This is a genomic window from Acinetobacter sp. YH12108 (assembly GCF_013419055.1).
GTDB lineage: Bacteria > Pseudomonadota > Gammaproteobacteria > Pseudomonadales > Moraxellaceae > Acinetobacter.
Window position 1 is genome coordinate 1 of sequence record NZ_VPAW01000003.1, and the last position, 57,671, is coordinate 57,671.

The window sequence follows — 57,671 nt, forward strand, 5'->3', positions numbered from 1 at the left end:
CTTCAGAGACATTTGAAGTGTTGGATGCAGCGATCAAGGTAGCTGATGAGGCACTAGACCCAGCAGCAACTACGCCATTAACAGATGCTTCTGTGAAGGAACTGATTGATCAGTTGAATGCTGCGCTGGATCAGCTGGAGACCACTCCTGTAGAGTCGAATGAAGCGGTAATAGAATTATTAAAGTCTATTGCAATTGCAGAATCATTATTACCTGCTCTGGACGGTCAGGAAAAAAATGATCTTGAAACTGCGATTGATGCAGCGAAGACAGCAACTGTAGAAAATGCGGTTGAAGCGAAAACGACATTGGATAATGCTGTTGCTGTAATAAAAGCAGCTGAAGCAGAAGAAAATGCAGCTGAAGCGAAGTTGGATCAGTCGATTGCGGTGGCGGAATCTGTAATGGCAGGCTTACCGGAAGGTGAAGCTAAAACAGCACTTCAAACTGCGATTGAAATAGCGAAAGAAGTTAAAGATCCTGCGTCAAGCGAAGGTGATTTCAATACTGCGAAAACTGACCTGGATGCTGCGGTTAGTGCGGCTCAGACAGGCACAGGTGTTACACCAGAGCAAGAAGCAACTATTTCGACTTTTGCTGCAATTGCGATTAATGCCGAAGCTAAATCAAATAGTTACAACCAATCAGGAACAGCAGTTACAGAACTCACAGATGTTGGTGGTAATGTGGTGGGGCTTGGAGCAGGTAACGTTATTACTGCTGATGTTATCCAAGGAAATGCCGGTATTAGTTTCTATGTTGAAGCCAATCAGGAATTATCATTTGATTATGTTGCAAAATTAAATGGTGTGGCTTCAGGCACTAAAATTAATGTCATGCTTCTACGTGAAGAGTCAGTGAATGGCCAAACTATCTGGACTTCTGAAATTATAGGCTCAGGGACTGCGGGATCATTCTTGTTCATTCCAATCAATAATTTGAATCTTCATGTAAGTGATTTGCCTGCGGGTAAATATAAAATTATTGCAACAACTAGTGAGGGATTAAATTTACTTTCAGGTTTAACAGCCACTATGAGTAACTTTAAACTTAAAGATTATAATGATTCATCATCTTTAACTCTGGATTCTTATAGTCAGCAGGGTAATATTTTTGATCAGGCTGGTGTAGATGTCACAACATCACTTACACAGATTAGAGTCAAGACAGAGTCTGGTGTTAATATGGTTGATTTTTCAGGACAACCAACTTTAACAATTGATACAGATTATGGTGTATTAACAGTCGATACTTCTGGTAATTATGTTTATAAGCCTAATGCTAGTCTTGCTAATATTGGTAAATCTGAATCTTTTGATTTGGTTTATAAAATCGATGGTATTGATAAATTAATCAGTTTAAATATAGGAATTCAAAGTCCAAATATGGAAACTGATTTTACTGAAGGTACAATTATCAGTGGTTTTAATGCTCAAAATGATGTTAATTCAATTAAAATGGCCTTAAAACAAGCCAACGATAATATAAGTCTTTTTAATGCTCAGTTAAAACTCAATAATGATTTGGTTAAGAGTCAAGATTTGAAAAATGATGAGAAGGTTTATGAGTTTTATAAAGTTGCTTCCTCAGCAACACTTGAGTTTACCTTGAGTGGGAAAGATAGATTATTTACTTTTTATGCTGAAGAAAACTCAACTGTTAGTCAAAAATGGGATCTTTATAAAGATGGCATTAAAATCCAATCTGGAACTATAGATTCGACAAATACTTCCCTAACGAATGGAACTCTTGTTTTAGAAAACTTAAATGAGGGGGAATATCGTTTGGTATTATCTAATGGAGGTACGTCAGCTGGTCTTAAAAATATTACTATTATTAGTACAGATTTATATACCTATGAGTTAGACTCTACTAGAAATGAAACGATAGAAGGTAATATTTTAAGCAATGATTCATATAACCAAAGTTTTTACAAGCTATATGTTTCAACCGACTCAGGAGTGACTACTTATCAACAAGTCACCTCTATTATGGGGGTGAATGATGGTTTTGTTGTTAATGGTGAATATGGTCGCTTAACGATTTGGAGTAATGGACATTATAAATATGAGCTTTACTCTACCAATTCAGCCGATGTGTTAGGTAATTTGGATACATTTATCTATCGAATTGAATCTTTAAATGGTGATATTCGAGAAGCCACCTTAGATATTAAAATATCTTCATATCAAAGTATTTCTGATCAAGATAGTTATTCAGATATATTAATAACTGGTTCAATTGGTTCTGATATTATTATTGGTAATGAATTCAATAATATTATTGAAGGGAAGGGTGGTAATGATTTGCTAGTCTATTCAGTATTGGATAATGCTTCTAATACTGGTGGAAATGGTCATGATATCTGGACTGATTTTGATTATAATGTTTCTGCTTCTGATGGTGGGGATGCAATTAATATCTCAGAATTGCTTGTTGGATTTAACAAAGATGTTAGTGATATTAAAGAGTTTGTATCCGTGAGTTATGATGAAGTTAAGAAAGAAGCAGTAATTTCAATCGATCGTGATGGTACATCTGGTGAAACTTATCAGAGTGCGAAGTTATTAACTCTAACAAACCAAACTCAAGCAGTAACATTGGATGAATTGTTAAATAATCACCAAATTATTTTCTAATCAAAATTTAGAAAATTGTTTTAAAAAATCCTCAGCTTTGGCTGGGGATTTTTTTTATAAGTAAAGTTATAAAAACTTTTCTTAAAACTTTATGAAAAATAATGCTTAGGTTAAGATGAGCCATCATTTGTAAAAGCATTCTAGAAGACCTATGCAACCATTTGTTCTATATAACTCAGAGCAACGTAAAAAAGTAGAATTTGTACCTCGTAAAGAAGGTCAGATTGATCTGTATGTCTGTGGGATGACGGTCTATGACTACTGTCATATTGGACATGCACGTACCGTGGTTGCATTTGACTATATTATCCGTTTCCTGCGCAGTCAGGGCTGGAAAGTAAAATATGTCCGTAATATCACTGACATTGACGATAAGATTATTAAACGTGCCAATGAAAATGGGGAAAGCATTTCATCACTCACCAGTCGTTTTATTGATGCGATGAATGAAGACTTTGCCAAACTGGGCTGTCTTGCACCGGATGAAGCACCAAAAGCCACCGATTACATCAATCAAATGCAAAACATGATTGGTACGCTAGTGGAAAAAGGGACTGCATATCCGGCAAATAATGGCGATGTTTATTTCGAAGTTGAAAAATTTGCCAAATACGGCCGCCTTTCAGGCCGTAAACTGGAAGATATGCAGGCAGGGGCTTCTGAACGTGTAGACGTCGAAGTTGAGAAAAAACACCCATTCGATTTTGTGTTGTGGAAACATGCCAAAGAAAATGAACCTTCCTGGGCTTCACCATGGGGCAATGGTCGTCCAGGATGGCATATTGAATGTTCTGCGATGTCAACTTGCTGCCTCGGCAACCATTTTGATATTCATGGTGGTGGTGCTGACTTAAGCTTCCCGCATCATGAAAACGAGATTGCACAATCTGAAGCAGCGACAGGTGAGCAGTATGTGAACTACTGGATGCATGCCGGCTTCATCAATGTTGATGGTGAAAAGATGTCGAAGTCTTTGGGTAACTTCTTTACCATCCGTGATGTGATTGAAAAATTCCATCCGGAAGTGGTGCGTTACTTTATTGTGTCTTCACACTACCGCAGCCCAGTGAACTATTCTGATGTGGCCTTAAAAGAAGCGAAAAATACGCTGATGCGTTTCTATCATTCTTTCAAAGCTTATCAGGCAGTATATGGCGAACAACTGGTTGAAACTCTGGATCAAAGCTTTGTTGAGCGTTTCAATACAGCCATGTGTGATGACTTTAATACACCAGAAGCCATTGCTGTATTGTTTGAACTGAATAAAGAGCTGAATCGTGCAGTAAAAGATCAGAATCAGGAACAGGCTGCTGTTTATTATTCTACTCTGCGCCATCTCACCAATATTCTGGGTCTGGTACAGCACAATGTCGACGAATTCTTAAAGTCTGATATTGGTCAGGAAGCTTTAGGCTTGTCTGAAGAGCAGATTGAAGATCTGATCCAGCAACGTAAAGATGCCAAAAAAGAGAAAAACTTTGCTCGTGCCGATGAAATCCGCCAGTCTTTATTAGACCAAGGAGTGGTGCTGGAAGATACCCGTCAAGGAACTGTATGGCGTCGTGCTGATTAATTCGACAGTTGAATCAATAGAGAGTTGACAGTTAGCAGAAACTCTCTATAATTCACTCCCATATTGCGGGAATAGCTCAGTTGGTAGAGCACAACCTTGCCAAGGTTGGGGTCGCGAGTTCGAGTCTCGTTTCCCGCTCCAAAATTCAAAAAACCCTGATCGAAAGATTGGGGTTTTTTATTGCCTACGCAAAATAAAAAGGAAAATCAGAACTGATTAACATAATGAAATTCTGAATAATGAAGAGCTTTTGGTCAGGGAAATTTCTAAACATTCTGTTTAAGTTTTATGAAAAGCTCTACATTTTGAAACCTGACATTTGCATAGATATGATAAAATTGCGAAAATTATTTTTTGCTAGACTGAGTCAACTCTATATAGAGTTAAGGTAAACCTACTTTGAACCCACCAAATATGCCAAATCAAATAGACTTCCAGAAAGTTGCACTTGAAACCTTGCGTATCGAAGAACAAGCATTACAGATTTTAGCCACGCAGATTGATGAGCGTTTTAGTCAGGCATGTGAAATTATCCTACAGTGCAAAGGTCGTCTGGTGATTACCGGGATGGGGAAATCCGGGCATATTGGCCGTAAGATGGCGGCAACTTTTGCATCTACGGGTACGCCTTCATTCTTCATGCACCCGGGCGAGGCAGGGCATGGTGATCTTGGGATGCTGGTACCGGGTGATGTACTGATTGCCATTTCAAACTCAGGCAAAAGCGATGAAATCATGATGCTGATGCCTCTGATCAAGCGTCTGGAAATTCCCTTAATTACCATTAGTGGGGATGCCAAAGGCCCAATGCCACAAAATGCTGATGTGGCTTTAACTCTAGGTCATCTTCAGGAAGCCTGTCCACTTGGCCTGGCACCGACTTCGAGTACAACAGCAACTTTAGCGCTGGGTGATGCACTGGCTGTCGCTCTTTTAGATGCACGAGGTTTTACTGCTGACGATTTTGCCTTGTCACATCCAGCGGGTGCCTTGGGTAAACGCTTATTGCTGCATGTAAAACATCTCATGCATACAGGTTCAGAATTGCCAAAAGTGTCACCAGATACACCGATGAATCAAGTTTTATACGAGATTTCAAATAAACGCCTAGGTTTAACCACAATTGTGGATCAAAATGACCTTCTGCTGGGTATTTTCACTGATGGTGACTTGCGCCGACTGATCGACAAACAGCAAGGTTTTGATGTTAATTTACCGATTCAGGAAGTGATGACCAAAAATCCGCTGACGATTTCTCAGGAAGCACGTGCTGTCGTTGCACTGGAAAAAATGAACGAACGTAAAATTAATCAATTTGTAGTGGTTGATGATGCCAATAAAGTTATTGGTGTAATTAGTATGCATGACCTGATTCAGGCTGGGGTAAATTAATAAATGGCATCTTATGTATTATTAGAGCAGGCACGTCATATTGAGGCACTGGTACTTGATGTAGATGGTATTTTAAGCGACGGTTTTGTCACCTTGACCAATACGGGCGATGAGATCAAGTCTTTTGATATCCGTGATGGTCTGGGTATGAAACTGGTACAGCAAGCCGGAATCAAAGTGATCATTATCACTGGGCGTCAAAGCAATATCGTACAGAAACGTATGTCGGATTTAGGTGTAGATCTGGTTTATCAGGGCCGCGAAGATAAAGGGACTGCTTTGCGTGAAGCGTGTACTCAGCTCAATATCGATCCTGAAGACTGTTTATACATGGGTGATGACTGGCCTGATCTGTCTGCCTTCGCGATTGCTGGCATGAAAGTGACTGTTCCAAACGGCCATGTTGAAGTACGTCGTCGTGCTGATCTGGTAACGCAGGCCTATGGTGGTCGTGGTGCGGTACGCGAGATTTGTGACATGTTACTGATGTCCAAAGGTAAGTACCAAGAGTTACTTGAAAAATATACTCGTGCGCCTTATTAATAAGTCATACATCCTGGATTAAGTACACCGCTTATGGACACTAGAGTTTTATATCTTACGGCTATTATCATTGCCGCAATAAGTGGTGGTTATTACTATTACAGCGGTAAAGGCAACAAGTTGCAGACTGATTCTGCACGTAGCATGACCTATTCTGCGAATAATATTAACTTAACCCAAACTGATGAAAAGGGCATGTTATCTGTTCGTGCCCAGGTCGACCAGCTTGAACAAAACCTGCAGCTAGAGACTTCGAGTCTTAAAAATCTGCAGGCAACGACCTATAAAGACGGTCAGGTTGATGCGACATTCTTTGCCAAACAGGGCAACGGTTATGATGACAATACAAAAGTTGTACTTTCTCAAGAAGTGCTGGCGACCAAGATCATGCAAAATGGAAAAATGCAGTTCCGCACCGAGGAGCTGACGGCTTTTCCGAAAACACGTGAAATTGAAACCGATAAAACTGTCATTGTTGAATCTCCACAGGCTGAATTTATCAGTCAGGGCCTGAAAGCCAATCTTAATGATGGTCAATACGAATTCTTTAATATTCGAGGAAAGTATGAACCAAATTCCTAGAGCTAAAATGATGAAAACTTTCCTTAAGCGCGCTGCGTTGTTAAGTCTGGTTGCATTGGGTTCAGCCACTGCGTTTGCATTGCCATCTGACCGTAATCAGCCGATTACCTTATTAGCTGACCGTGCGACTTTTAATGAGCGTACTGGAGTCACGACTTATTCAGGTAATGTCATCATTGAACAGGGCACCATGAAATTGCAAGCCAATTCAATTGTGGCGAATCTGAATAATAAAAAACAGATCAGTCTGATTACGGCAACAGGTAGCCCGGCTCAATTTCAGCAGAAAGTTGATCCTGCCAAAGGTTTGGCCAAAGGTCAGGCACAGAAAATAGTCTATAATGCGGAAACCGGGATTATTACCCTATCTGGAAATGCCTACTTGCAGCAAGATGGCGCTAGTATCCGTGGTAATACACTGAAATACAGCATGAATAAAGGCGATATTGAAGCAACAGGTACACCAAATAAAACCGGTTCAGCAGCAGGTCGTGTACAAATCGTGATTCCGCCTTCATCTTCGAAATCCTTTCCGGGAGCACGTGATTAATGGCACAGACGCATCAGGTTCAAACTTTAACCATTAAGCATCTGGCGAAAAATTATAGTAAACGCTGGGTAGTCAAGGACGTTTCCTTCAGTATGGAAAGTGGGCAGATTGTTGGGCTTTTAGGGCCTAATGGTGCAGGTAAAACTACCAGTTTCTATATGGTGGTGGGTCTGGTGCGTATGGACAAGGGTGAGATCCATCTGGATGATCTCGATTTATCTGACTTGGCAATGCATGAACGTGCGCGTAAAGGTATTGGCTATTTACCGCAGGAAGCTTCTATTTTTAGAAAACTAACCATTTCTGAAAATATTATGGCGATTCTGGAAACCCGTAAGGATTTAAGCAAAGCTCAGCGTCAACAACGTTTAGCCGAATTACTAGCAGACTTTAAAATTACCCATATTAAAGATTCATTGGGTATGAGCGTGTCGGGTGGTGAACGTCGTCGTGCTGAAATTGCCCGTGCATTGGCAGCTGACCCTAAATTCATGCTATTGGATGAACCTTTTGCCGGGGTTGACCCGATTTCAGTGGGTGATATTAAAGATATTATTACGACGCTGAAAGATCGTGGAATTGGTGTATTGATTACCGATCACAACGTTCGTGAAACTTTGGCTATCTGTGAACATGCCTATATTGTCAGCGAAGGTTCAGTCATTGCTGAAGGCACGGCACAAGAAATTCTGGCCAATGAAACGGTACGTAAAGTTTATCTGGGTGATGACTTTACTGTATAGAAAATTTTCATTATCAGAAAAACCCGCATTAAGACTTTAGTCGTCAAATGCGGGTTTTTTTTACTTAACTTAAGACGAAAAAGCTATCTTTTTGTATGATTTGATATATTGTTAGGCTAAAACACGAAACATTCATTATTATGCAATTTAGGGTGCAGCACTTAAAAAATGTTCAGGAGATAATAGATAAAAATAAGGGGATATGGATCATTCTTCTTTTACCTTTATCTGTGCCATTCGTACATGCAGAAAATTCACAGAATTATTTTAATAATATTAAAAGTGGGTTAGGAAAACTGATTGCTCCAGAGCCAACGCGATCAGCGCAGACGATTGATATTAGCTCACTGAGTCAGTACTCACTGGATACCTCAAAGGTGGCTGAACTGCCGCAGATTAGTCGGCCGCAGCAGGCACAATCTTCAATTCGACCTATAAATGCTGGTATTCCTGCAAAAATGAGTCTGATTGAGGCGGTTCATACTGCAGTTCAGCGTCGTCCGGAAATTGCCCAGAGTATTTCGTCTTTATCTGCACAGGCCGCCAATATTGATGTGGCCAAAGCAGCGTATTATCCGCAGTTATCTGGCGGTGTAGGTACCGGAGATTTGACCTCAGGTGAACGTGGACGTCAGGTGGTTTCTCTGAATGCAACCCAGATGCTATATGACTTTGGCAAGATTAAAACCAATGTCAGTGTTGAAGAGGCGAGATTGGCAGAAGAACAGGCAAGAGTATTGGTGAGTCTGGATCAGGTGGCACTGGAAGTAGCGGATGCCATCGTCAATATTAAGCGCTATCAGGAAATTACCAAGATTGCCGAGCAACAGATTCAGGGCATCGCACGGATTGCAGAAATTGCCAATTTACGTGCCCGTGCCGGGATTAGCACACAGGCCGATCCGGTTCAGGCGCAATCCAATCTGGAAGCTGCACAATCTAACCTGATCGTGCAACAAACCCAGTTAAGACAATATCAGCAACGTCTGCGAACTTTATTGGGATTTGATGCCTCTGCAATCCAATGGGAAATTCCAGATCGTATCGTGACCCAGGCTGATCTTTATCAGGATCCTGAATTTACCCAGATTCCAAGCATGATCTTGGCACATTCAGGGGTAGATGTAGCTCGATTGCAAAAAGATCAGGCACGTTTAAGCCGTTATCCGACCATTAATCTGAAAGGTAGCTTAAGTCAGGCGGTTAATGGTCGAAATCCGAATAATAATGAAGATGATGGCTTTTATAATTCAATCATGATTGAAGCCAGCAGTAATTTTTATCAGGGTGGCGCTGTTCGGTCTCAGGCACGTGCTGCCAGTTATGCCGAAGAAGCTGCACGCGCACAGGTCAATACTGTCTATCTGGATGTGCTGGATCAGGTTCGTTTAATCCGGGAACAGATCGAAAATAAACAAAGACAAATGGATGTCCTGGCTCAGCGCCGTGAAACCACGGTACGAACCAAAGAGCTATATCAAGAACAATATAAATTGGGCACTCGGACTGTAGTGGATTTGTTGAATGCAGAACAGGCGATTCACAGCGCAGCACAGGAAATTGAATCAGCGCGCTATGACATCTATTCGGCGATTGTGCAATACATTCAGGTGACAGGTCGTACACGGGATATTTACGCGCTTAACCGTATTTCTATTCAGGGGTTTGAAGTTCAGCCATGAGTACTATAATAAATTATCAGCCGTGGCTTCAGGCAGTTTTGAATATTGCCAAGCATTATCGGATTGAACCATCTGAGGAACGGATTCGTCTGCAACTGGACTGGAACCAGCATCATGACATTGATGAAATGCTCAGGATTGTTAGCCGTCAGATGGGATTGAATGTCCGTAAAAATAAATTTGATAGCAGTCTGCTGAATCCCTGGCGTTTGCCCTTATTGGTTGAATTTGATAGCGGAGATGTCGGTGTTATTGAACGTATTGACACACAAGGCAATGTCAGTGTACAACTGAGTGGAGATGCCGGTTTATCGCAAAGTTTTACCATCGAGCAGTTAGAGGCTGGTGCGAAGCATGTTTATATCCTGCGACCAGAGTCTTCTGTACCGGATGCGCGTGTCGACGAATATATCAAGCCCTTTGAGAAAAACTGGTTCTGGTCAATTGTATTGAAAGACTGGAAACGCTATATCGATGTGATGTTTGCCTCTTTAATCGCCAATATTCTGGCTTTGGCAACGATTGTCTTCTCGATGAACGTTTATGACCGTGTCATTCCTTCACAATCGATTCCTACTTTATGGGTGTTGGCCGGTGGTGTACTGATTGCAGCTATTTTCGAATTTATATTACGGGTATCCCGTATTTATCTTTCAGACATTATTGGTAAACGGGCTGACTTGAAAATATCTGACCGGGTATTTGGGCATTCCTTAAGAATTAAAAACAGTGAGCGTTCCAAATCGACCGGAACGTTTATTTCACAGATTCGTGAACTCGAAGGTGTGCGTGAACTGGTCACTTCCACTACCGTGACGGCAATTGCAGATTTACCATTCTTCTTCCTGTTCCTGGGAATCTTCTGGATTATTGGCGGCAACCTGTTCTGGGTCATGCTACTGGTAGTACCACTCATGATTCTTCCGGGAATTCTGGCGCAGAAAAAACTGGCCAAGTTGGCACAGTTAGGAATGCGTGAATCTGCAATCCGTAATGCTTTATTAGTGGAAGCCGTACAAGGGATTGAAGATATCAAGCTGTTAAGAGCTGAAACCCGCTTCCAGAACCAATGGAATCATATGAATGAAGTCTCTGCTGATGTCAGTATGCAACAACGTAAAATTGTTGGCTTAATGACAGCATGGACCCAAAAAATTCAGGGACTCACCTTTGCTATTGTGGTCTTGGTGGGTGCATTTGCAGTAATGGATGGTGAGATGACGACAGGTGCTTTAGTTGCCTGTTCGATTTTATCATCACGGATGCTGGCACCCATTTCACAAATCACTGGTGTCTTGGGGCGTTTACAACAAGCCAAAGTTGCTAAAGGCGGTCTGGATGAATTGATGAAAAAACCGGTGGATCAACCGGACTATTCACATCTGATTCACCGTCCTGTATTGGATGGTCATTATGAGCTGAGTGGCGTGGTATTCAAATACGGCGATGATGATCCCAAACCGAGTCTGGTCATTCCAAAACTGGAAATTAAGCCAGGTGAAAAAATTGCAATTCTGGGCCGTAACGGTGCAGGTAAATCGACGCTGTTACAACTGTTGTCGGGCATGCAAACCCCAGCACAGGGTAAGGTCAAACTGGATGGTATTGATCTGACTCTGATCGATCCTTCAGATGTACGCCGTGATATGGGCCTGCTCAATCAGAATTCACAACTCTTTTACGGTAGTATTCGTGAAAACCTGACTTTGGGTGCACCGCTCGCTACGGATCAACAGATTCTGGAAGCCTTACAAATCACTGGTGCACTTAACTTTGTTCAAGAGAAAAAAGAAGGTCTGGATCATATCATTCTGGAAGGTGGAGTGGGCTTCTCGGGTGGACAGCGTCAAGCCTTATTACTCGCACGACTCCTGATCCGCCAGCCTAAAATTTTGTTGTTAGATGAGCCAACTGCAGCGATTGATGATGTTTCAGAAAAGCAGTTAATTGATCATCTGAAAGGGTATCTGTCCCATCGTACACTGGTAGTGGCAACGCATCGTCGCGCCGTACTGGAGTTAGTTGACCGTATTCTCGTGGTCAATGATGGCAAAATTGTCATGGATGGTCCACGAGACCAAATATTAAATCAGTCACAGGTAGGAACTAAACGGGTCGTGGGAGCAAGCGCATGAGTGAACCACAAACATTAACGCGTTCAAACAAAGTGAGCTTTCAGGAACCGCCATTACCTAAATCTAGTCTGATTATCTGGATTGTGGGCATTGGCTTGTTAATTCTATTGACATGGGCCTGGCTATTTAAACTGGAAGAGGTCTCGACCGGTACGGGTAAAGTCATTCCATCTTCCAAAGAACAGGTGATTCAGTCTCTGGAGGGCGGCATTCTAACCAAGTTAAATGTTAAAGAAGGCGAGATTGTAGAACGTGGCCAAGTCTTGGCTCAGCTTGATCCAACCCGCTTTGAATCAAATGTCGGTGAATCAGAATCCTTACTAATCGCTTCACGTGCGACTTCCGCCCGTTTACGTGCAGAAGTGAGTGGTACGCCATTGTCTTTCCCTGAAGAAGTGCTGAAATATCCGAAACTGGTTAAAGAAGAAACCGCACTGTATCAGTCACGTCGTGCCAATCTGGAAGAATCTCTTGCCGGCTTGCAACAGGCATTGGTACTGGTACAACAGGAACTGGAAATGACCGCGCCATTGGTGGCTAAAGGGGCAGCCAGTGAAGTTGAAGTTTTACGGTTGAAGCGAGAAGCCAATGACCTGCGTAACCAGATGAATGATATTCGTAACCAGTACTATGTTAAAGCACGGGAAGAACTTTCCAAAGCCAATACTGATGTGGAAACCCAGCAACAGGTGGTACGCGGCAAGTCAGATACCTTGAACCGGACCATTTTTAAATCCCCAGTTCGTGGCGTGGTCAAAGAAATTGATGTCATGACTTTGGGTGGCGTGGTTCCGCAAAATGGCAAGCTGATGACCATCGTGCCTCTGGACGAGAAATTACTTGTTGAAGCCCGAATTTCACCACGTGATATTGCTTTTATCCGTCCTGATCAGGAAGCACTGGTGAAGATTACTGCCTATGATTACTCGATTTATGGCGGTCTAAAAGGTAAAGTGACCGTGATTTCGCCAGATACCTTGCGGGATGAAGTCAAACAGGATCAGTTCTACTATCGTGTGTATATCCGTACCGATAGTGACAAATTGAGAAATGCCGCCGGGCAGGAGTTTAATATCACACCAGGTATGGTGGCCTCTGTTGACATTCGTACCGGCGCAAAAACGGTAATGGACTATCTGATCAAGCCATTCAACAAGGCTAAAGAAGCATTGCGTGAACGTTAAATTTAAAAGTAATTAATAAAATTAAATTGAATCAAGCCTCTCGTATAGAGAGGCTTTTTCTTTGCCACCTCAAAACAGGTATACTGCACAGGTGAAATTTGAATGCCTGAAGTTATGCCATTTACCATTGCCAGCCTTGTCAGTTTTGAGGAAGACATCAAAAAAAGCCGATTTCAGGCCTTTGCCACACCTGTAGAAAATGAGCAGGATGTGAAGGATTTTCTGGAGGCCTATCGTGATCCGACCACCACTCATCAATGCTGGGCCTGGAAAATCGGTCATCATGTACGCTTTAATGATGATGGTGAGCCATCGGGTACCGCCGGCCGGCCGATCCTCGCGACTATTGAAGGCAATGAGCTAACCAATGTACTGGTACTGGTGAATCGATGGTATGGCGGTATTAAACTAGGCACCGGCGGTCTGGTCCGTGCCTATGGGGGCTGTGCTGGACAATGTTTGTTATTAGCTGAAAAAATTAAGCTGATTGAAAAGAAAAAGGTCGAATTTGCCTGCCAGTTTAATGAGTGGGCGATTTTTCAGTATGAGCTGAATCAGCAGCAGATTGATTATCAGGAAGAATATATGGCTGAAGGTGTACAGGTTCAGGCACAATTTCAGAAACATCAGATTGAGCCTTTTGCTCTGAAGATTCAGGATGTTACTCGCGGACGTGAACAATTAAAAATCATAGAAGAAGCCACAGATGACTGAACCAGATCCATTACTGAAATATCGTGAGCAGCATAAACACCGCCTGAATTATATGCCTTGGCTATATTGGTCCTTAAAACCCAAGAATCGTGGTTGGGCTGAAGCTTGGCAGAAAGAATATCAGACCTATCTGATGGAGATGGAAACAGTCGAAATTGGCGAAAACTGTTTTATTTCGCCGTTGGCGCATATCTTTGCTGAGCCGGGTCGTAAAATTAGTATCGGAGATAATACCTTTATTGCGGCAGATTGTACGCTACATGGTCCTCTGGAGATTGGTAACGAAGTCGCCATTAATCATCACTGTATTCTGGATGGTGGTCGGGTGGGCATTAAACTGCATGACCAGGTACGTATCGCAGCTTATTGTCATCTTTATGCCTTTGATCATGGGATGGAACTGGAGCAGCCAATTTATCAGCAGCCAGTCAGGTCTAAAGGGATTGAGATTGGTCGGGATGTCTGGCTAGGTGCTCATGTCGGCATTAAAGATGGGGTGAAAATTGCCGATCAGGCGATTATAGGGATGAATAGCATGGTCACGAAGGATATTGAAGCGCGTGCAATTGTCGCCGGAAATCCGGCAAAATTGATTCGATATCGGGATTAAAATAGTAAAAAAGGTGCTTGTAAAAAGGATTTATATCAAGCGCTTAATATTAGGTAAAGGTCTTATCACATCACATAAAAGTTAACATATTTCAATTCAAGCCTTACAGATTTCAGTGCACATTTACTAATGCTTGTGCTAAGTTAAAAATAACTAAGAAATTTTTATTATAAAAGAGAGGCTGAACATGAAACGTGTCATTGCCTGCATAGACTCCTCACCATGCACGAACGCACTTGCAGATGCGGCTGCATGGATTGCCAAACAGACCGGCCGTGAACTGGTTTTATTACAGGTTCTGGATTATTACCCGGCCAGTTATCATCTTGGGGAAATTAGCGGTGTGATTGGCTTTGAAAGCAATGCCATGTTGCTTAAAGAGCTGGCTGAGCTGGAGCAAAAGCAAAGTGAAATTGCGCTTAGTTATAGCAATAATCTGCTCCAGCATATTTCGGATCGTATCTTTAAAGATTATGGCATCCGCACCACCCATATTCAGGAAAAGGGTGATTTTCTGGAACAAAGTTTTCAGATTCTAAAACCTGATGATATTGCTGTAATCGGACTACTCGGTGAGCGTTCTGCCGAGAAAAACAAGCCAATCGGCACCAATGTAGAAAACTTTATCCGTGGTGCTAACTGTACAGTGATGACTGTAGGGGAACACTTCAGACCACCGACACGTTTTATCTTTGCTTATGAATATTCACCAACCTGTGTGAAGATGATGAAACGCATTGCAGAAAGTGATTTATTAAGACAATTACAATGTCATCTGCTTTATATCGGGGATCATGTGGAAATCCTGAATGAGCCTCTGCAATATTTGACAGAAGCAGGACTAGAGGTCGTTCCAGAATACCGCTATGGAGAAGTAGCTGAAAATATCCTGTCTTATCAGCAGGAACATGGGATTCAGTTAATTGTCTTGGGGGCATTCAGTCACAGCAAGATCCACCAGTTCTTCTTGGGCAGTATTGCGACAACGATTTTCCGAAATTCTAAAGTGCCATTATTGGTAGCGAAGTAGAAAGAGGGTGATAAAACCTACAGAAATGTATTTTTTGATAAATTGTTACAGCTTGAATTAAAAATAACCAGAGTTATCCTCATATATTGTGGATAACTCTGTGGTTACATTCTGTAAGATGATGTTATTTATCAGGAATACTTTATTGGCTGATTTTTGTTCTAGTCGTATTATTTGACAATTGCGAGTGCAAAACCATCATGTCCTTTACTGCCAACGGTCTGTAAAGCAGTACAAGATAAGATACGTGGATGATTTTCCAGCGCTTTAAACATGTCACGAATGCCTTCAATACTTGGTTTTTTATTATCCGGATTGATGATATCACCGGCACGAATCACATTGTCCAGGAAAATGATAGTACCGGAGTGAGAAAAGTTTAAGCTCAGCTCCAGATATTCAGGATAGCTTTGCTTATCGGCATCAATAAAAATAAAGTCAAAGGCTTCAGTATCTTGAGGCAGGGCACGAAGCACATCTGCAGCACGGCCACATTTCAGCTCAACTTTCTGTTTTAACTGTGCACGATCAATATTTTCCTGTCCCATCGCAGCATGTGTATCACGGCCTTCGATTGTCAGGATATAACCGTCTTCAGGGAGGGCACGAGCCAGCCACATGGTGCTATATGCAGCAAAGGTTCCTAGTTCCAGTACGCGCTTGCACTTATTCATCTGGATCAGCATTTGCAGCAGCATGCCCTGATTCGGCGCAACAGCCAGATGATCTGGAAAACCATGTGCAGCAGTATTTTCAAGAGTCTGATTCAGGATAGGATCTTCAGGAATTAAATGTGAATCAATGTAGCGGTCAATATCTGTCCACATTTGTTGCATAGTACTCGCACCTTTGTTGTGATGCGTGCATTTTAAACTTTTCCGGGCACAGCGCAATTTATTGTTCTATATTCGCTGATTTTTTAGGCTATACAAAGCCAAAAGCTGGCTTTGTATAGAAAATGAAATGACTTAGTAATTACACATTGATGAGCGACGGCTTAAATCCGGACCCCAAGTGCGATAACCTTGGGTATCAATATGGATTTGGCCAGAGGCATATAAACCGAGCCCCATATTCAGGCTTTGTCCATGCTGTAACCAAAACTGGCACAGTTTGAACTTGGTATTTTCAATTGCTGCATAATCCTGAGCCTGTGGGTACTCAGGTCCGATCCGAAAATCAATTGCCGAGTTAAACAGGTGACGTGAAGAATTGGCTCCACCGGCACACTGATTTAAAGGCAGGTCACGATAAACCGAAGTGACTTCAAAATCAGTCAGTACATTGGCAGCAACCAGATATTTGAAGACACGTAAAGTAGGCACCTGATTTGACCAGAGCTCACGGCTTGGAATCATATATTGCGATCGACCACATTTAGCCCAATCCCGTGCAGTACGCATCAGCTCAAAACTTGGAATAATATTTCCGACCCCTTGCTGGGCCAAAAAGTTTTCATATTCACGTACAAGAGACAGGTTATTTAGTGCCGATACCCAGTGAGTATAGACATAAGGAACCGGTTTAGGCTGTGGTTTATGGTTGTACTGGACTCGTTCTTCTGGGATGTAAATCCTTTTATCTGGAGTTACTTTACCAGACTGTTTTGTGGTGGTAGCACATCCTACAAAGACAAGCGGGATTATACAAACACTCAATAACCCCTTTATTAAATGCTTCATTGATAGCAATTCAGATATTTTAAAATAGCGCTATTTTAGTCCACTTTTACGGAGAAAATCAGGATAAATTGCAATGAAATGTGTGGATGGGGTATAAAAAAGACCAGTCTATGCTGGTCTTTTTTTAAGATTTGAAAAATTATTTTTCAAGATATTGTAATTTATCAGTTTTACCATTCCACTCTTCACGGTCAGCAGGTTGCTCACCAATTTGAGTGATATTTGGCCATTTTTGAGACAGTTCAGCATTTAGCTCGATAAAGACTTCTTGGCCTTCCGGTAATTCATCTTCAGAGAAAATTGCATTCGCAGGACATTCAGGCTCACATAACGCGCAGTCGATACACTCGTCCGGGTTAATCACAAGGAAGTTAGGACCTTCATAGAAACAGTCTACTGGGCAAACTTCAACACAGTCTTGATATTTACATTTAATACAATTTTCAGTGACAACGAAGGTCATGGCGACAGCTACCTAAAAAATATGGTTCTAATGACGAATACCGTATTTTAGGCAAAAATAGAGGGAACAAACAATTCCTTTTATTGATATTTGTTATATATAGGGCTGTTAAATTTGAAAAAACTGCGATGATTGGATGAAAGGCTTAGGGAATGAGAATCATCATCAGCTAAGCCCTATGCGGGATAGGGCTTAGAAGAGATTTTAACTTGGCTGTTTCATGAGATCTTTAAGAGCATAAAGTTGCTGTAATGCTTCACGTGGGCTCAGATTGTCGACATCAATGTCTTCTAATAATTCAAGCGCTGCTGAAGGCTTTTCAATCTCGATGACTTTTTCGATGATTTCAGGCATCGCAAACAGATCATGCTGCGGACTCTGTGGTTTGGCCTGATGCTGCTTTTCCAGAATCTTCAAGCGATGCTGAGCTTCTTTAATTACAGCCGCAGGAATACCTGCCAGTTTAGCCACCTGTAAACCATGACTCTGGCTAGCTGGGCCATGTTGGACTTTATGCAGCAGAATAAGGTTGCCATTTAGTTCTTTGGCTGTGACATGATAGTTATCAATTCCTGCTTCTTTGTCCAGTTCGGTTAGCTCAAAATAATGCGTTGCGAACAGACATAGACATTGAATCCGTTTAGTCAGATCCAGCACACAAGCCCAAGCCAGGGACAGCCCGTCATAAGTACTGGTTCCACGACCCACTTCATCCATCAGAACCAGAGATTGACTGGTAGCATGATGCAGAATTTGCGAAGTTTCCGTCATTTCCACCATAAAGGTTGATTTGCCAGTCGACAAATCATCTGCAGAGCCAATCCGGGTAAAGATTCGGTCAATTGGACCCAGTGTTGTCGATTGCGCTGGCACATAACTACCGCAATAAGCCAGTAGGGCAATCAGGGCAGTCTGGCGCATAAAGGTGGATTTACCACCCATATTTGGACCGGTGATAATGGCCATACGGTGCTGATAATCCAGCTGGGTATCATTTGGAGTAAAGGCTGCCTTGCTTAAGGCTTCAACCACAGGATGACGGCCGGCAACGATTTTCACACCAATTTCAGGGCTGAATTTTGGTCGTGCCCAATTGCGTAAACGTGCCTGATGGGCAAAGTTTGCCAACAGATCGATCTGGGCAATCGCACTGCTCATCATCTGTAGATTGCCAATATCCTGACGCAGTTCATCCAGCAACATTTCGAATAGCATTTTCTCGCGAGCAAGTGCACGGGATTCGCTAGACAATACTTTATCTTCAAAAGCTTTTAGTTCAGGCGTGATATAACGCTCAGCATTTTTCAGCGTTTGGCGACGGATATAATGTTCAGGTGCCTGTTCAGCTTGTGCACGAGTCAGTTCGATATAATAACCACTGACACGGTTATAGCCGATTTTCAGGGTAGGAATGCCGCTTTGCTCACGTTCCTTAATCTCCAGATCAATCAGGAACTGTCCGGCATGATCACGGATTTTACGCAGCTCATCCAGCTCGCTATCGAAACCTTCTGCAATGACATTGCCATCACGTAGCAATACCGGTGGATTTTCAACAATGGCGGACATCAGGCGCTGATGCAGGCCATGAAAATCGCCCAGTTCTTCATTCAGCTGTTGCAATAATTTCGAATTCTGCTGACTTAACAGCGGTTGTAACGCATGGCGTAAAAATGGAATCTGTGCACAGGCTTGACGTAATTGCACCAGATCACGTGGACGCGCACTACCTAAAGCGATTCGGCTGAGTACACGTTCAATATCACTGATTTCTTTTAAGACCAGACGGACTGGCGATTCATGGAAACCTTCAAGCAATGCCTGTGTCGCATCCAGTCGCTCATCCAGTATCGCAGTATCACGAAGCGGTTGCATCAGGGTTCGGCTAAGCAGACGGCCACCCATAGCAGTCTGGCAATCATTGATCAGCTGAAACAATGAAGTGCCATGTTCAAATAAAGGCTCAATCAATTCGAGGTTGCGACGGGTGACTGGATCCAGTGCAATAAAGTCTGAACTTTGTTCCAGTTGAATGGTTCGGATATGCGGTAAAGCCGTTTTCTGAGTTTCTTTGGCATAGTGAATCAATGCGGCTGCAGCAGCTTTGGCCAAGGGCAGATGATCAATTCCGAAACCTGAAAGTGTACTTACTGCAAACTGGTCGCATAAGGTCTTCTGGGCATTGTTCTGGTTAAAGTCAACATTCGGACGTTTGCTGATCGGAACATCTAGCTGTTGTTTTAAGTGTTCTACCAGTTCTTGATCTTGCAGATTTTCATCAATCACAATTTCGCTAGGCATCAGGCGTGCCAATTCAATGGCTAACTGACTTAAGTCATAATCGATTTGCTGGACTTTGAATAAACCGGCACTCAGGTCAAGAAGTGCAATTCCAATTTGTTGCTGGTGAACATACAGAGCCACCAAGTTGGAGGTTTGATGCGCACCTAATAAAGCATCATCTGTTAAGGTTCCAGGGGTAATGATTCGGACGACACCACGTTCAACTGGGCCTTTACCAGTGACCTCACCAATCTGCTCACAGATCACCACCGTTTCGCCTTTTTTCACCAGACGAGCCAGATAGCCTTCAGCGGCATGGAAAGGTACACCGGCCATCGGAATTGGCTGGCCATTGGCTTTACCGCGATGGGTCAGGGTAATACCTAAAATTTTGGCGGCCTTATGGGCATCTTCAAAGAACAGTTCATAGAAATCACCCATGCGATAGAACATCAATGAGTGTGGATGCTGCATTTTGACCGACATGTATTGCTGCATCATGGGCGTTAAGCTAGAGAGATCAGCCACAAGTTCTGAACTGGTCATTAAGAAAAAATCCTTTAAATATATAAAGCCAAACCTGAATCTTTTTCCGGAACATTATCCTCGGAAAACCTGAAAAATAGCCTAAGCTAAAATCCTGTAAAGATTGGTTTGAATGTCAAAAATAATTGCCCCAAGTCTAACAAATTTAATTTTTAGAAAGAAATATAAATCCGTAGGAATCTGTATTTGGACGGACTTAGTCGATATAAAGCATAAAAGGGTATTGATACATGGGTTGCCCATAAAAAAAGCCACCGATAGGCAGCTTTTTATATCTTTTATCAAGATTTAATCAGGGTCATATAATCCCAGGTCGACCAGATGTAATCTGAGAAGGCGGCGGAGTTCCAGTACAGCCTCGGGAGTTTCCTGAACGGAATGTCCACCTTTGATAATTTTATTGGAAGCTGCACCTTCGAGATATGCACTCTGATAAGCGACGACATCATCAGTCATGATATTTTCATCATCACTATCTGTATTATTGCCAATAATCGAGTGAAATTTGAAACCCGGTGCAGGATTGATATCTTTGGTCAGTGCTGTGAATTTTGATTTTTTACTAAGGTCACTCGGACCATTCTGAATCAGGTCACGACCAACTTCATGTAGAAAATCACTTAAACCAATTTCACCTTGGACAGTGTCGGCAAATGCACCCAAAAAGGCACTCGGCACACGAATAATTTTACGTGCCAGTTTGGTATGCCAGCGATCTGCATAATCGGTCCCTTTATGCGGTGCTGCCAGGAAAATAGCGCGACTAAAATTCGGAACTGGCTGCATTTTCAAGCGTGCTTTAAAGAGCGGATTGTCCCGGAACTTGGTCAGCTTTGAATTTTTTACAATATTAAAAGCGGGTTCAGTAATATCTGCATCACTCACCAATAGACGGGCAATGACACCGCCCATACTGTGTCCAACCAGTACAGCTTCTTTTTTGGCTGGTGCATTATTACTAATACGCGCGAAACCTTGTTGAAGCAGCGCATTAATCTGGAAACGGCTTTCCAGAATAGGCATGTTGGTTGAGTAGAAGACCTGCCACACCTGGAAATTTTCTCTTAAGACCGGATCACCCATAATATCATTCGTTAAACGAATCCAGGCTTCCGGGCTGCTGGCCAAACCATGAATCAGCACTAAAACCTTTTTATTTGGATTATAAGGTTCCAGCATAAATAGATGCGGCATGACCAGATTATCGTCACGATTGATCAGTGTCAGATAGGCTGCACGTCCCAGGTTATTTTCTGCCAGCCATAAGCCATAAGGCGCTGAAAAGTTTGCCGCTAAAGCATATTCCTTATTGGCAACTTTAATCTTGTCATATTTATACGGGTCATAAAGTTTTAAATAGAAGTTGCTGTTATTCAGGATCTGTTCCACAGAGTTTGCTGATTCTGGAATGGCGGTAATCGTGGTTGCCAGATAACGTGCTGAATGAATAAAAGGATTTACGCCATTTTGATATTGGTGATTTAGGGGATCAACCAGATATTTTTTATCTTTTTTGGATATTTTTTCTTCTGGCAAAACCACCAGAAACTCAGAGCCGAAACCGTCACGACGGGTAATCGAGCGCAGACCAGAGAAGTTCATGTTATAGGTCGACATTAATTGTTCAATCGACTGATTCTTGAGCTGGGGGAAATTGTCCAGATTAATGGTATAGACGCTGTTGCCAACCTGTAGACGTTGTCCGGCTTCTTTGGTTTTATAACGTTCCGCGTAGATCTGGATTAAATGAGCAATCGCCAGGTTATAAAAGTCACGAATCTGAACTTGTCGGTTGTCGAAAATCCGGTCTTGGGGCGCACGTTCAGTCTGGAACAGATAGGCATAACTGTAGCGGATACTTTTATCCAGCATTTGTAACTGCTGTTCCTGACATTTTTGCAGGTTCTGGGTTTGCAGTTGCTGTTTTTCTTCAGATCGGGTTTTAGCTAGAGCACCGGTCTTACATTCAGCCGATTTACCAAGCTGTAGTGATTTAGCTAGATATAATTCACTCGATGTGGAAAGTAATTGCTCATCCAGAATCTGTGGAATTTCTTGTAGCTCTTTCACACATTCTTCTGGATTATTTTCACAGACTTGTGCTTCACGTCCGGTCATGGACAGGACATTCAGACTAGCTTCACTCAACTTATCGCGTGTAAGAATGCTATCGCGTTCATTATTGATGGTGACATTAATAGCCTGCTCTTTAACACTCACCACCTGACAGCCACTCAGTACAGCTGTCATGAGTACAGTGCAAAGTAATGCTATCTTATTTATTTTCTCGTGCATAAAGACTTTGAACACTCATTTAAAATTATAAAGCTTGATAATGCTTTGTATTTTACTAATTTTTTCCCATAAAAATAGACCGCCGGAGCGGTCTATTTGTAATATTATGAATCTGAAATATAGCTTATTGTGCTGGTGTAGGCGCAGGGGTTGTTGGTGCAGGAGCGGCTGTTTGCATGACTTGCCATACGTTCCAGCGACCCTGTTTTTCAATTTCCTGAATCAGACGATCAGCGACTTCAGCTTCTTGCGGATATTTAATTTTGTAATTATTCAGAACCTGAACAGCGTTCTTTTTATTCTCCATGGCAATGTAGTTATTTGCCGCAGATAAATAAGCTTCTTGAACACCCGCCTGCATTGCCTTGTCCAAATACTGAATTGCTTCGCGGTGACCACCACCTTCAGACAGACCAAAACCAAACCAGAAGTTTGCTTCAGCATCATCCTGGTTAATACGAAGAATACGCTGTGCATAGGTCATTGATTTGGTGGTATAGATAGAACCCAAATCAAGATTACGTGCCATCACGCTGGCCTTAAATGCACGCATTAAGACATCAAATGAAGCATTCGGACGTGAAGCCAAGGTATCCAGCTGTTGAGAAACTTCGCGAAGTTTTGCTTCAAAACCACGGCGTTCCTGACGGTCGCTAAAGCGGGGTGGATAATGACGCGCTTTACCTTCTACCATCTGCAAGAAATCATCGATTTCGGTAATGTCGATTTCATTTTCATTGGCAAGTGCTGCATAACGCATACTGCGTGTATTGCTATCCACCATCGGGATAATCAGCTTGTTCACATCTAGGGTTAACTGTTTAGACGGATCTTTAGGATCAGTCACCACCATTTTAGTCACTGGCTGCGCAGCGGCTTTTTGCAAATGAACTTCAAATGGAGGTGGTTCGTTATAGTTAAATGGATTTAAAGCATAAAATGGCGGAGTAATTTCAGGTTCAACAAAAACTACCTGATCAGCTGGTTTCTGTTCTTGTTTGCTTGAGGTCGGTGCCATAGAGCACGCCGTCATGGTAAAAGCTAAGCAAGCAATTGCTAAGGGCTTCAAGGTCATAATATCCGTCCATTCATGTTATTTTTTAAAACATCTATTCAAAAAATGCATGATCGTCAGTCTATGAAAAGTGCTGCGATCATGCAAGCAAATGCGTGTTACAAAAGAATTACGATTTACAGTCAGGCTTTGGACTGACTGGTTTGTGCTTCGCACTCACGGCGCGCATCTTCCAAAATTTTAAGTTCTTCCTTACTGAATGGCTGTTCATTCAACTGGTTTTTCTTGAAAGTCGGGTCAAGCAGAGACAGGCGGTTGCACAGTGTATTCATGCGTTTTTCATTTTGTTGAATACGGTCAAGTAGAACACGCATACCTTCCAGAATCGGGTCTGTCTGATCCTGTGTCGTTGCATAAGGCTGGAAACCAATGCTTTCCGCATAATCACGACGACGTGCTTCAGCATCCTCTTTTGGCTGGTCTTTGGTGATAAAGCGCGCTGGGTTGCCGACCGCTGTGGTATTCGGCGGAACTGCTTTGGTAACCACAGCATTGGAACCAACCTTGGCATTTTTACCTACCGTGAATGGCCCTAGGATTTTGGCACCTGCACCAACAACAACACCATCTTCCAGAGTCGGATGACGTTTGCCTTTATTCCAGGTGGTACCGCCCAAAGTCACACCATGATACAAGGTGACATCATCGCCAATTTCCGCAGTTTCACCAATCACAACGCCCATACCATGATCAATGAAAAAACGTTTACCAATCTTGGCACCCGGATGAATTTCGATACCTGTTGCAAAACGGCTAAAAGAGGACAAAACACGCGCTGTACCTTTACAGTCTTTTTTCCATAGCTCATGTGCCATGCGATGCATAATCAGTGCATGGATGCCAGGGTAGGTGGTTAAGACTTCTAAGGTATTGCGTGCTGCAGGATCGCGCGCAAAGACAGCTTGGATATCTTCTTTGAGCTGTTTTAGCATTAGTTTTGATCCTCATCCTGTTGTGATGTATGGGAAGATTTTTTCCAGGTGCCGTTATTCAGTGCCTGAACACGAGTGAAAATACCACGAAGTAAGTGATATTCCATACGATCTAATTGTATACGTCCGAAAAGGCGACGCAAGCGTAAAGGAAGTAATCGTGGGTTTTTTGGATCCATAAATTCAATTTCTGCCAGCATTTTTTCCAGATGCGGGTAGAACTGTTCCATCTGTTCATGGGTCACCAGTGGTTCATCCCATTCCATTTCAATGCCATCAATGACTTGCATGGTGGCTTTTGGATCACGTGGGTGTTCAACCTGATCCAGTGCTGCCATACGCAGTTCATAGCAGATCACCTGAATGGCTTGAGCAACATTCAAAACACCATAATCCGTATTCACAGGAATGGTTAAGTGATAATTCGCCATTGCCAGTTCTTCATTGGTCAGACCGCGGTCTTCACGGCCAAACAGAATCGCAATTTCCTGTTTTTCTTGCACCACAGCAGAAAGTGCTTTTTCTGCCGCTGGACGGACATCTAGTAAAGGCCATGGAATGGTGCGGCTGCGCGCACTGGTCCCAAAGACGATCTGGCAATCCTTAATGGCTTCTTCTAGCGTTTCTACGATTTCAATCTGCTCGATCAGATCGGTTGCACCTGCAGCAAGTGCATCAATATCCGGATGAGGATAGGTTTTAGGCGCAACCAGAACCAGCTTGCACAGGCCCATGGTTTTCATGGCACGTAAGGCACTACCAATATTGGCAGGCAGGGTGGTATTAACCATGACAATACGCACATGGGAGAGATGTGCTGAAACAGCAGCATTGTCAATTTGACTCATGATGATTCCAGTTTGGATATATTAAAATGGGAGATTTATGAATACTGCGGCTGAGATTCAGCTTCATATTGTGCCAGAGCATCGTCCATACTCATGTCAGCAGGTGGAGGCGGAACCTCGACCGGCTTGGCTTGTTCATAAGATACAGCACGTGCAGCTTTAGACTTCACCTGATACTCGATATAGAGCGCAGTCTTGCCAAAATAATCACGCAGCTTGGCGAGAAGATCATCCAGCGGCGCAACTTTCCAGCTTAAACCCAGATGCAGTTCGGCCGTGGCATAGCCATAATCCAGATATAGAATCACGGGAATATGCGTGCTCATGTCCACATTGGTATATGGCACTAGAATCTGCTGCAAGTCACGGCTGAGGGTTTTGCTGTAATGTTCAGCTTGCAAGGTAATCTTGATGCTGTTAGCACGTTTCTGACGGATTTCATTCAGGCTAAAGGCCTTAGTTAAACGACCGAGTGGACGGTCAAAACCTTCACGTTCGTAGATTTCACCTTCAATCACTACCACTTTATCGACCTGAACGATGTCTTTAAAGCGCTGGAAGCGTTCATGGTTGGTGGAAATTTCGATACGTGCCGTACCATCATCTAATGTCACCATCATCCGGTTCGGGAAGTTAGCGACATCGACTACCAGACCGGCAAACACAGTCGTTACACCACGACGGGTTGGGGTTAATTCATTGATCTGACAAGGTACAAAAGCTTTTAGTTCATTACGATATACATCAATTGGGTGACCAGTCAGGTATAGACCTAAGGTATCTTTTTCACCTTTCAGACGAACTTCATCTGACCAAGGCTTAACTGGTTTGGCAGGTTTACGTTGGACTTCTTCAACTTCCCCGAACAGATCCATGATCCCGGTTTCACGGTTCTGACGCGCCTGATCCGCAGCTTGTACCGCTTCAGGCAATTGTGCCATTAGGTCAGCACGTTCAATGCCTAGACAATCTAGTGCACCCGCACGGATCAAGGCTTCGAGCGTACGTTTGTTGATTTTCTTCAGGTCAATACGGTGACAGAAGTCAAACAGGTCTTTATATGGACCTTCTTTCTGACGTGATTCAATCACGGACTGCATTGCCGCTTCACCGACGCCTTTAATCGCACCCAAACCATAAACAATGGTTTTTGGATCGCTGGCATGGAACTGGTAAATCGACATATTCACCGATGGTGGTAATACTTCCAGTCCGTTATGACGGCAATCATCAATCAGGAACACCACGTTATCAGTGTTCTGCATTTCCGAGGTCATCACCGCTGACATGAATTCAGCAGGATAATGCGCTTTCAACCAAGCTGTTTGATAGGCGACAAGTGCATAGGCTGCAGCATGCGATTTGTTAAAGCCATAGCCTGCGAATTTTTCCATATAGTCGAAGATATGGTTCGCCGTTGCTTCATCGATATCTTTTTTCGCAGCACCTTCAATGAAGATCTTACGCTGCTTGACCATTTCTTCAGGTTTTTTCTTACCCATCGCACGACGAAGTAAGTCCGCACCACCCAAGCTATAGCCGGCACAGAACTGTGCCGACTGCATTACCTGTTCTTGGTATACCATGATCCCGTAAGTCGGCTCTAATACCTTTTCCAGTAATGGATGCAGGTATTCAAACTCGCCACCATGCATACGATGGATAAAGTCAGGAATCAGATCCATTGGACCCGGACGATATAACGATACGAAGGCGATAATTTCTTCGAACTTGCTAGGACGTGCTTCCTTCAACATCTTTTTCATGCCGACGGATTCAAACTGGAATACCGCGGTGGTATTCGCCGTCGCGAAGATGTTATAGGCTGGCTTGTCATCCAGCGGAATATAGGAAATATTCACCGGTTCGGTCACGTCTGGGCGTGCATTGATGTGCTTGATGGCATCTTCAATCACGGTCAGGTTACGTAGACCCAAGAAGTCGAATTTCACTAGACCGGCAGCTTCGACATCATCCTTATCAAATTGAGCAACACGTGCTGTACCATCCGCATCACACATCACGGCTGAATAGTCGGTCAGTTTGGTCGGTGCAATCACTACACCACCGGCATGTTTACCGGTATTACGGGTAATGCCTTCAAGCTTGAGTGCCATTTCCCAGATTTCTGAGGCATCGTCATAATCTGGATTGGATGGATTGGTGACGATATCTTTGAGCTGTGGTTCCGCTTCTAGAGATTCTTCCAAACTTAAACCCAAGGGCTTGGTTGGAATCAGTTTAGAAATACGATCGGCCAGACCATACGATTTACCCAAGACACGGGCTACATCTCGAATCGCACCTTTGGCCGCCATGGTACCGAAAGTCGCAATCTGCGATACCGCATCACGGCCATAAGTCCGTGCCACATAGTCGATCACGCGGTCACGACCAGCGATACAGAAATCGACGTCAAAGTCGGGCATTGACACACGTTCCGGGTTCAAGAAACGTTCGAACAGCAGGTCATAGCGCAGCGGATCAAGGTCGGTAATTTTTAAACTATAGGCTACGAGGGAACCGGCACCTGAACCACGGCCCGGACCTACCGGTACACCATTCCCTTTGGACCATTGAATGAAGTCCATCACGATCAGGAAGTAACCAGGGAAACCCATGTCCAGAATAATTTTGATTTCAAACGCCAGACGTTCATCATAAGGCTGACGGATGATAGGCCAGTCTTCTTCACGTTTTTCTGGTGGATACAGGAAATTCAGGCGTTCTTCTAAACCTTCTTCACATAAATGTGCGAAGTAGGTGTCAATAGTATGGCCTTCAGGAATTGGGTAATCTGGTAAGTCGTTGAAACCTAAACGTAGGGTGACATTACAACGTCTTGCGATATGGAAGGTGTTTTCAATCGCGGTTGGAATATCGCTAAACAGTTTCGCCATTTCTGTTGAGCTTTTAAAATATTGCTCAGGGCTATAGGTTTTAGGACGGCGATTATCACCAAGCACATAACCAGCTGCGATACAGACACGCGCTTCATGTGCTTCAAAGTCTTCGCGTGCAATAAAATGCACATCATTATGTGCAACTACACCAATATTATATTTCTTTGCGAGCTTTACCGCTTCTTCAATGAAAGTATCTTCATTAGCACGGCCAGTGCGGGTGAGGGCGAGATAAACACGATTTCCAAATTTCTCTACCCATTCTTGCAGTAGCGGTTCAGCTTTATCGGGATTTGAAGTAATCAGCATTTTGCCGACATCGGACTGCATACCGAGCAATACGATCATGTCATCGTGCTGATTCAAGATCCAATCTTTTTGTACGCAAGGAATATCCAGTTGCTGGCCGCTGATATAACCTTCAGACACCAGTTCGGTCAGGTTGCGCCAGCCTTTGTTGGTCATGGAAAGCAGGGTAACCCGATGCTCAGCATCATTCAGACGAATTTCAGAGCCAAGAATCGGTTTGATGCCTTTATCCAAACATTTTTTATAGAATTTAACAGCAGCATGTAGATTGGATAAGTCAGTCAGCGCGAGTGCTGGCATCTCGTCATTCGCAGCAGCTTTGACCAAGTCAGGTATACGTACGATGGATTCAGTAATCGAAAATTCTGTATGAATACCAAGATGAACAAAGTGCATAAATGAGTCCCTGCAAAAACCACTCGATAGTTTAGCACGGGATTTATTGTTTCAGTTTGAAATTGAGGGGAAATGCTGAACTTTTAGATTGTGAATTAGAATTGACTTAAAGTCATGTTTATCATTTTATCGGAATAGAACTACGTATCCAAATTGAATTTGTATTAGGCGACATGGATGTCGCCGTTGGCTTGTGATACAGGGACGTATCATCAAGCGAACAGAAGATTTTTGTTACCTTGCATAGCAGTGCTATTCATCTTTCAAAAGTAAAAGAAGAATTTCAAGTGTCAGTAAGTTTATTCATAAAGTTATTTGAAAATTAGAATTTCATTATTTTTACTTTAATTTAAATTTTGAGTAGTTATGCCTTACTTTTGACGGGCCAAAAGTAACAAAACCCCTCGTTGATCTGATGGCACTTCCTGAGCAAGCTTTAAGCATTGCTTTAAAGCTTGTGTAAGACAGATCAACGGCAGCATCCATGCTGCTAAGCCATGTATCAAATGTTCGCTTCGATGTTTAAGATGCAGATATTTTTATGGGTAGAAAATAAAACCCTCAAAAAGAGGGCTTTATTTACTTAGGAATTTAGCTTAACGAAGTCGCGATAACCAGTCGCCAACACTTTGTACAATCTGCACCAGAATCAATAAGACAATCACGGTCATGATCACCACAGATGTATCAAAACGCTGATAACCATAAGAGATCGCTAAGTCACCAATACCACCAGCACCAACGGCACCCGCCATTGCGGTTGCACCAATCAGACTGATGGTTGCAGTAGTCAGGTTCAGAATCAGTGAGCTACGTGCTTCTGGCAGAATAAACTTAAAGATAATCTGCATTGGCGTTGCTCCCATCGCTTGTGCAGATTCGATAATGCCTTCATTCACTTCCAGTAGAGAAGTTTCTACCAGACGGCCGATATAAGGACCGACATAAATAGTTAGAGGTACAATCGCTGCCCAAGTACCGATAGAAGTACCGACCAAGAATTTTGTTAAGGGAATAACTGCAATCAGCAGAATAATAAAGGGTAGGGAACGCAGTGCATTCACAATCGGGTTTAGAGCATGATAAATCACACGGTTTGGCAGAATCCCGTTTGGACGAGTGACGAGTAAAATGATCGCCTGAATGAAGCCCCAGATACAGCCAAACAACATCGCAAAGAACACCATATGGAAGGTTTCTTGCAGTGCGGTGACAAACTGATCCATCGACAGCGAGCTTTTCCAGAATGGCGCAGTAATAGTGGTCAACCATTGTACAATTAAGTCTCTCATTCTTGTACTCCTGCTTGATCTACTTGTACGCCGTTATCTCTCAGATATTGCATCGCTGCTGTGATTTGCGCTGGATCGCCTAAGAGCTGAATAAACATCTGGCCAATCACCGACCCATTAATTTCTGTCATATTGGCAAACAGGATATTCAAGCTGATATCAAACTGTTTGATCACACCCTGAATCACGGTTTCCTGCGCTGAGCTGCCCAGGAATTTTAAACAATAAATACTGTGATGATTTTGGTTTTCCAGATTCGCTAGAATATTCACTGGCAAATTCTGCTGTAATACAGTCTGGATGAAATTCTTGGTGGTTGGATGTTGCGGTTGACTAAAGATCTGTAAGGTAGAACCCGTCTCAATCACATCACCTTTTTCCATGACTGCAACATAATCACACACAGTTTCGATCACATCCATTTCATGGGTGACCATAACAATGGTAATGCCTTGTTCCTGATTAATCCGTTTGAGTAGTTGCAGTACAGATTTAGTCGTTTGCGGATCGAGAGCAGAAGTTGCTTCATCACACAGCAAAATTTTTGGATGATTCGCTAGGGCACGCGCAATACCGACACGCTGCTTCTGACCACCTGACAATTCATCCGGGAACGCATGACGCTTATGTTTCAGATCAATAAAATCCAGCAGTTCTTCGAGACGTTTTTCCCGTTCAGCTTTACTCCAGCCAAGCAATTTCATTGGCATTTCAATATTGGCAGCCACTGTTTTAGTCTGCATCAAGTTAAAATGCTGGAAAATCATGCCGATCTGGGTACGTTCCTGACGCAATGATTTGGCATCCAAAGCAGTAAAGTTCGTGCCATTGATAATCACTTGGCCAGATGTTGGGCGTTCAAGCAGATTAATTAGGCGGATCAGGGTACTTTTACCGGCACCACTATAGCCAATAATGCCAAAGATACTGCCGGTCGGAATCTGTAAGTTGATCCGATTCAAAGCACGTAAGGTTTGACCCTTGAGCTCATACTGTTTGGAGATGTCTTTAAATTCAATCATAGTGTCAAATACTGCATCACGAATAAAAAAACAGGCAAGAAATCTTGCCTGTTCTGAATATTGATTATTGTATTACTTTTCTTCAGTTAAATAAGTCACTGGTTTATTTACAGCAACTTTAGTACCACCGAAGTGTTCATCAACATAGGCTTTCACAGCAGGAGTATGATACAACTGGCCAACTTTTTGAAGTACAGGATCATTTTGACGGTCAGCAGCCACGGCTAAAACGTTAACATTCATTTTAGTGCTTTGATCAATCGCTTCGTAGTAGATCGCATCTTTCAATACGTTCAGACCACCTTCCATTGCCAAAGTATTACCTAGAACAATCGCATCAACTTCATCTTTCACACGAACTGCAGTCGCCATTTGAATTGGCTTGATAACAATCTGTTTCGCATTTTCAGTAATGTCAGCAGGCGTGCCTTTTACCAGGTCAAAGTTTGGTTTAAGTTTTACCAGACCAGCAGATTGTAATAATAACAATGCGCGTGATTCATTCGCGCCGTCGTTTGGAATTGCAATCGTCGCACCTGTTTTAAATTCTTCTACTTTTTTTACTTTGCTTGAGTAGATCCCCATTGGCTCAAGATAAGTCGTAGAAAGCGGAGCGATCTTTTGAGTATTGGCGTCGTTATAAGCAACCATATAGGCATAAGACTGGAATGCGTTGACATCAATTTCTTTGTTGGCAACAGCAGTATTCATCGCCACATAGTCAGTGAAGTTTTTCACATCAAGTTTGATGCCGGCTTGTTTAGTTTCAGGCAAAGTTGAAATGTAGCGCCATACGTCAGCATCTGAACCAGTAGATGCCATAGTAACAGTTTGCAGTTCACCTGAGTCTTTGTTTTGTGCTGCATCCGTTGCAGGCGCTTCTTGTTTTCCGCATGCAGTTAAAGTCAGTACAGATGCACTGAGTAAAACGCCAAGTAGCTTTTTCATAAAGATGTCCTAATTTTCGTGTTGCCTAAAGTATATGCATTTTAAGGTCATGTTAAAGTGGAGTTTTATTACACTTTCAGCTGACCTTAGATCGAGTCGCATGTGGCTCCGGCAGGGAAAATGCAAATGTACTGCAACAGTTCACGTTAATTCGATCGGGTCAGAGTTCACCTAACCACTATAGAGATTCCCTATTTGGAGAGAGTAAATAGAGGTTTTATAAAAGATATAGTCAAATTTGGTGCTCTGAATGGGCGCAATCATAGCAATTATTATTTATTCAATATAGTGGATAAAAACTATTTACTTATTTTTTAATAGAATATAAATTGAATGAAAATGATCAAAATATCAATGAATACAATATATTATTTTTATTGAAGATAAGGCGGAATTTCATATCGTTTAAAGATTGATCTTTATAAGATTTTATCCAATAGAAATCATAAAAATGAATAAACATGATAAATACATCAGCTCATTAAGCTACTGAAAGATCTTTTTTAATAAATGTTTAGGGAGGATTTGAGCCGTGTCTTATTTACCTGAGTAATTACTTTGATTGATTTCATACAATACATGCCAACATAAAGGGTGATCTTCCGGCAGCTTTGGATGCTGAAATTCTTGAGTCTTTACCATACCTATCTTTTTCATCACAGCCTCAGATGGGGTATTTGATTTGGCAGTAAACGACACAACTTTATCTAGGTTTAAAGTATTAAAGGCATAATCTAGGACTGCACGTGCACCTTCAGTAGCATAACCTCGATGCCAATACTTTTTCGCCAGACGCCAGCCAATTTCAACACAGGGCGAAAACTCAAACAGATCAGGTTGTGGTTGCAGACCAATGAAGCCAATAAATTCTTTAGTCTCTTTTAGCTCAACTGCCCATAAACCCCAACCATGCTGATCAATCTGTCGAGTCACTTTTTCAATAAACTGTAGGCTTTGTTTAGATGTCAGTGGAGCGGGAAAATAACGCATGACCTCATTATCTGCACACATTTGGATAAATGGGGCAGTGTCAGCGTCTTGCCATTGGCGGAGGATGAGGCGAGGGGTTTTTATAATTGCAATCATGTTTATCTTGAAATTTGTAAATTTGAAGTAATAATTGTATGAGATCAAATTAAGAGTAGAAAAATGGATCTATTAGAAAAAACATTAGAAAATATAAAGGATTTAGCACAAGAAAAAAATTTATATGCTTATATTTTTGGCAAGAAAAGTAAAATATTTTTAGAAAATTCTAGTCATCGTTATTGTATCGATGATGGAAGACTTCTGAAATTATCACGTATGAATGATAAAAAGTGTGTGCTGTTGGAGATTGAATTAAATAATGGCTTAAAATTATATAAGCATAGAACTGAAGTTTTAACTAGAAAATATAAAGGACGTTCTGTTAGTCTGGAATAGATTAAGGGATTTATAAATGCAAACAAAGATACATCAATTTTATTAGATACAAAAAATCCTAACCAATTAGAAGAAAAAGATTTAAGAGATATTTACAAACAAACATTTAATACTGTAGATACAATTTTTTGTAAACAATGTGGTGGTGATGGGGCTGAATGGTAGATGTCCAAGATGCTCTGGCAATGGATTAGAGCCTATTGTTTAAAATGAGAGCATTTAAAAACCCCGCACTCAGCGGGGTTTTTACTTAATTTTTTACGAGAAAGAATTAAGCATTTTCACGAGCAATTGCACGGTAACCAATATCCTTACGATATTGAACGCCGTCGAACGTTACTTTTTCACAAAGTTCTAGAGCTTTGGCTTGCGCTTCACCAATGGTATTACCCAAAGCAGTGACACAAAGAACACGACCACCCGCAGTGACAATTTCACCTTTTTCATTGGCTTTTGTACCTGCATGGAAGACTTTCGCATCAGTCATTTCAGTATCTAAACCTGAAATCACATCGCCATTACTAGAAGTTTCAGGATAGCCTTTAGATGCCAGTACGATACCAACAGTTTTACGTTCATCCCATTCAGCTTCTGCAGGTAAATTACCTTCAAGACCTGCTTGGACTAAATCAACCAAAGATGATTTTAAACGCATCATGATTGGTTGAGTTTCTGGATCGCCAAAACGACAGTTGAACTCAATCACTTTTGGTTGGCCTTTGTCGTCAATCATCAAGCCTGCGTATAAGAAACCTGTATATACGTGACCATCTTTTTTCATGCCTTCAACAGTCGGACGCATCACTTCATTCATGGCTTTTTCGAATACGTCAGCAGTCACAACAGGAGCAGGAGAGTATGCTCCCATACCGCCAGTGTTCGGACCTTGGTCGCCTTCAAAAATACGTTTATGATCTTGAGAAGTCGCCATTGGCAGGATGTTGTCACCATCGATCATGCAAATGAAAGAGGCTTCTTCACCAGCAAGGAATTCTTCAATCACTACACGAGAACCCGCATCACCAAATTTGTTGCCTGCCAGCATGTCATCAATCGCATCAAATGCTTCCTGATTAGTCATGGCAACAATTACGCCTTTACCGGCAGCAAGACCGTCAGCCTTGATCACGATTGGCGCGCCATTTTTCTCAACAAAAGCTTTGGCAGCATCGACTTCAGTAAATACATCGTAGAACGCTGTTGGAATATTATGGCGTTTTAAGAAATGTTTAGCGAAAGCTTTCGAGCCTTCAAGCTGTGCAGCAAATTGAGTTGGACCCCAAACTTTCACACCAGCTTCGCGGCAAGCATCAACCACACCATTTACTAATGGTGCTTCAGGGCCGACGATAATCATTTCAACTGCATTATTTTTTGCAAAATTAATGATGGCAGGATTGTCGAGAATGTCCAAAGCGACATTTTCACATTTATTTTCAGTTGCGGTGCCTGCATTGCCCGGTGCAACAAATACTTTTGCTACTTGATCGTCTTGTGCGATTTTCCATGCAAGTGCATGTTCACGGCCGCCACCACCTAAAACTAAAATGTTCATCTTTAGAAAATTCCCTCGAAAATGAAATTCCACAAACCCAATGAGGTTTAAAAATCTTTTAACATCTTATAGCAAGATATTAAACAATCTACTGATGTAGCAAACCCTCCTTATGAAAAGGAGGGTTTGAAATTTAATACTTAAAAATTAGTGGCGGAAATGACGCATGCCAGTGAATACCATTGCAATACCAGCTTCGTCAGCTGCTGCAATTGTTTCTTCATCACGCATAGAACCACCCGGTTGGATAATGCATTTGATACCAGCTTTGGCAGCGTTATCAATACCATCACGGAATGGGAAGAATGCGTCAGACGCCATGACTGCACCTTCAACCACAAGACCTGCATGTTCAGCTTTGATTGCAGCAATACGAGCAGAGTTGACACGGCTCATTTGACCTGCGCCCACACCAATGGTTTGACGATTTTTCGCATAAACAATCGCGTTAGATTTCACGTATTTAGCAACTTTCCAAGCGAAGATCATGTCATCGATTTCTTGTTCAGTTGGAGCGCGTTTAGTCACAACTTTCAGGTCATCTTTAGTGATCATGCCCAAGTCTTGATCTTGAACCAATAAACCACCGTTTACGCGTTTGTAGTCAAGCTGTGGAGCACGTTCGTTAATTGCTGGAAGTTCACCACATACGAGTACACGTACGTTTTTCTTCGCGCCAGTCACTTCAAGTACGCCGTCAGCGATGCTTGGTGCAATGATCACTTCAACGAATTGACGATCCACAATTGCTTGTGCAGTTGCAACGTCTAATTCACGGTTGAATGCAATGATGCCACCGAATGCAGATTCAGGGTCAGTTGCATAAGCAAGATCATAAGCAGCTTTGATGCCGTCTAGAGAAACTGCAACACCACATGGGTTCGCATGTTTTACGATCACACAAGCAGGTTTCGCAAATGATTTCACACATTCAAGTGCAGCATCAGTATCCGCGATGTTGTTATAAGAAAGTTCTTTACCTTGTAGCTGCTTAGCAGTCGCAACAGAAGCTTCTTTCGCAGCAGGATCTACATAGAAAGCAGCAGACTGATGCGGGTTTTCACCGTAACGTAAGTCTTGAGCTTTGTTTAATTGAGTATTGAAAGTACGCGCAAATTTATCTGCTTGACCTTCTTCTTTACCTACGCGAGCGCCTAGGTAAGATGCGATCATACCATCGTATTGTGCAGTATGTTCGAATGCTTTAACCGCAAGGTCAAAACGGGTTGCATAAGATAAAGCACCATCAGCTTTAAGCTCAGCAATCACAGTTGAATAGTCAGCAGCATTTACTACGATACCAACAGACGCGTGGTTTTTCGCAGCAGCACGAACCATTGTTGGACCACCGATGTCGATGTTTTCAATTGCATCAGCTAGTGAACAGTTTGGTTTTGCTACAGTCGCAGCAAATGGATATAGGTTAACAACAACAAGATCGATCGCATCGATGTTGTGTTCAGCCATCACAGCTTCGTCTAGACCACGACGGGCCAGAATGCCGCCATGAATTTTCGGATGTAGTGTTTTAACACGGCCGTCCATCATCTCTGGGAAACCAGTGTGCTCTGAAACTTCAACTACAGCGACATTATTGTCTTTCAACAATTTATATGTACCGCCAGTAGATAAAATTTCTACCCCTAGAGCAGCAAGGTTTTGTGCAAACTCGACAATACCGGTTTTGTCGGAAACAGAGATTAAAGCGCGTTTAATAGTCATGATCTTCGTCACAGTTACCAAGGAACAGATTAAATCTAAATAGCTAATTTACAGTCAAAAAAAATGCCTGCGATTAACGCAAGCATTTTATCATTTATTCACTCATTAAACCGTGTGCTTTTAACTTTTTACGTAAAGTACCGCGGTTTAAGCCGAGAATTTCAGCAGCGCGGGTCTGGTTACCACGCGTATATTCTAGAACTACAGATAGAAGAGGCTTCTCCATTTCTGCCAGCACCATGTCATACACCTGAGAAGGTTGCTCGCCTTGCAGTTGTGCAAAATAGTGGCGAACTGCGCGATCTACGTGAATACGAAGAGCGACATCAGATTGTGCAGTAAAAATAGGAGATTTGCTATTCATGCGAATTAATCCGAAAAATCAAATATCACTTGGGTAAAGCGATATATAAAAGTGGTCTAGAAATTGAAATGAACTCCATTTTAGATCCTAAAACTGGAGTTCTAAAACTTGGTCATTACATTGAGCTTGTAGCTTGCCACATCTCGACGATTTGGTCGAAAAATAAGCGTAACAATAGTTAAAGTTTTGTTACTGACCAAAATCAAAACAAAAAAATCTGCTCGATACGCAATAAGTTTTATAGCGCATTAGGCAAGACTGTATTTGTTGTGAAAAAGTAGCGAGGAGTTTGCAGCACATAGCTTTCGTGGCGCGTATAATACCATTGTCTCGGGAAAAGTGAGCAAGAAAACTGCATTTTTTTTAACTTTTTTTTCGTTTTTTAATAGTTTTTATCAATATTAAGGTCGAATTATTTCCAAACTGTAATTATCGAAGTCTTTACGGTCGACAGGAAGCACAAATTCAAATTTAAATGGGCTGTTTTGGGGAATACGTTGAATCTTAACCAGGCTTTCGATCAGGTATTCCTGAGGTTTTAAATTATAAGTCGCCAAGACTACACCCTGATCTTTAAGGTGAACTCTTAAGTTTGGCATTTCCAGACTGCGCTTGTGGAAATTGATTAGCTCACCACTAAACTGGGTTTTATCTGTGGCAATCGCTTTGGCTTTGACCTTATTGGTATTGATCAGATTGTAATGTTCTTCCAGATTGGAACAGTTGAACACTTCACAGATATTGTTAAAAGCCACACTCATCACATGACTATTCTTAATATAGTGTGGATTGAACCAGAAGAATTGAAATAAAAGTAAGCCAAATAAGAACAGGTTTAGGCTGGTCCAGCCTAAATAATAAAGCGGGCCTTTATTGTGCTGTTTATCAGCCTGATCATCCCAGTTCATGCTAGGCAGTACTGCAATCGGTTCAGTACTGAAATAATTCAGGTTGTTCAGATAGGTCTTCAGATCAATATTTGAGTTTTCAACTTTTTCATCAAAGATGTTCAGTAAATAGTGCTGATCTGAAGAATTAGCTGAAGAAGTAGATTCGGTGAGGTTTCTATTAATATAAGAAACATGACTTGGCGTATGGGTAAGGGCGACCGAATTCTGTGCTTCGGTCACCAGATGCGATAAAGCATTAAAGGTCGTACTACATTTTGGGCAGCAAACCATGCCTTGGGCAATGGTTAATTGCGCAACCGTAACTTTATAGGTTGTAGAGCAGGTCGGGCAGTGGGTTCGCTTGTCACTCATAAATGTTTATAGACTCTTTAATTCTTATGGCGTTTCCCCGAGATACGGCACCAGTGTTCATCGCGTTTTTCTACTTCTAATATATCAAAATGTTTTGAGTAAATGCTAGTAACATCAGCAACTTGCTCTTCGATAACACCTGCGAGTGCGAACTCTGCCTCAGGTTTGACCAATTCTGCGAACTCAGGCTCAAGCATCATGAGTGGGCCAGCCAGAATATTGGCAACAAACACATCTGCTTTCTGCTCGCCAAGCTCTGTGTTGAACTCTTCCGGTAAACCAACATAAAGTCGATCCAATACGCCATTCAGTTCAGCATTCTGTTTGGTGGCTAAAACAGCTTGTGGGTCAATATCAGTTGCATAGGCATATTTGGCACCGAGTAACAGGGCCGCGACAGCCAGAATACCTGAACCACAGCCATAATCGATCACGATCTTGTCTTTTACATCGGTTTTGCCTAGCCATTGCAGGCAAAGGAAAGTAGATGCATGGTTACCTGTACCAAAAGCCAAACCTGGATCAAGCTTGATATTCACTGCATCTGCTTCAGGTGCTTCCATCCATTCTGGAACAATCCAGAATTTTTCAGAAATCTGGATTGGCTCGTAGGCATCCATCCAGGTGCGTTCCCAAGCTTGATCTTCCAGGAATTCATGGCGGATCGGTGCTTCAGGTAATTGTGCGCGAATAAAGGTTTCCAATGCAGCTACATCGATTTCTTCTTCGTCATCTTCCTGAGCATAGATACCAGTCACGATCACTTTATTCCAGAGCGGTGTTTCTCCTGGAAGTGGTTCCAGTAAATCCTGGTTTTCAGCATCATCCAGAGTGACGCTTACGGCGCCCAGTGAGCTAAGTAATGTTTCAGTAAAATCTACCTGAGCTTGATCAACTGTAATATGAATTTGTAACCACTTCACAGAAATAACCTTTATACATTTTTTCAAAAAACTATTGTAACGGAAGTTCGGCTTGAAGGTGTGATCTTCTTGAGACGGAGTTAAATAAAAAGGATGCTTTCTCATTCTTTTTATGAAAACCGGTTAAAACGCATTTTCCTGAGTGGGAGAAATGCTAGGACGTGCAGTTACTGGAGCAAAGCGATTCAGTAATAATCCAAAAATAGCCGCGAAGATATACATGAAGATGGAATAGACCGCAGCAGGCATGGCAACTGCAGTACTGGACATGACAGTAAGTGCAATAGTCATGGCAAGCGTACTGTTATGAATACCGATCTCGAAGGCACTGGCACGTGCCTGAGCGGAATTGATATTCATCAGTCGTGGAACAAAATAGCCAATTATTAAGCTGAAGAGACAGAACAGGGCGGTTGCTAAACCCACCTGAGTCAGATATTCGGCAATATTAGCGCGTTCACTATAAATTGCTCCGGCGATAATCAGTACTAGAAAGAGGACTGCAAAAATGCGAAGAGGCTTGTTTAACTTTACTGTAAGTGCAGGCGCATAATGACGAATCAACATACCAATCGCGACTGGTATAATAATGATACCAAACACTTGCAGAATCTTTCCGAACTGCAAGCTGATCTGCTGACTGTCCTGCATAAAATGCATAATGGAAAAGTTCATAATTAAAGGCAAGGTAAATGCAGCAACCACCGAATTGATCGCAGTCAAGGTAATATTGAGGGCTAGATCGCCTTTAAACAGATAGCTGAACAGATTTGCGGTACTGCCACCTGGCGATGCGGCCAGCAACATCAGACCAACAGCTAGTAAAGGTGGTAAAGTCAGAACTTTACATAGAATGAAAGCAATGCTTACCAGTAGAATTAATTGACAAAACAAGGCAACCAGCACTGCTTTAGGGTGCTGGCTTACCCGCGCAAAATCTTTGAGTGTGAGTTCGAGTCCTAATCCCACCATGATGATGGCGAGTGCGAGGGGGAGGAATATTGTTATGATGCCAGAGTCCATCTGCATGCTCCTTATAGAAATTTATTTTAATAGTTTTAAATTTTCTATAAAAAGCATACAGCTTAAGCAGGCATTTGACTTAGGAAGTTACAAATCTGATAAACGACTCTTGCCACTATAGCTAAGCTTTTGCTGACTAATCATAAAACCAAAAATACCGGCAAAAACGTACATGACAATTGAATAAATACCTGCAGGGATGGCAATGGTGACATTATTGAGGACAGAAATCGCAATCGTCATTGATACAGTTGTGTTGTGAATGCCGACTTCAAAGGTACAGGCGCGTGCCATCTTGTCTGGGATATCCATTAATAAAGGCAGGCAATAACCGAGAAACAGGCTGGAAAAACATAATATGGAAGTAGCAATCCCGATACTGGCAAAATATTCGATGATGTTAAAGCGCTCTTGGAAAATGGCATAAATCAAGAGCATGCTTAAAAAAGCGATAGATAGAAACCGCATTGGCATATGTACAATATCTGAAAGTTTTGGAAATTTTGCCCGAATCAGCATGCCGATCACAACCGGAATAATTGTAATCAGAAAAACCTGAGCCATTTTTTCAAGCGGTAAGCCGATGCCGGTATCCTGTCCTATAAAATAGTACAGGGACAGGTTCATAATAAAAGGTAAGGTGAAAATAGAAATAATCGTATTGATGGCGGTTAACGTGATATTAAGCGCCACATCACCTTTATAAAGATAGCTCAGCAGATTGGCAGTGGCACCTCCTGGAGAGGCAGCTAGCAGCATCATGCCTACAGCAAGCAATGGTGGCAGATCCAGTACCAGACAGATTAAAAAGGTTAAACCGGTTAAAATGACCAGTTGTGAGAATAAGACAATAAAAATCACCTTGGGATAACGACTAACATGCAGAAAATCCTTGACTGTTAACTGTAGTCCTAACCCCATCATCGTAATTGCCAAAGTAATCGGCAAAAACAAACTAAAAAACCCCGAATCCATGAAGTTTCCTTTTTATTATTCATTTTTTAGGTATGTTTTGAGTTTAGCGTAGATGAATAAATAAGCAATATAAAAACGGGTAAAATTTATGCATTTTACCCGTCAAGTTTCTGATTAAAAATATATTTAATCAGCTATATAGTGATTTACATCCCTGATTGAGATGGGGTTTGAGGCTGAGTTTGCATTTGTGGTTGAGACTGCATTTGTGACTGTGGACGTGGAGGGGTAAAGCCTAATGCACATTTACCATTGACCTGAGTGCCATTAATGGTTGCTGAAGTTTCGCCGCCTGAACTACAAGATGTATAAAGTTCAGGTTCATCGCCTTTGATATTGGTTGATGATGAAGGGAAGAACTGTTGCTGACAGGTACCATTCCAGATAATGCCGCGGTAAGCAAAACTTACAGGAGCGCCCTCTGATTTACCTTTACAAACTTGCTGGTATTTTTGGGCGTTATAAACCTTTTCGACTTTATCATTTGCTGAGGCTGCAAATGGAGCGAAACATAGACCGCAGAGCGCTGTTGCTAGGAAAATATTCTTATTCATCATGTATACCTTTGTTTGTAATGTGACCACTTTATAGATTAAAAACTAATCAATATTAAACAATATGAGTCGGGTAACTTTTTGAGTTTAGATGTTTAATTTATATAGTAAGTCTGCAAAGTTTAATTACATTGCTTTATAGGCGGACAGGGCAAATTCCAAAGGATAAATTCAAGTGATTTTGTCAACTTTGGAAGGAAGTTTGCTATAATGTTCAGCTATCCTTTTTCTATCTCTCTATTTACCACTATGCACTATCCTAAAGTATACGATGTCATTGTTATCGGTGGCGGTCACGCAGGTACGGAAGCAGCACTGGCTGCAGCACGTATGGGTCGACAGACATTACTCTTAACTCATAACATTGAGACTTTAGGGCAGATGAGCTGTAACCCGGCCATTGGCGGGATCGGTAAATCACATTTAGTGCGTGAAATTGATGCCTTGGGCGGTGCGATGGCGCTGGCTGCCGATAAAGGCGGTATTCAATTCCGTATTCTGAATTCACGTAAAGGCGCAGCAGTTCGTGCAACTCGTGCACAGGCTGACCGTGTTCGTTATAAAGCGGCGATTCGTGAGACTTTAGAAAATCAAGCGAATCTGGATATCTTTCAGCAAGCAGCAGATGACCTGATTGTTGAAGGCGATACTGTTAAAGGTGTCGTAACACAAATGGGTATTCGCTTTGATGCGAAAACTGTGGTGCTTACAGCAGGTACATTCTTAGGTGGTGTGATTCATATCGGTCTTAACAATGCTTCAGGTGGTCGTGCCGGCGATCCTCCTTCAATTTCACTAGCACATCGTTTACGTGAATTAAACTTGCCTGTAGGTCGTTTAAAAACTGGTACGCCACCACGTATTGATGCACGTTCAGTCGACTTCTCTGTCATGACACCGCAGCCGGGTGATTTCCCGTCTCCAACCATGTCATTTATGGGTGATGTGTCTATGCACCCTGAACAGGTGAATTGCTACATCACTCATACCAATGAACGTACTCATGAGATCATTCGTGGCGGTTTAGACCGTTCACCGATGTACACTGGTGTGATTGAAGGTGTAGGTCCACGCTATTGCCCATCGATTGAAGATAAGATTCATAAATTTGCTGATAAAGATTCACACCAAGTATTCCTTGAGCCTGAAGGCCTGGATACACATGAGCTTTATCCAAACGGTATTTCAACTTCTTTACCATTTGATGTTCAGTTTGAATTGGTGCGTTCAATCCGTGGTATGGAGAATGCACACATTCTTCGTCCGGGTTATGCGATTGAATACGATTACTTTAACCCGCAAGCATTGAAGTTCACTTTGGAAACCAAAGCGATCAATAACCTGTACTTTGCTGGTCAGATTAATGGTACTACTGGTTATGAAGAAGCGGGGGCACAAGGTCTGCTTGCAGGTTTGAATGCTGCACGTCGTGCATGGGATCAGGAACAATGGACACCAAAACGTGATGAAGCGTACATGGGTGTACTGGTTGATGACCTGATTACTTTGGGTACTAAAGAACCGTACCGTATGTTCACTTCACGTGCGGAATACCGTTTGATGCTTCGTGAAGACAATGCAGACCAACGTTTAACACCAGTCGGTCGTGAAATGGGTCTTGTAGATGATGAGCGTTGGGCTGCTTACTGCGAGAAAATGGAAGCGGTTGAACGTGAAACAGGTCGTTTGCAACACCTTTGGGCAGCGCCAAACAATCCAATGGGTAAAAAATTCGTTGAGATGACCGGAGCGGATCTTTCTAAAGAATGTTCTGCAATTGATTTGTTAAAACGTCCGAACATCACCTTCGCTCAAATTGCAGAATTGACAGGTTCAGAAGTTTCGCCACAAGTCGGTGATCAAATTGAGATTGCGGTGAAATACGAAGGTTATATCAACCGTCAGCATCAAGACGTTGCACAAATGAAACGTTTAGAGGAAACTAAGATTCCTGCTGATTTTGACTATGATGTTGTTTCAGGTCTTTCTCGTGAAATTACATTGAAGTTAAAAGATATTCGTCCTGAAACACTGGCTCAAGCAAGCCGTATTCCGGGTGTAACACCTGCGGCAGTTCAATTGGTGATGATTACGATTCGTAAGAATGCCCAAGCGAAAAAATCTGCATAAGATTTTGAAGTGATAAAAAACCCGCGTAATGCGGGTTTTTTATATTTAATGAAGTTAAAAAAATTAAAAGATCAATTATTTCATGAATAAATTCAGTAATTTTGCTATGTTAATTATGGGAAATGTACAACAATGAAGCTAAAACATGGATAGAGAAAAATACATACGGGGCGCGATTTACGGTTTACTTGTTGGTGATGCGGTAGGTGTGCCTTATGAGTTTAAAGTGCCGAGCCAGCTGCCTGATATTGAACAAATTGATATGATTCCCCCAAAAGGATTTGCGCGGACTTATGCCAGTCTTCCAATTGGAACGTGGTCAGATGATGGTGCACAAGCATTATGTTTGTTGGCCTCATTGTTAGATCAAAAGAAACTCAATCCTGAAGATTTTATGCAACGGATTTGCGATTGGTACCAATCAGGTTATATGGCTGTCGATGGTCAGGTATTCGATGTGGGAATTCAAACGGTTGATGCGATACATCGTTATCAATCGGGTATCTAGTTAAATCAAGTTGCGAAAAATGATGAATATGCCAATGGTAATGGTGCGCTGATGCGTGTATTGCCTTTAGCGCTCTGGCATCAAGGCTCTAATCGTGAATTAATAGAGGCGGCATTTATACAATCACATCTGACTCATGCGCATATCCGTTCTAAATTATGTTGTGCATTATATTGTTTATGGGTACGTAAAATTTTAGATGGTTGTTCTATTCAAGATTCATGGATAGAAGCAATTGAAATACTCAAGCGTGAATTGAGTGATCAGAATGGTGCGTTAGATGAGCTTGAGCACCATATTTTAAGTGATGACTGGGATCGACCGACAGGTACTGGCTATGTCGTAGATTGTTTAAAGTCGGCATATTACGCACTACAAGCTAGCGATTATGAAAAGGTGATTAAGACAGCAATTGCGCTGGGTAATGATACAGATACGACTGCATGTGTGGCGGGTGGTATAGCTGGTTTATATTATGGTGTAGATGCAATTCCATCATCTTGGATGAATCATTTACGAGGTAAAGAAATGGTGGAAGAATTGCTTGTGCAATGGTTGTAGAAATTTTCTAAAGAATGACTGCGATGATGTTGGGATTTGCTAAAATATTCAAAAGTTCCACATCTAGATCATTCCAATGCCATACCAACTCGTTGAACTCGATATCCAAGCCACAGACAACATCGCTTGCCCTCATTGCCATCAAGACATCATTAATTGGCAAGAAGAGCAGTATGTTCAACCCTGTGAACATACCTTATTTATTGCCATGGATATCGGTTTTGAATACATCACCGATGAATTTGAGCAAACCATGCAAAAAACGGTTGATGAGCTGCATGCCAATGATGACATCGTCAATATGTTCGAAGAAATCACTACAAGTACTTATCCGAATTATCTGATTTTAAAATCGGATCTAGGTGCGGCAGATTATTCGCGTTATATCGGTTTAACAGTGTAAGAATCTCATTACTATATAAGCAATAAAAAAGCACCCAAGGGTGCTTTTTTAATTTCAGGCCTGGCCTTCCACTTCTTCTACTTCATCATCATCTGCACTGTCCATGCCGAGTTCTTTCAGCTTACGGGTGAGCGTATTACGCCCCCAACCTAAAAGTTCCGCAGCATGACGCTTACGGCCACGGGTTTGTTGTAGTGCAGCATTAATGAGTGTGCGTTCAAACATTGGTGTAGCCACATCTAACAGCTTCATTTCGCCGTTTTTCAGTTTCTGGATTGCCCATTGACCCAGTAATTCATCCCAATGATGCGGCGCAATTTGATTCAGGTTTGGAATTGGAGCACCCGGATCTTGCTGCTGAATTGGAATCTGTTTTAATTCTGGTGGCAGATCTTCTGGATAAACTTCACGGCCTGTGATCATCACGGTTAGCCAGCGACAGGTATTTTCAAGCTGACGAACGTTCCCTTGCCAAGGCAGCTTCTGCATATATTCCTGAGTTTCAGGACGTAAGATTTTAGGATTTACACCCAGTTCTTTACCTGCACGCGCCAAGAAGTGCTGTGCCAGCATCGGAATATCTTCAGAGCGATGCGCCAGTTTAGGAATATGAATACGAATCACGTTTAGACGGTGATACAAGTCTTCGCGGAAGCGGCCGTCATGTACCAGTTTTTCCAAGTCCTGATGCGTTGCAGCCACAATACGTACATCAACTTTAACCGGAATGTGACCACCAACGCGATAGAATTCACCATCAGCTAGGACACGTAACAAACGTGTTTGTGTTTCAAAAGGCATGTCACCAATTTCATCCAGGAACAGCGTACCGCCGTTGGCCTGTTCAAAACGGCCTTGACGTTGCGTATTTGCACCGGTAAAAGCACCTTTTTCATGACCAAACAATTCAGTCTCAATCAGGTCTTTTGGAATCGCCGCCATGTTCAGTGCAATAAACGGTTTATTGCTACGAGGTGAATGGCGGTGCAGCGCATGCGCTACCAGTTCTTTACCTGTACCTGATTCACCATTAATCAGCACGGTAATATGTGATTGCGATAAACGGCCAATCGCACGGAAGACTTCCTGCATGGCTGGTGATTCACCAATAATCTCAGTCGATTGAATCGTTGGAGTAGACTTGGCAGATTCTTGCTGCTGTAATTTGGTGATATGCAAAATTGCACGATTAACCAGTGCCAATGCTTCATCAATATCAAATGGTTTTGGCAGGTATTCAAAAGCACCTGTTTGATAGCTGGATACCGCAGATTCCAGATCTGAATGCGCCGTCATAATAATAACCGGCAGATCAGGATTGGTATTTTTCACCTTGCCTAAAAAGGTCAGACCATCAATACCTGGCATACGGATATCGGTCAGTATCACATCAGGTGCATCTACGCCCAACTGATCAAGTGCTGACTGGGCTTCTTCAAAACTGGTAACGTCGAAGCCTTCTTCTTTAAATGTTTTTTCTAGTACCCAACGCATGGCACGATCGTCATCAATCACCCATATTTTATTTCGCGACATGATCTGACTCCCAAGGTAAAAATAAGCTAAATACGGTTTTTCCTGGAACTGACTGGCATTCAATCATTCCGTTATGTTGATGCATAATATTTTGAGCAATGCTGAGACCTAGTCCGGTACCTTTGGCACGGCTGGTCACCAGCGGGTAGAACACAGCTTCGATAATATCGTCTGGAACACCCGGACCATTATCTTCAATGTCGATTCGAACCACAGATCGGTGAATCACACCACTAATGGTATAAAGACGCTGAATCCGGGTTCTTAAAATAAGTTCCGGTTGATGCTCGACAAAGAAATCCTTGTTTTCTGTCATGGCCTGAACGGCATTCACGCAGATATTTAGCATGACCTGAATGAGCTGATCGCGATCTGCCAGAACTTCTGGCAGGGACAGATCATAGTCCCGGGTAATTTTAATTTTCTTTTTAGTCTGATTCACAATCAGTGAGCGGACGCGTTCTAAAGGCTCATGCACATTGACCATTTCATAGCTTGGTAACTGGCGTGAACCGAGCATGCTATCTGCCAGATTTCTCAGGCGATCCACTTCACTAATAATAATGTCAGTGAACTCTTTATATTTTGGATCTTCAAGGCTACGTGCCAGAAGCTGGGTTGCACCACGAATGCCACCGAGTGGATTCTTGATCTCATGTGCAACACCACGAATTAATTGGCGCGCAACTTGATGCTGCTGGATATAGTTTTCTTCACGTGAGATTTTCAGCATACGGTCACGCTGATTCAGCTCGATCAACAATAAAGGATGATTTCGCTTGCCCGCATTGAGCAGGGAAACCGTATAGTCCACATGAATGTCTTTAAAGTTGACGATGATCGTCGCCTCACGGCGAGTATAAGGTTGGCCAGTATGCAGTGTGTTATAGAGAGATTCTTCAGTATTGAATTCATCTGTTGGCGCTTGCAGTATATTTAATACCGGCGTGCCTGATGCGCGTAACAGGCTGACATCAAACATAGCCTCGCAGGCTGTATTTAAGTAATAAATATTCAGATGACTATCAACCAGCATAATGGCAGTGGTCAGGTTGTCCACCAAAAGGCGATAGTCGATGGAAAGAGGCTGATCCATTAGCGGTGGTTTTCCTGTATTAAAATGGCGCAATGGCATCTTCATAAAGCAAAATAACAATTTCAAAGTTCAGATTTGAGGCAAAATAAGCAAGATGCACGCCAACTTTAGAACTCTTGTTAAAATTTTGCTGAAAAATGCACGAAATCTGACAGGGATGCCCAATCAAACTCAGGTATAACGGATTAAATTGAGGCTGTAAACCTAAAATGATTCATTTTGGTGCATAAGCTTTTATATTGAATATTTTATGGCGTTATTTTAGTGCGTGATGCAAAGAGTGGCCATTTCAACTATTTTTATGATGCGAAAAGACATACAATACGCGCATTCTAGTGGAGCGCAGATTCATGAAGTCCCCCAAAGTCGGTTTTGTATCTTTAGGTTGTCCTAAGGCATTGGTAGATTCTGAACGAATTTTAACTCAGTTAAAGACTGAAGGTTATGATGTCGCATCGGATTATGACGGTGCTGATTTAGTAGTAGTAAATACCTGTGGTTTTATTGAATCTGCAGTACAAGAGTCTTTAGATGCCATCGGTGAAGCGATGAGCGCGAATGGTCGTGTAATCGTAACAGGTTGTCTAGGAAAAGACGAAGATAAAATTCGCCAAATGCACCCGAACGTCCTGAAAGTGACAGGTGCAGCGGCCTATGAAGAAGTGATGGATGCGGTACATGAATATGTTCCTGAGCCGCCAAAACACAATCCATTTATTGATTTAGTTCCTGAGCAAGGCATTCGTCTTACTCCGAAACACTATGCGTACTTGAAAATATCAGAAGGCTGTAACCACCGTTGTACCTTCTGCATCATTCCAAGTATGCGTGGTGATCTGGTTTCCCGTCCAGTTGGTTCTGTGCTTGAAGAAGCTGCAGCACTGAAACGTTCAGGTGTCAAAGAAGTACTCGTGATCTCCCAAGATACTTCTGCTTATGGTGTCGACACCAAATACAAACTGGACTTCTGGAACGGCCAGCCAGTTAAAACCAAATTCTATGACATGTGTGAAGCATTGGGTCAATTGGGCATCTGGGTGCGTCTGCACTATGTCTATCCATATCCACACGTAGATGCCGTGATCGATTTGATGGCTCAAGGCAAAATCCTGCCTTATCTGGATATTCCATTCCAGCATGCCAGCCCAAGAATCCTGAAACTGATGAAACGTCCAGCGCACAGTGAAAATACACTGGAGCGTTTAAAAGTATGGCGTGAGAAATGTCCTGACCTAGTCATCCGTTCTACATTTGTGGTGGGTTTCCCGGGCGAAACTGAAGAAGATTTCCAGATGCTTCTGGACTGGCTGAAAGAAGCACAACTGGATCGTGTGGGCTGTTTTACTTATTCACCAGTTGAAGGTGCGACAGCGAATGATCTTCCAGACCATGTGCCGGAAGAGATCAAGCAAGAACGTTATGAACGTTTCATGCAGGTTCAGCAGGAAATTTCAGCAGCGAAGCTACAAAAACGTATTGGCCAGAAAATGACTGTGCTAGTCGATGACCTGGAAGAAGAATTCCCGGTTGCTGTAGCACGCTCATATGCGGATGCGCCTGAAATTGATGGTAATGTTTTTGTTGAAGATATCGACAAAAGTGTGATTAAGGCAGGGGATTTGCTTGAAGTCGAAATCACTGATGCAGATGAATATGATTTATTTGCTAAGCTGATCTCAATCAAGTCTGCTTAAGATTTTGAATTAAAAGAATTTATATTAAATAATTTGGAGTTTTATGATGTTGGATTCTAAAAAGCCACGATTTGGTCGCATCCTGCTAAAGCTATCTGGTGAAGCACTGGCAGGGAACAAAGACATGGGTATCGATGCACAAGTGCTCGATCAGATGTCACTTTCTATTGCGCATCTCGTGGGTTTGGGTGTACAAGTCGGTATCGTCGTGGGCGGTGGTAACCTGTACCGTGGTAGCCAGTTGCAAAAAGACGGTCTTGTTGGTCGTGTAACTGGTGACCAGATGGGTATGCTGGCAACTGTCATGAACGGTCTGGCATTACGCGATGCTTTGGTACGCCGTAATATCAAAACCCGTTTGATGTCTGCATTACCGATTGGTGCAGTGGTTGAATCTTATTCTAGCCGCGATGCCATCCGTCATCTGACTCAAGGTGAAGTGTGCGTATTTGTTGCGGGTACAGGTAATCCGTTCTTTACTACGGATACAGCAGCATGCTTGCGTGGTATCGAGATTGAATCTGACCTGATCCTGAAAGCTACTAAGGTTGATGGTGTTTACAACAAAGATCCAAGCAAATACGAAGATGCCGTGAAATACGATACTTTGACATTTGATCAGGTGCTGGACGAGAAGTTGGGCGTCATGGATTTAACCGCGATCTGCTTATGTCGTGACCACAATGTGCCACTTCAAGTATTTGACATGAACAAATCTGGCGCATTGCTTTCAGTGGTGATGGGTGAAAAAGAAGGAACTCACGTCACCAATTAATGACGTGAGCTACAAAGCCCTTTATACTACCTCCTAATTTAGTAAATACATCTTTTAAGAATTAAGTAAGGAAGATCATATGATTAACGATCTTAAAAAAGACGCAGAAGAGCGTATGAACAAGTCTCTTGACTCGTTAGAACATGGTTTCGCTAAAGTTCGTACCGGACGTGCGCATCCATCAATTTTGAACGGCGTCATGGTTCCTTACTACGGCTCTGATGTGCCATTGAATCAGGTTGCAAACGTAGGCGTGGAAGATTCACGTACATTGCTGGTTCAACCATTTGAACGTTCAATGGTTGCTGCGATTGATAAGGCGATCCGTGAGTCTGATCTTGGTTTGAACCCGATTACTGCTGATGCGATCCGTGTACCGATGGCTGCACTAACTGAAGAAACCCGTCGTGACATGCAGAAAGTTGCACGTAACGAAGCTGAAAATGCCAAAGTTGCGATCCGTAATATCCGTCGTGATGTATTGGGTGACATCAAAGCATTGTTGAAAGAAAAAGAAATTTCTGAAGATGATGAACGTCGTGCATCTGACGAAATTCAGAAAATCACAGACAAATTTGTTGCTGAAGTTGACAAGCGCTTGGCTGCGAAAGAAGCTGAATTGATGAAGGTCTAATTCATCAATGACCGCTTCTGAAGAAAATTCTCGTCTTCCAAAACATGTTGCCATCATCATGGATGGCAACAATCGTTTTGCCAAAAAAAATCAGATGCAGAAAGGCGATGGACACCGTGAAGGAAAAACGGTTCTAGACCCGATTGTTGAACATTGTAGAAAAAGAAATATCCAGGCTTTAACGGTCTTTGCATTCTCCAGCGAAAACTGGAACCGTCCCCAATATGAGGTCGACCTGCTCATGAAGTTGTTGGAAGACACGATTCATGAACAGTTGCCACGTATGCAAAAATTTAATATTGCTTTACGTTTTATTGGTGATCGGTCGCGTTTATCTCCTGAACTGCAAGCATTGATGTTGCAAGCAGAACAAAGGACTGCTAATTTCGATAGTATGACGCTTACCATTGCAATCAGCTATGGTGGAATGTGGGACATGGCACAAGCTGCGAAGCAGATTGCTGCGGATGTTTTAACAAATAAATTAGATCTTGAAGCAATTGATACTGATGTGTTCGGTCAATATGTCAGTTTGAGTGACTTGCCGCCTGTTGATCTGCTGATTCGTACCGGTGGAGATTTCCGCCTGTCCAATTTCCTGCTCTGGCAGGCAGCATATGCAGAGCTGTATTTTACTGAGACCTTATGGCCAGAATTTACCGTAGAGGAATTCGATGACGCACTTGCTGTATTTGGCGGGCGCGAACGTCGTTTTGGTAAAACATCAGAGCAGATTCTTCAAGAAAGACTTGAGAATTAATACACATGTTTGAGCGGATTATAACCGCATTGGTGCTGGTCGCAGTCGTACTGAGCTGTATGTTTGCGACCAAATCACAATATCCAATGTTCGCATTGATGGTTGTGGCTGCCGGGGTGGCAGGCTATGAGTGGTTTAAACTCATGCCGCGAAAATGTAAAAATGTAATCAAGCCAGTGGCGTGGGGTTATGGTCTACTGACTGCAGCCTTATCTGCACTGGCTTTATACTATTGGGATGTGGCCTTATTATTATGGTCGGCATCTATCCTGACCTGGTTGCTGAGTATCTACTGGGTTAAAACCTATCCTGATTATGATGGCTGGTACAATGTCAGCTTGCACGGCATCGGGATTGTACTGGTTTCTGCTGCTGTTACAGCAATCTTCTCGGTTTGGCTAAACTCCCCATGGTGGTTGATGTACCTGTTTCTGCTGGTATGGGGTGCAGACAGTGGCGCTTACTTTGTTGGACGCAAATTCGGCAAGAAAAAACTCGCACCAAATGTCAGCCCAAACAAGTCGGTAGAAGGTCTATACGGCGGTATTCTTACCTCCATGCTCATCGTGGTTGTCGTCGCTTCACTTTATCTGGATATGACCTGGCCAGAGCTATGTCTGTTCCTGATCCTTTCTGTTATTACCGTGTTTAGTTCAGTGCTAGGTGACTTGTTTGAATCCATGATTAAGCGTCGTGCTGGAATCAAGGATTCGGGCCGTATTTTGCCGGGTCATGGTGGTGTACTAGATCGTATTGATTCTTTGCTTGCTGCAGCTCCTATCTTTGCAACAGGCATATATGTTTTAAAACTTATTGGCGTAGATTTATAAATGTCACAAGCTGTTTGTATACTGGGTGCTACAGGTTCAATTGGTCAAAGTACTTTAAAAATTTTGCAGCAACATCCTGAAGCTTACTCGGTTTTCGCTGTGACAGCGCAAAGTCGTATTACTGAGCTGGCAGAAATCTGTCAGCAGTACCGTCCTAAAGTGGCGGTAGTACCTGCAAATAAAGTCGATGAACTTTCTCAGTTGCTACAAGTGCAGGGCTTATCAGATATCGAAATTCTTCAGGATGAAGCGGGCTTAATTTCAGTCGCAGAGCATGCTGATGTTGATATCGTGATGGCAGCAATAGTCGGGGCGGCAGGTCTGCTTTCTACCTTGGCTGCAGTCAAAGCGGGTAAGCGTGTCCTATTGGCCAATAAAGAAGCCTTGGTCATGTCTGGTGACATCATGATGCAAGCCGCGCGAGATTATGGTGCACTCTTGTTGCCAGTCGACTCTGAACATAATGCTATTTTCCAATGCCTGCCTCAAAACTACTTTGATGCCGAACGCAATGGTCAACCTAAGCTCGGTGTTCATCAGATTTTACTGACTGCTTCTGGCGGTCCATTCCTGAACTATTCTCTTGAACAATTGCATGATGTGACACCTGCCCAAGCCTGCAAACATCCAAACTGGTCAATGGGGCAAAAGATTTCCGTAGATTCAGCTACTTTAATGAATAAAGGGCTGGAACTTATCGAAGCGTGTCATTTGTTTGCAGTTCAAGAACAATTTGTTACAGTTGTTGTGCATCCACAGAGTATTATTCATTCCATGGTGCAATATGTGGACGGGTCAACATTGGCACAAATGGGCAACCCGGATATGGGCACGCCAATTGCACATGCTTTGGCATGGCCACAACGGATCAGTACCCATATCCCGGCTCTGGATTTGTTTAAGCATTCACAACTGAATTTTCAGGAACCGGATGTGGTTCGTTTTCCGGCACTGAAATTAGCGCGTCAAGCCATGAAGAGTGGTGGAATTGCGCCTACAATTTTGAATGCGGCCAATGAAATTGCAGTTGCTGCATTTTTAAATCAGCAAATCAGATTTACCCAAATTCCTCAGGTGGTTGAAACTGTCCTGAACCAGATGGACAATCAACCAGCACAGGATCTGGATACTATCTTGCATGCAGATCACACAGCACGAGGTTTATCACAGCAATATGTTGTGAATAAAGGAAGTTAAGACATGAACGCCTTGTTTATTATTGCAGCCGCAATCCTATTACTCGGTCCCTTAATTGCGATTCACGAGTTTGGTCACTACATTGTGGCACGTAAACTGGGCGTTAAAGTACTGGTCTATTCCATTGGTTTTGGACCAACCCTTCTAAAGTGGACTTCCAAAAAATCCGGTATCCAATATCAGCTTTCAGCTTTGCCTTTGGGTGGTTATGTCAAAATGCTGGACGAGCGTGAAGGCAGTGTGGCAGAAGAAGACTTGCCTAAAGCCTTTAACCGTCAGCATCCCTGGAAACGTATTGCCATCGTTGCTGCGGGTCCTCTCATTAACCTGCTTTTAGCTGTTGTCCTGTTTTGGGTACTTTTTTTACCTGCACAGGAACAGCTGAATACTCGTGTAGGTAAGGTCTTACCAAACACACCTGCAGCCGCGGTACAGATGCAGCCGGGCGACAAGATTGTCGCTGTAGATGGTACACAAGTCGAAACTTGGGAAAAACTGAGTTATGCCTTGGTAGATCGTGTGGGTGAAACTGGTGTGGTTTCGATTCAGGCAGATCGTGCGGGTGAAAACAAGATATTCCAGTTACCAATTCAAGACTTTCTTAAAGATCAAAGTCAGTCACCTCTTGATACACTAGGTTTCTTGCCATATCGTCCGGAAATTCCGGCTGTGGTGAGCAAACTGAGTGAAGATGGTGCAGCCATTCGTCAGGGTCTTAAAGAAGGTGACAAGATTCTGGCGATTGATGGTGTACAGATGAAAGACTGGTTCGATGTGGTACAAGTGGTACAGGCATCACCAGAAAAATTACTTAGGATAGATGTATTACGTGGTAATCAGGTCGTGCATCTTCAGGTCATGCCGCAAGGCAAACGTGACAATATGGGGAATGTAACCGGTATGCTCGGAGTTCAAAGCGATCCGGGCAAGGTGACAATTCCTGCTGAATATAAACAGACGATTCACTATACGCCTGTTGAGGCGATGGTGATGGCCTTTGACAAGACAGCACATCTGTCTTCAATGATTCTGAACTCGATCGTCAAAATGGTACGTGGTCTGATTGGTCTGGATAATCTTTCTGGCCCGATTACCATTGCCAAAGTGGCGGGACAAAGCGCGGAAATGGGTTGGGAAACTTTTATTTCCTTTATGGCGCTAATGAGTGTAAGTTTAGGGATATTAAACTTATTGCCAATCCCAATGCTTGATGGCGGACATCTGGTTTATTATTTTATCGAATTAATTCGTGGTAAACCTGTTTCTGAACAAATACAATTGATTGGATTAAAAATTGGTATGGTACTGCTCGGCAGTATGATGCTTTTGGCATTATTTAATGACTTTATGCGTTTATAATAACGTAAATGGAATAATTAACAGCGGAAAAGACTGGCATGCAGCACACACATTTATTTATGCCTTTGGCACTCGTTAGTGCAATGGCAGTAGCACAACAAGTATATGCGGCAGAAGACTTCATTGTACAAGATATAAAATTTGATGGATTGGTGCGTTTAACTCCTGAAAATGTGTACGGCTTGGTGCCAATCAACAGTGGTGACCGGGTGAATGATCCGATTATTGCCAATGCGATTCGTAGCCTGTATGCATCTGGGCTATTTGATGACATTAAAGCCATTCAGCAGGGCAATACCTTGGTATTCCAGGTCGTAGAACGTCCGGTAATTTCGAAAATTGAGCTGAAAGGCAATAAGCTGATTCCAAAGGAAGCACTGGAAGAAGGCCTGAAAAAAATGGGTCTGGCTGAAGGTGAGGTACTGAAGAAATCTGCACTGCAAACAGTCGAAACCGAGCTGGAACAGCAATATATGCAGCAAGGTCGTTATGATGCCGATATTACGGTAACAACGACACCGCGACCAAATAACCGCGTTGAAGTGCTGATTGATTTTGTTGAAGGTAAAGCCGCTAAAGTTTTTGATATCAATATTATCGGCAATACTGTCTTTAAAGAATCAGATATCAAGCAGGCTTTCGCTGTTAAAGAAAGTGGCTGGAGCTCGGTCATTTCACGTAATGACCGTTATGCACGTGAAAAAATGGCTGCGAGCCTGGAAGCTTTACGTGCGATGTATCTGAACCGTGGTTACATCAACTTCAATATTACCAATTCAAGTCTGAACCTGAGTGAAGATAAAAAGAATGTCTTTATTGAAGTTTCAGTCAATGAAGGCGAACAGTTTAAGTTTGGACAAACCAAATTCTTGGGCGATGCGCTTTATAAACCTGAAGAGTTACAAGCTTTGCAGTTGTATAAAGAAGGCGACACTTACTCTCAGGAACGAGTGAATGCGGTCAAACAGCTATTGCTACGTAAATATGGTAATGCTGGTTATTACTATGCTGAAGTAAATGTTGTACCTCAAATCAATAACGAAACTAAACAGGTTGACCTGAACTACTATATTAATCCGGGTCAACAAGTAACTGTGCGTCGGATCAACTTCACAGGTAATTCTAAAACTGCCGATGAAGTATTGCGTCGTGAAATGCGCCAGATGGAAAGTGCGCTGGCAAGCAATGAGAAGATTGACCTGTCTAAAGTACGTTTAGAGCGTACTGGTTTCTTTAAAACAGTTGATATCAAACCTGTTCGTATTCCAGGATCACCGGATCAAATTGATTTGAATGTGGCAGTTGAAGAACAGCATTCAGGTACAAGTACTCTAGCTGTTGGTTTCTCTCAAAGTGGTGGTGTAACGTTCCAGGCTGGATTAAGTCAGACTAACTTCCTGGGTACAGGGAACAGCGTTTCGATTGATCTGTCACGTTCTGAAACTCAAGATTATTATAACTTGAGTGTAATGGACCCGTACTTCACGATTGATGGTGTACGTCGCGGTTATAATCTTTACTACCGTAAAACAAAGTTGGATGATGACTATAACGTAAATAACTATGTTACAGACAGCTTGGGTGGCGGTATTAATTTTGGTTATCCAATTGATGAGAACCAGAGTGTAAGTTTGGGTCTGAATATAGACCAGACTGAAGTTACTACAGGGCCATACGTATCTACATATGTGGCTGACTATCTGGAACGTAATGGCGGTAAAGAAACCAAGCGTGGTGACTTCTGTCCAGGTCAGGTTGAATCTGCAACAGGCAACTGTGTAGATGCAGATGGTGATCCACTTGATACTATTTCATATGGTCAAGAGTTTAAGGGTGATTTCTTGACCTATAACCTGAATCTGGGTTGGTCTTATAACACCTTGAACCGTCCAATGTTCCCGACTACAGGTATGTCACATCGTGTCAATGCAGAAATTGCCTTGCCGGGTAGTGATGTGGAATATCAAAAGCTCACCTATGACGCTCAAGCTTTCTTCCCATTAGGCAAAGACTT

General features: G+C 42.5%; 47 protein-coding genes, 1 tRNA gene and 1 pseudogene (1 of these 49 running past the window's edge). 26 read left to right on the forward strand and 23 right to left on the reverse strand.

Features of this window, described 5'->3' with window-relative positions; all coding sequences use genetic code 11:
• The 14 genes from FTU46_RS02655 to FTU46_RS02720 form a co-directional block, all read left to right on the forward strand.
• Window positions 1-2,639: type I secretion C-terminal target domain-containing protein (locus tag FTU46_RS02655; RefSeq protein ID WP_180104284.1), on the forward strand; the 2,639-nt coding region annotated here is incomplete at its 5' end.
• Window positions 2,640-2,790: 151 nt separating this feature from the next.
• Window positions 2,791-4,212, forward strand: a complete 1,422-nt coding sequence (gene cysS / locus FTU46_RS02660) for a cysteine--tRNA ligase (RefSeq protein ID WP_004786237.1) — start codon at window positions 2,791-2,793, stop codon at window positions 4,210-4,212.
• 65 nt (window positions 4,213-4,277) lie between these two features.
• Window positions 4,278-4,353, forward strand: a tRNA-Gly gene (locus tag FTU46_RS02665).
• 273 nt (window positions 4,354-4,626) lie between these two features.
• On the forward strand, window positions 4,627-5,604 hold the full coding sequence (locus FTU46_RS02670) for a KpsF/GutQ family sugar-phosphate isomerase (protein ID WP_004786235.1): 978 nt from the start codon (window positions 4,627-4,629) through the stop codon (window positions 5,602-5,604).
• 3 nt (window positions 5,605-5,607) lie between these two features.
• Window positions 5,608-6,147, forward strand: a complete 540-nt coding sequence (locus FTU46_RS02675; protein WP_034170294.1) for an HAD family hydrolase — start codon at window positions 5,608-5,610, stop codon at window positions 6,145-6,147.
• Window positions 6,148-6,180: 33 nt separating this feature from the next.
• Window positions 6,181-6,729, forward strand: a complete 549-nt coding sequence (gene lptC, locus FTU46_RS02680) for an LPS export ABC transporter periplasmic protein LptC (protein WP_175967395.1) — start codon at window positions 6,181-6,183, stop codon at window positions 6,727-6,729.
• Window positions 6,713-7,279 carry a lipopolysaccharide transport periplasmic protein LptA gene (gene lptA / locus FTU46_RS02685; protein WP_159122791.1) on the forward strand — a complete coding sequence of 189 codons (567 nt, stop codon included), beginning with the start codon at window positions 6,713-6,715 and terminating at the stop codon, window positions 7,277-7,279. The genes lptC and lptA overlap by 17 nt, the downstream gene beginning before the upstream one ends.
• Entirely contained in the window at window positions 7,279-8,022 is a 744-nt protein-coding gene (lptB, locus tag FTU46_RS02690) for an LPS export ABC transporter ATP-binding protein (protein ID WP_004786227.1), read from the forward strand. The genes lptA and lptB overlap by 1 nt, the downstream gene beginning before the upstream one ends.
• Window positions 8,023-8,162: 140 nt before the next feature.
• The gene (locus tag FTU46_RS02695; RefSeq protein ID WP_180104285.1) at window positions 8,163-9,704 is read left to right on the forward strand and encodes a TolC family outer membrane protein; all 1,542 of its coding nucleotides are present in this window, start codon (window positions 8,163-8,165) and stop codon (window positions 9,702-9,704) included.
• Window positions 9,701-11,839 (forward strand): type I secretion system permease/ATPase, encoded by a 2,139-nt coding sequence (locus FTU46_RS02700; protein ID WP_180104286.1) that lies wholly within the window; start codon window positions 9,701-9,703, stop codon window positions 11,837-11,839. Before FTU46_RS02695 ends, FTU46_RS02700 begins: the two co-directional genes overlap by 4 nt.
• Window positions 11,836-13,023 (forward strand): HlyD family efflux transporter periplasmic adaptor subunit, encoded by a 1,188-nt coding sequence (locus FTU46_RS02705; RefSeq protein WP_004786223.1) that lies wholly within the window; start codon window positions 11,836-11,838, stop codon window positions 13,021-13,023. Before FTU46_RS02700 ends, FTU46_RS02705 begins: the two co-directional genes overlap by 4 nt.
• Before the next feature lie 114 nt (window positions 13,024-13,137).
• Entirely contained in the window at window positions 13,138-13,737 is a 600-nt protein-coding gene (locus FTU46_RS02710) for a YigZ family protein (RefSeq protein WP_034170371.1), read from the forward strand.
• On the forward strand, window positions 13,730-14,347 hold the full coding sequence (locus FTU46_RS02715; protein WP_180068439.1) for a DapH/DapD/GlmU-related protein: 618 nt from the start codon (window positions 13,730-13,732) through the stop codon (window positions 14,345-14,347). Before FTU46_RS02710 ends, FTU46_RS02715 begins: the two co-directional genes overlap by 8 nt.
• A 187-nt stretch (window positions 14,348-14,534) precedes the next feature.
• The gene (locus tag FTU46_RS02720) at window positions 14,535-15,377 is read left to right on the forward strand and encodes a universal stress protein (RefSeq protein WP_034703837.1); all 843 of its coding nucleotides are present in this window, start codon (window positions 14,535-14,537) and stop codon (window positions 15,375-15,377) included.
• Window positions 15,378-15,547: 170 nt separating this feature from the next.
• Here FTU46_RS02720 and FTU46_RS02725 read toward each other — a convergent pair whose 3' ends face one another.
• From FTU46_RS02725 to FTU46_RS02785, 13 genes are all read right to left on the reverse strand, one after another.
• On the reverse strand, window positions 15,548-16,213 hold the full coding sequence (locus tag FTU46_RS02725; RefSeq protein WP_166135213.1) for an O-methyltransferase: 666 nt from the start codon (window positions 16,211-16,213) through the stop codon (window positions 15,548-15,550).
• Window positions 16,214-16,345: 132 nt separating this feature from the next.
• Window positions 16,346-17,059, reverse strand: coding sequence for a D-Ala-D-Ala carboxypeptidase family metallohydrolase (locus FTU46_RS02730; RefSeq protein ID WP_004786214.1), 714 nt, complete (start codon window positions 17,057-17,059; stop codon window positions 16,346-16,348).
• Window positions 17,060-17,198: 139 nt separating this feature from the next.
• Window positions 17,199-17,522, reverse strand: a complete 324-nt coding sequence (gene fdxA / locus FTU46_RS02735) for a ferredoxin FdxA (RefSeq protein WP_004786212.1) — start codon at window positions 17,520-17,522, stop codon at window positions 17,199-17,201.
• A 204-nt stretch (window positions 17,523-17,726) separates the two neighbouring features.
• Window positions 17,727-20,351 (reverse strand): DNA mismatch repair protein MutS, encoded by a 2,625-nt coding sequence (mutS, locus tag FTU46_RS02740; RefSeq protein ID WP_180104287.1) that lies wholly within the window; start codon window positions 20,349-20,351, stop codon window positions 17,727-17,729.
• Between the two features lie 288 nt (window positions 20,352-20,639).
• Window positions 20,640-22,646, reverse strand: coding sequence for a triacylglycerol lipase (locus FTU46_RS02745; protein ID WP_180104288.1), 2,007 nt, complete (start codon window positions 22,644-22,646; stop codon window positions 20,640-20,642).
• A gap of 124 nt (window positions 22,647-22,770) precedes the next feature.
• Complete coding sequence (locus FTU46_RS02750; protein WP_180104289.1) at window positions 22,771-23,721, reverse strand: ABUW_2363 family tetratricopeptide repeat lipoprotein; 951 nt, start codon at window positions 23,719-23,721, stop codon at window positions 22,771-22,773.
• Between the two features lie 122 nt (window positions 23,722-23,843).
• A complete protein-coding gene (gene cysE, locus FTU46_RS02755; protein WP_159122783.1) occupies window positions 23,844-24,653 on the reverse strand; it encodes a serine O-acetyltransferase in 810 nt (269 codons plus the stop codon).
• A complete protein-coding gene (locus FTU46_RS02760; RefSeq protein WP_034703830.1) occupies window positions 24,653-25,501 on the reverse strand; it encodes an RNA methyltransferase in 849 nt (282 codons plus the stop codon). The genes cysE and FTU46_RS02760 overlap by 1 nt, the downstream gene beginning before the upstream one ends.
• A 35-nt stretch (window positions 25,502-25,536) precedes the next feature.
• The gene (dnaE, locus tag FTU46_RS02765) at window positions 25,537-29,109 is read right to left on the reverse strand and encodes a DNA polymerase III subunit alpha (protein WP_180104290.1); all 3,573 of its coding nucleotides are present in this window, start codon (window positions 29,107-29,109) and stop codon (window positions 25,537-25,539) included.
• A 596-nt stretch (window positions 29,110-29,705) separates the two neighbouring features.
• Window positions 29,706-30,401 carry a methionine ABC transporter permease gene (locus tag FTU46_RS02770; RefSeq protein WP_004786199.1) on the reverse strand — a complete coding sequence of 232 codons (696 nt, stop codon included), beginning with the start codon at window positions 30,399-30,401 and terminating at the stop codon, window positions 29,706-29,708.
• Entirely contained in the window at window positions 30,398-31,423 is a 1,026-nt protein-coding gene (locus tag FTU46_RS02775) for a methionine ABC transporter ATP-binding protein (protein WP_159122781.1), read from the reverse strand. Before FTU46_RS02775 ends, FTU46_RS02770 begins: the two co-directional genes overlap by 4 nt.
• 72 nt (window positions 31,424-31,495) lie before the next feature.
• The gene (locus tag FTU46_RS02780) at window positions 31,496-32,371 is read right to left on the reverse strand and encodes a MetQ/NlpA family ABC transporter substrate-binding protein (RefSeq protein ID WP_004786195.1); all 876 of its coding nucleotides are present in this window, start codon (window positions 32,369-32,371) and stop codon (window positions 31,496-31,498) included.
• A gap of 537 nt (window positions 32,372-32,908) precedes the next feature.
• A complete protein-coding gene (locus tag FTU46_RS02785) occupies window positions 32,909-33,448 on the reverse strand; it encodes a GNAT family N-acetyltransferase (protein WP_180104311.1) in 540 nt (179 codons plus the stop codon).
• A 72-nt stretch (window positions 33,449-33,520) separates the two neighbouring features.
• On the opposite strand from FTU46_RS02785, the gene FTU46_RS02790 reads away from it, so the two are divergent.
• A complete protein-coding gene (locus FTU46_RS02790) occupies window positions 33,521-33,796 on the forward strand; it encodes a hypothetical protein (protein WP_159122780.1) in 276 nt (91 codons plus the stop codon).
• A 271-nt stretch (window positions 33,797-34,067) separates the two neighbouring features.
• Here FTU46_RS02790 and purD read toward each other — a convergent pair whose 3' ends face one another.
• The 8 genes from purD to FTU46_RS02830 form a co-directional block, all read right to left on the reverse strand.
• Window positions 34,068-35,351 (reverse strand): phosphoribosylamine--glycine ligase, encoded by a 1,284-nt coding sequence (gene purD, locus FTU46_RS02795; protein WP_180104291.1) that lies wholly within the window; start codon window positions 35,349-35,351, stop codon window positions 34,068-34,070.
• 147 nt (window positions 35,352-35,498) lie between these two features.
• Complete coding sequence (gene purH, locus FTU46_RS02800; protein ID WP_180104292.1) at window positions 35,499-37,073, reverse strand: bifunctional phosphoribosylaminoimidazolecarboxamide formyltransferase/IMP cyclohydrolase; 1,575 nt, start codon at window positions 37,071-37,073, stop codon at window positions 35,499-35,501.
• A gap of 94 nt (window positions 37,074-37,167) precedes the next feature.
• Window positions 37,168-37,437 carry a DNA-binding transcriptional regulator Fis gene (gene fis / locus FTU46_RS02805; RefSeq protein ID WP_001086304.1) on the reverse strand — a complete coding sequence of 90 codons (270 nt, stop codon included), beginning with the start codon at window positions 37,435-37,437 and terminating at the stop codon, window positions 37,168-37,170.
• Between the two features lie 401 nt (window positions 37,438-37,838).
• Window positions 37,839-38,699 (reverse strand): DUF3426 domain-containing protein, encoded by an 861-nt coding sequence (locus FTU46_RS02810; protein WP_104426212.1) that lies wholly within the window; start codon window positions 38,697-38,699, stop codon window positions 37,839-37,841.
• A 17-nt stretch (window positions 38,700-38,716) separates the two neighbouring features.
• Window positions 38,717-39,622 carry a 50S ribosomal protein L11 methyltransferase gene (prmA, locus tag FTU46_RS02815; protein ID WP_166136562.1) on the reverse strand — a complete coding sequence of 302 codons (906 nt, stop codon included), beginning with the start codon at window positions 39,620-39,622 and terminating at the stop codon, window positions 38,717-38,719.
• Window positions 39,623-39,745: 123 nt separating this feature from the next.
• Window positions 39,746-40,645: a bile acid:sodium symporter family protein gene (locus FTU46_RS02820; protein ID WP_180053918.1), complete on the reverse strand. Its 900-nt coding sequence runs from the start codon at window positions 40,643-40,645 to the stop codon at window positions 39,746-39,748.
• Window positions 40,646-40,732: 87 nt separating this feature from the next.
• Window positions 40,733-41,620: a bile acid:sodium symporter family protein gene (locus tag FTU46_RS02825; protein ID WP_179992304.1), complete on the reverse strand. Its 888-nt coding sequence runs from the start codon at window positions 41,618-41,620 to the stop codon at window positions 40,733-40,735.
• Window positions 41,621-41,766: 146 nt separating this feature from the next.
• Window positions 41,767-42,174 (reverse strand): hypothetical protein, encoded by a 408-nt coding sequence (locus FTU46_RS02830; protein ID WP_180104293.1) that lies wholly within the window; start codon window positions 42,172-42,174, stop codon window positions 41,767-41,769.
• Between the two features lie 249 nt (window positions 42,175-42,423).
• On the opposite strand from FTU46_RS02830, the gene mnmG reads away from it, so the two are divergent.
• From mnmG to FTU46_RS02845, 3 genes and pseudogenes are all read left to right on the forward strand, one after another.
• Window positions 42,424-44,304 carry a tRNA uridine-5-carboxymethylaminomethyl(34) synthesis enzyme MnmG gene (mnmG, locus tag FTU46_RS02835; protein ID WP_180104312.1) on the forward strand — a complete coding sequence of 627 codons (1,881 nt, stop codon included), beginning with the start codon at window positions 42,424-42,426 and terminating at the stop codon, window positions 44,302-44,304.
• A 145-nt stretch (window positions 44,305-44,449) separates the two neighbouring features.
• A pseudogene (locus tag FTU46_RS02840) lies at window positions 44,450-45,373 on the forward strand (ADP-ribosylglycohydrolase family protein).
• Window positions 45,374-45,449: 76 nt separating this feature from the next.
• A complete protein-coding gene (locus FTU46_RS02845) occupies window positions 45,450-45,776 on the forward strand; it encodes a hypothetical protein (RefSeq protein WP_180104294.1) in 327 nt (108 codons plus the stop codon).
• Between the two features lie 54 nt (window positions 45,777-45,830).
• On the opposite strand, the gene glnG is transcribed toward FTU46_RS02845, so the two are convergent.
• Together glnG and glnL are read right to left on the reverse strand one after the other, a co-directional pair.
• Window positions 45,831-47,312: a nitrogen regulation protein NR(I) gene (glnG, locus tag FTU46_RS02850; RefSeq protein ID WP_180104295.1), complete on the reverse strand. Its 1,482-nt coding sequence runs from the start codon at window positions 47,310-47,312 to the stop codon at window positions 45,831-45,833.
• Complete coding sequence (glnL, locus tag FTU46_RS02855; RefSeq protein WP_180104296.1) at window positions 47,299-48,408, reverse strand: nitrogen regulation protein NR(II); 1,110 nt, start codon at window positions 48,406-48,408, stop codon at window positions 47,299-47,301. Before glnL ends, glnG begins: the two co-directional genes overlap by 14 nt.
• Before the next feature lie 350 nt (window positions 48,409-48,758).
• Between glnL and rimO the strand changes: the two genes are divergently transcribed.
• The 8 genes from rimO to bamA form a co-directional block, all read left to right on the forward strand.
• Window positions 48,759-50,102 carry a 30S ribosomal protein S12 methylthiotransferase RimO gene (rimO, locus tag FTU46_RS02860; RefSeq protein ID WP_004786172.1) on the forward strand — a complete coding sequence of 448 codons (1,344 nt, stop codon included), beginning with the start codon at window positions 48,759-48,761 and terminating at the stop codon, window positions 50,100-50,102.
• Window positions 50,103-50,148: 46 nt separating this feature from the next.
• Entirely contained in the window at window positions 50,149-50,877 is a 729-nt protein-coding gene (gene pyrH, locus FTU46_RS02865) for a UMP kinase (RefSeq protein WP_004786170.1), read from the forward strand.
• Window positions 50,878-50,956: 79 nt separating this feature from the next.
• Window positions 50,957-51,511, forward strand: coding sequence for a ribosome recycling factor (gene frr / locus FTU46_RS02870; protein WP_005235283.1), 555 nt, complete (start codon window positions 50,957-50,959; stop codon window positions 51,509-51,511).
• Between the two features lie 7 nt (window positions 51,512-51,518).
• Window positions 51,519-52,271, forward strand: coding sequence for a polyprenyl diphosphate synthase (gene uppS / locus FTU46_RS02875; RefSeq protein ID WP_179992307.1), 753 nt, complete (start codon window positions 51,519-51,521; stop codon window positions 52,269-52,271).
• A gap of 5 nt (window positions 52,272-52,276) precedes the next feature.
• Window positions 52,277-53,101, forward strand: a complete 825-nt coding sequence (locus FTU46_RS02880) for a phosphatidate cytidylyltransferase (protein WP_034702638.1) — start codon at window positions 52,277-52,279, stop codon at window positions 53,099-53,101.
• Window positions 53,102-54,298: a 1-deoxy-D-xylulose-5-phosphate reductoisomerase gene (gene ispC / locus FTU46_RS02885; protein WP_180104297.1), complete on the forward strand. Its 1,197-nt coding sequence runs from the start codon at window positions 53,102-53,104 to the stop codon at window positions 54,296-54,298.
• Window positions 54,299-54,301: 3 nt separating this feature from the next.
• Window positions 54,302-55,657, forward strand: coding sequence for an RIP metalloprotease RseP (rseP, locus tag FTU46_RS02890; protein WP_180104298.1), 1,356 nt, complete (start codon window positions 54,302-54,304; stop codon window positions 55,655-55,657).
• 83 nt (window positions 55,658-55,740) lie between these two features.
• Window positions 55,741-57,671 carry the 5' portion of an outer membrane protein assembly factor BamA gene (gene bamA, locus FTU46_RS02895; RefSeq protein WP_373686577.1) on the forward strand. 529 nt of this gene lie beyond the right edge of the window, so 1,931 of the gene's 2,460 nt are visible here — the first part of the coding sequence; its start codon is at window positions 55,741-55,743; its stop codon lies beyond the right edge, outside the window.

Bases quoted from the DNA above. Each gene is read 5' to 3' on its own strand.
- FTU46_RS02780 (WP_004786195.1), bottom strand. From the start codon at position 32,371: ATGAAAAAGCTACTTGGCGTTTTACTCAGTGCATCTGTACTGACTTTA.
- FTU46_RS02820 (WP_180053918.1), bottom strand. From the start codon at position 40,645: ATGGACTCTGGCATCATAACAATATTCCTCCCCCTCGCACTCGCCATC.
- rimO (WP_004786172.1), top strand. From the start codon at position 48,759: ATGAAGTCCCCCAAAGTCGGTTTTGTATCTTTAGGTTGTCCTAAGGCA.
- FTU46_RS02770 (WP_004786199.1), bottom strand. From the start codon at position 30,401: ATGAGAGACTTAATTGTACAATGGTTGACCACTATTACTGCGCCATTC.
- lptB (WP_004786227.1), top strand. From the start codon at position 7,279: ATGGCACAGACGCATCAGGTTCAAACTTTAACCATTAAGCATCTGGCG.
- ispC (WP_180104297.1), top strand. From the start codon at position 53,102: ATGTCACAAGCTGTTTGTATACTGGGTGCTACAGGTTCAATTGGTCAA.
- FTU46_RS02705 (WP_004786223.1), top strand. From the start codon at position 11,836: ATGAGTGAACCACAAACATTAACGCGTTCAAACAAAGTGAGCTTTCAG.
- frr (WP_005235283.1), top strand. From the start codon at position 50,957: ATGATTAACGATCTTAAAAAAGACGCAGAAGAGCGTATGAACAAGTCT.
- purH (WP_180104292.1), bottom strand. From the start codon at position 37,073: ATGACTATTAAACGCGCTTTAATCTCTGTTTCCGACAAAACCGGTATT.
- FTU46_RS02675 (WP_034170294.1), top strand. From the start codon at position 5,608: ATGGCATCTTATGTATTATTAGAGCAGGCACGTCATATTGAGGCACTG.
- cysS (WP_004786237.1), top strand. From the start codon at position 2,791: ATGCAACCATTTGTTCTATATAACTCAGAGCAACGTAAAAAAGTAGAA.
- FTU46_RS02715 (WP_180068439.1), top strand. From the start codon at position 13,730: ATGACTGAACCAGATCCATTACTGAAATATCGTGAGCAGCATAAACAC.
- FTU46_RS02830 (WP_180104293.1), bottom strand. From the start codon at position 42,174: ATGAATAAGAATATTTTCCTAGCAACAGCGCTCTGCGGTCTATGTTTC.
- FTU46_RS02760 (WP_034703830.1), bottom strand. From the start codon at position 25,501: ATGAGTCAAATTGACAATGCTGCTGTTTCAGCACATCTCTCCCATGTG.
- FTU46_RS02775 (WP_159122781.1), bottom strand. From the start codon at position 31,423: ATGATTGAATTTAAAGACATCTCCAAACAGTATGAGCTCAAGGGTCAA.
- fis (WP_001086304.1), bottom strand. From the start codon at position 37,437: ATGAATAGCAAATCTCCTATTTTTACTGCACAATCTGATGTCGCTCTT.
- FTU46_RS02790 (WP_159122780.1), top strand. From the start codon at position 33,521: ATGGATCTATTAGAAAAAACATTAGAAAATATAAAGGATTTAGCACAA.
- purD (WP_180104291.1), bottom strand. From the start codon at position 35,351: ATGAACATTTTAGTTTTAGGTGGTGGCGGCCGTGAACATGCACTTGCA.
- FTU46_RS02845 (WP_180104294.1), top strand. From the start codon at position 45,450: ATGCCATACCAACTCGTTGAACTCGATATCCAAGCCACAGACAACATC.
- FTU46_RS02670 (WP_004786235.1), top strand. From the start codon at position 4,627: ATGCCAAATCAAATAGACTTCCAGAAAGTTGCACTTGAAACCTTGCGT.
- fdxA (WP_004786212.1), bottom strand. From the start codon at position 17,522: ATGACCTTCGTTGTCACTGAAAATTGTATTAAATGTAAATATCAAGAC.
- FTU46_RS02825 (WP_179992304.1), bottom strand. From the start codon at position 41,620: ATGGATTCGGGGTTTTTTAGTTTGTTTTTGCCGATTACTTTGGCAATT.
- glnG (WP_180104295.1), bottom strand. From the start codon at position 47,312: ATGTCGCGAAATAAAATATGGGTGATTGATGACGATCGTGCCATGCGT.
- FTU46_RS02730 (WP_004786214.1), bottom strand. From the start codon at position 17,059: ATGAAGCATTTAATAAAGGGGTTATTGAGTGTTTGTATAATCCCGCTT.
- rseP (WP_180104298.1), top strand. From the start codon at position 54,302: ATGAACGCCTTGTTTATTATTGCAGCCGCAATCCTATTACTCGGTCCC.
- FTU46_RS02695 (WP_180104285.1), top strand. From the start codon at position 8,163: ATGCAATTTAGGGTGCAGCACTTAAAAAATGTTCAGGAGATAATAGAT.
- FTU46_RS02710 (WP_034170371.1), top strand. From the start codon at position 13,138: ATGCCATTTACCATTGCCAGCCTTGTCAGTTTTGAGGAAGACATCAAA.
- lptC (WP_175967395.1), top strand. From the start codon at position 6,181: ATGGACACTAGAGTTTTATATCTTACGGCTATTATCATTGCCGCAATA.
- FTU46_RS02700 (WP_180104286.1), top strand. From the start codon at position 9,701: ATGAGTACTATAATAAATTATCAGCCGTGGCTTCAGGCAGTTTTGAAT.
- uppS (WP_179992307.1), top strand. From the start codon at position 51,519: ATGACCGCTTCTGAAGAAAATTCTCGTCTTCCAAAACATGTTGCCATC.
- lptA (WP_159122791.1), top strand. From the start codon at position 6,713: ATGAACCAAATTCCTAGAGCTAAAATGATGAAAACTTTCCTTAAGCGC.
- FTU46_RS02720 (WP_034703837.1), top strand. From the start codon at position 14,535: ATGAAACGTGTCATTGCCTGCATAGACTCCTCACCATGCACGAACGCA.
- pyrH (WP_004786170.1), top strand. From the start codon at position 50,149: ATGTTGGATTCTAAAAAGCCACGATTTGGTCGCATCCTGCTAAAGCTA.
- mnmG (WP_180104312.1), top strand. From the start codon at position 42,424: ATGCACTATCCTAAAGTATACGATGTCATTGTTATCGGTGGCGGTCAC.
- mutS (WP_180104287.1), bottom strand. From the start codon at position 20,351: ATGACCAGTTCAGAACTTGTGGCTGATCTCTCTAGCTTAACGCCCATG.
- FTU46_RS02880 (WP_034702638.1), top strand. From the start codon at position 52,277: ATGTTTGAGCGGATTATAACCGCATTGGTGCTGGTCGCAGTCGTACTG.
- glnL (WP_180104296.1), bottom strand. From the start codon at position 48,408: ATGGATCAGCCTCTTTCCATCGACTATCGCCTTTTGGTGGACAACCTG.
- FTU46_RS02750 (WP_180104289.1), bottom strand. From the start codon at position 23,721: ATGACCTTGAAGCCCTTAGCAATTGCTTGCTTAGCTTTTACCATGACG.
- cysE (WP_159122783.1), bottom strand. From the start codon at position 24,653: ATGCTAAAACAGCTCAAAGAAGATATCCAAGCTGTCTTTGCGCGCGAT.
- FTU46_RS02810 (WP_104426212.1), bottom strand. From the start codon at position 38,699: ATGAGTGACAAGCGAACCCACTGCCCGACCTGCTCTACAACCTATAAA.
- FTU46_RS02745 (WP_180104288.1), bottom strand. From the start codon at position 22,646: ATGCACGAGAAAATAAATAAGATAGCATTACTTTGCACTGTACTCATG.
- dnaE (WP_180104290.1), bottom strand. From the start codon at position 29,109: ATGCACTTTGTTCATCTTGGTATTCATACAGAATTTTCGATTACTGAA.
- FTU46_RS02725 (WP_166135213.1), bottom strand. From the start codon at position 16,213: ATGCAACAAATGTGGACAGATATTGACCGCTACATTGATTCACATTTA.